The 53,332-nt window shown below is 63.3% G+C and carries 61 protein-coding genes (2 of these 61 only partly in view); 34 read left to right on the forward strand and 27 right to left on the reverse strand.

The genetic code is table 11. The annotated features are described in order from the left end of the window. A protein-coding gene (locus V6M87_RS15520) for a head GIN domain-containing protein (RefSeq protein WP_332877548.1) crosses the window boundary here: on the forward strand, positions 1-560 show its 3' portion. Its footprint begins 220 nt before the window's first position; only the last 560 of its 780 coding nucleotides appear in the window; the start codon falls outside the window, past its left edge; its stop codon occupies positions 558-560. On the opposite strand, the gene V6M87_RS15525 is transcribed toward V6M87_RS15520, so the two are convergent. The 3 genes from V6M87_RS15525 to purU are packed head-to-tail and all read right to left on the reverse strand — an operon-like array spanning position 557 to position 2,487. Next, entirely contained in the window at positions 557-1,018 is a 462-nt protein-coding gene (locus V6M87_RS15525; protein ID WP_332877549.1) for a copper chaperone PCu(A)C, read from the reverse strand. The genes V6M87_RS15520 and V6M87_RS15525 overlap by 4 nt on opposite strands. A 37-nt stretch (positions 1,019-1,055) precedes the next feature. Then, a complete protein-coding gene (locus V6M87_RS15530) occupies positions 1,056-1,598 on the reverse strand; it encodes a YaeQ family protein (RefSeq protein WP_332877550.1) in 543 nt (180 codons plus the stop codon). Positions 1,599-1,617: 19 nt separating this feature from the next. Continuing rightward, positions 1,618-2,487, reverse strand: a complete 870-nt coding sequence (gene purU, locus V6M87_RS15535) for a formyltetrahydrofolate deformylase (RefSeq protein ID WP_332877551.1) — start codon at positions 2,485-2,487, stop codon at positions 1,618-1,620. Positions 2,488-2,617: 130 nt separating this feature from the next. Between purU and V6M87_RS15540 the strand changes: the two genes are divergently transcribed. Next, on the forward strand, positions 2,618-3,646 hold the full coding sequence (locus V6M87_RS15540; protein WP_332877552.1) for an NADP-dependent oxidoreductase: 1,029 nt from the start codon (positions 2,618-2,620) through the stop codon (positions 3,644-3,646). A 27-nt stretch (positions 3,647-3,673) separates the two neighbouring features. Here V6M87_RS15540 and V6M87_RS15545 read toward each other — a convergent pair whose 3' ends face one another. Both V6M87_RS15545 and V6M87_RS15550 read right to left on the reverse strand, forming a co-directional pair. Then, on the reverse strand, positions 3,674-5,215 hold the full coding sequence (locus V6M87_RS15545; RefSeq protein ID WP_332877553.1) for a methyl-accepting chemotaxis protein: 1,542 nt from the start codon (positions 5,213-5,215) through the stop codon (positions 3,674-3,676). A 170-nt stretch (positions 5,216-5,385) separates the two neighbouring features. Further along, on the reverse strand, positions 5,386-7,431 hold the full coding sequence (locus V6M87_RS15550; protein WP_332877554.1) for a hybrid sensor histidine kinase/response regulator: 2,046 nt from the start codon (positions 7,429-7,431) through the stop codon (positions 5,386-5,388). 199 nt (positions 7,432-7,630) lie between these two features. On the opposite strand from V6M87_RS15550, the gene V6M87_RS15555 reads away from it, so the two are divergent. The 5 genes from V6M87_RS15555 (at position 7,631) to V6M87_RS15575 (ending at position 13,216) form a co-directional block, all read left to right on the forward strand. Beyond that, on the forward strand, positions 7,631-7,990 hold the full coding sequence (locus tag V6M87_RS15555) for a KGG domain-containing protein (RefSeq protein ID WP_332877555.1): 360 nt from the start codon (positions 7,631-7,633) through the stop codon (positions 7,988-7,990). Between the two features lie 113 nt (positions 7,991-8,103). Further along, the gene (locus V6M87_RS15560) at positions 8,104-8,625 is read left to right on the forward strand and encodes a M48 family metallopeptidase (RefSeq protein WP_332877556.1); all 522 of its coding nucleotides are present in this window, start codon (positions 8,104-8,106) and stop codon (positions 8,623-8,625) included. A gap of 180 nt (positions 8,626-8,805) precedes the next feature. Next, on the forward strand, positions 8,806-10,053 hold the full coding sequence (locus V6M87_RS15565; protein WP_332877557.1) for a hypothetical protein: 1,248 nt from the start codon (positions 8,806-8,808) through the stop codon (positions 10,051-10,053). Positions 10,054-10,061: 8 nt separating this feature from the next. Continuing rightward, positions 10,062-10,505, forward strand: a complete 444-nt coding sequence (locus V6M87_RS15570; protein ID WP_332877558.1) for a phosphate ABC transporter substrate-binding protein — start codon at positions 10,062-10,064, stop codon at positions 10,503-10,505. Further along, a complete protein-coding gene (locus V6M87_RS15575; RefSeq protein ID WP_332877559.1) occupies positions 10,505-13,216 on the forward strand; it encodes a bifunctional diguanylate cyclase/phosphodiesterase in 2,712 nt (903 codons plus the stop codon). The genes V6M87_RS15570 and V6M87_RS15575 overlap by 1 nt, the downstream gene beginning before the upstream one ends. On the opposite strand, the gene V6M87_RS15580 is transcribed toward V6M87_RS15575, so the two are convergent. Both V6M87_RS15580 and V6M87_RS15585 read right to left on the reverse strand, forming a co-directional pair. Beyond that, a complete protein-coding gene (locus tag V6M87_RS15580; protein ID WP_332877560.1) occupies positions 13,213-13,770 on the reverse strand; it encodes a TIGR00730 family Rossman fold protein in 558 nt (185 codons plus the stop codon). The genes V6M87_RS15575 and V6M87_RS15580 overlap by 4 nt on opposite strands. Next, positions 13,767-14,462 carry a TetR/AcrR family transcriptional regulator gene (locus V6M87_RS15585; protein ID WP_332877561.1) on the reverse strand — a complete coding sequence of 232 codons (696 nt, stop codon included), beginning with the start codon at positions 14,460-14,462 and terminating at the stop codon, positions 13,767-13,769. The genes V6M87_RS15580 and V6M87_RS15585 overlap by 4 nt, the downstream gene beginning before the upstream one ends. Positions 14,463-14,606: 144 nt before the next feature. Between V6M87_RS15585 and V6M87_RS15590 the strand changes: the two genes are divergently transcribed. After that, entirely contained in the window at positions 14,607-15,452 is an 846-nt protein-coding gene (locus V6M87_RS15590; RefSeq protein ID WP_332877562.1) for a PhzF family phenazine biosynthesis protein, read from the forward strand. Positions 15,453-15,456: 4 nt separating this feature from the next. On the opposite strand, the gene V6M87_RS15595 is transcribed toward V6M87_RS15590, so the two are convergent. The 4 genes from V6M87_RS15595 to V6M87_RS15610 all read right to left on the reverse strand — a co-directional run bounded on the left by V6M87_RS15595 (position 15,457) and on the right by V6M87_RS15610 (position 19,366). Then, positions 15,457-16,359 (reverse strand): alpha/beta fold hydrolase, encoded by a 903-nt coding sequence (locus tag V6M87_RS15595; RefSeq protein WP_332877680.1) that lies wholly within the window; start codon positions 16,357-16,359, stop codon positions 15,457-15,459. Positions 16,360-16,361: 2 nt separating this feature from the next. Then, positions 16,362-17,990 (reverse strand): GMC family oxidoreductase, encoded by a 1,629-nt coding sequence (locus V6M87_RS15600; protein WP_332877563.1) that lies wholly within the window; start codon positions 17,988-17,990, stop codon positions 16,362-16,364. Next, positions 17,987-18,517 carry a hypothetical protein gene (locus V6M87_RS15605; RefSeq protein ID WP_332877564.1) on the reverse strand — a complete coding sequence of 177 codons (531 nt, stop codon included), beginning with the start codon at positions 18,515-18,517 and terminating at the stop codon, positions 17,987-17,989. Before V6M87_RS15605 ends, V6M87_RS15600 begins: the two co-directional genes overlap by 4 nt. Positions 18,518-18,580: 63 nt before the next feature. Further along, a complete protein-coding gene (locus V6M87_RS15610; RefSeq protein ID WP_332877565.1) occupies positions 18,581-19,366 on the reverse strand; it encodes an RNA methyltransferase in 786 nt (261 codons plus the stop codon). A 176-nt stretch (positions 19,367-19,542) separates the two neighbouring features. Here V6M87_RS15610 and V6M87_RS15615 point away from each other — a divergent pair, with 176 nt between their 5' ends. The 8 genes from V6M87_RS15615 (at position 19,543) to V6M87_RS15650 (ending at position 25,716) form a co-directional block, all read left to right on the forward strand. Then, positions 19,543-20,322, forward strand: a complete 780-nt coding sequence (locus V6M87_RS15615; protein WP_332877681.1) for an inositol monophosphatase family protein — start codon at positions 19,543-19,545, stop codon at positions 20,320-20,322. 233 nt (positions 20,323-20,555) lie between these two features. Then, positions 20,556-21,974, forward strand: a complete 1,419-nt coding sequence (locus V6M87_RS15620; RefSeq protein WP_332877566.1) for a DEAD/DEAH box helicase — start codon at positions 20,556-20,558, stop codon at positions 21,972-21,974. A gap of 106 nt (positions 21,975-22,080) precedes the next feature. Then, a complete protein-coding gene (locus tag V6M87_RS15625) occupies positions 22,081-22,530 on the forward strand; it encodes a MarR family winged helix-turn-helix transcriptional regulator (protein WP_332877567.1) in 450 nt (149 codons plus the stop codon). Between the two features lie 50 nt (positions 22,531-22,580). After that, positions 22,581-23,351 carry a hydroxypyruvate isomerase gene (gene hyi / locus V6M87_RS15630; RefSeq protein WP_332877568.1) on the forward strand — a complete coding sequence of 257 codons (771 nt, stop codon included), beginning with the start codon at positions 22,581-22,583 and terminating at the stop codon, positions 23,349-23,351. A 76-nt stretch (positions 23,352-23,427) separates the two neighbouring features. Continuing rightward, positions 23,428-23,781, forward strand: a complete 354-nt coding sequence (locus V6M87_RS15635; protein WP_332877569.1) for a VOC family protein — start codon at positions 23,428-23,430, stop codon at positions 23,779-23,781. Positions 23,782-23,865: 84 nt separating this feature from the next. Continuing rightward, positions 23,866-24,714: a hypothetical protein gene (locus tag V6M87_RS15640; RefSeq protein WP_332877570.1), complete on the forward strand. Its 849-nt coding sequence runs from the start codon at positions 23,866-23,868 to the stop codon at positions 24,712-24,714. Between the two features lie 22 nt (positions 24,715-24,736). Then, positions 24,737-25,168 (forward strand): hypothetical protein, encoded by a 432-nt coding sequence (locus tag V6M87_RS15645; protein ID WP_332877571.1) that lies wholly within the window; start codon positions 24,737-24,739, stop codon positions 25,166-25,168. Between the two features lie 227 nt (positions 25,169-25,395). Beyond that, positions 25,396-25,716 (forward strand): DUF3470 domain-containing protein, encoded by a 321-nt coding sequence (locus V6M87_RS15650; RefSeq protein ID WP_442920602.1) that lies wholly within the window; start codon positions 25,396-25,398, stop codon positions 25,714-25,716. Positions 25,717-25,795: 79 nt separating this feature from the next. Here V6M87_RS15650 and V6M87_RS15655 read toward each other — a convergent pair whose 3' ends face one another. Then, complete coding sequence (locus V6M87_RS15655; protein ID WP_332877572.1) at positions 25,796-26,716, reverse strand: LysR substrate-binding domain-containing protein; 921 nt, start codon at positions 26,714-26,716, stop codon at positions 25,796-25,798. Between the two features lie 143 nt (positions 26,717-26,859). Between V6M87_RS15655 and V6M87_RS15660 the strand changes: the two genes are divergently transcribed. The 3 genes from V6M87_RS15660 to V6M87_RS15670 all read left to right on the forward strand — a co-directional run bounded on the left by V6M87_RS15660 (position 26,860) and on the right by V6M87_RS15670 (position 29,280). Then, a complete protein-coding gene (locus V6M87_RS15660; protein ID WP_332877573.1) occupies positions 26,860-27,696 on the forward strand; it encodes a CmcJ/NvfI family oxidoreductase in 837 nt (278 codons plus the stop codon). 15 nt (positions 27,697-27,711) lie between these two features. Beyond that, positions 27,712-28,323 (forward strand): 2-hydroxychromene-2-carboxylate isomerase, encoded by a 612-nt coding sequence (locus V6M87_RS15665; protein WP_332877574.1) that lies wholly within the window; start codon positions 27,712-27,714, stop codon positions 28,321-28,323. Between the two features lie 696 nt (positions 28,324-29,019). Continuing rightward, positions 29,020-29,280, forward strand: coding sequence for a VOC family protein (locus V6M87_RS15670; protein ID WP_332877575.1), 261 nt, complete (start codon positions 29,020-29,022; stop codon positions 29,278-29,280). Between the two features lie 3 nt (positions 29,281-29,283). Here V6M87_RS15670 and V6M87_RS15675 read toward each other — a convergent pair whose 3' ends face one another. Then, entirely contained in the window at positions 29,284-30,021 is a 738-nt protein-coding gene (locus tag V6M87_RS15675; RefSeq protein WP_332877576.1) for an SDR family oxidoreductase, read from the reverse strand. Positions 30,022-30,186: 165 nt separating this feature from the next. Here V6M87_RS15675 and V6M87_RS15680 point away from each other — a divergent pair, with 165 nt between their 5' ends. After that, the gene (locus V6M87_RS15680; protein ID WP_332877577.1) at positions 30,187-31,035 is read left to right on the forward strand and encodes a universal stress protein; all 849 of its coding nucleotides are present in this window, start codon (positions 30,187-30,189) and stop codon (positions 31,033-31,035) included. On the opposite strand, the gene V6M87_RS15685 is transcribed toward V6M87_RS15680, so the two are convergent. The 4 genes from V6M87_RS15685 to V6M87_RS15700 form a co-directional block, all read right to left on the reverse strand. Beyond that, complete coding sequence (locus V6M87_RS15685) at positions 31,032-31,595, reverse strand: hypothetical protein (protein WP_332877578.1); 564 nt, start codon at positions 31,593-31,595, stop codon at positions 31,032-31,034. The genes V6M87_RS15680 and V6M87_RS15685 overlap by 4 nt on opposite strands. Before the next feature lie 77 nt (positions 31,596-31,672). Beyond that, entirely contained in the window at positions 31,673-32,536 is an 864-nt protein-coding gene (locus tag V6M87_RS15690) for a zinc-dependent peptidase (protein ID WP_332877579.1), read from the reverse strand. A gap of 4 nt (positions 32,537-32,540) precedes the next feature. Beyond that, positions 32,541-33,290 (reverse strand): glutathione peroxidase, encoded by a 750-nt coding sequence (locus V6M87_RS15695; protein ID WP_332877580.1) that lies wholly within the window; start codon positions 33,288-33,290, stop codon positions 32,541-32,543. A 174-nt stretch (positions 33,291-33,464) separates the two neighbouring features. Beyond that, the gene (locus V6M87_RS15700) at positions 33,465-34,070 is read right to left on the reverse strand and encodes a winged helix-turn-helix domain-containing protein (RefSeq protein ID WP_332877581.1); all 606 of its coding nucleotides are present in this window, start codon (positions 34,068-34,070) and stop codon (positions 33,465-33,467) included. A 289-nt stretch (positions 34,071-34,359) separates the two neighbouring features. Here V6M87_RS15700 and V6M87_RS15705 point away from each other — a divergent pair, with 289 nt between their 5' ends. The 3 genes from V6M87_RS15705 (at position 34,360) to V6M87_RS15715 (ending at position 36,863) form a co-directional block, all read left to right on the forward strand. Beyond that, positions 34,360-34,623 (forward strand): hypothetical protein, encoded by a 264-nt coding sequence (locus V6M87_RS15705; protein WP_332877582.1) that lies wholly within the window; start codon positions 34,360-34,362, stop codon positions 34,621-34,623. A 207-nt stretch (positions 34,624-34,830) separates the two neighbouring features. After that, positions 34,831-35,859 carry an OmpA family protein gene (locus tag V6M87_RS15710; protein WP_332877583.1) on the forward strand — a complete coding sequence of 343 codons (1,029 nt, stop codon included), beginning with the start codon at positions 34,831-34,833 and terminating at the stop codon, positions 35,857-35,859. Positions 35,860-35,945: 86 nt separating this feature from the next. Then, positions 35,946-36,863 carry a YihY/virulence factor BrkB family protein gene (locus tag V6M87_RS15715; protein ID WP_332877584.1) on the forward strand — a complete coding sequence of 306 codons (918 nt, stop codon included), beginning with the start codon at positions 35,946-35,948 and terminating at the stop codon, positions 36,861-36,863. Between the two features lie 30 nt (positions 36,864-36,893). Here the strand turns inward: V6M87_RS15715 and V6M87_RS15720 are convergent, their stop codons facing one another. The 3 genes from V6M87_RS15720 to V6M87_RS15730 form a co-directional block, all read right to left on the reverse strand. Continuing rightward, complete coding sequence (locus V6M87_RS15720) at positions 36,894-38,027, reverse strand: AI-2E family transporter (protein WP_332877585.1); 1,134 nt, start codon at positions 38,025-38,027, stop codon at positions 36,894-36,896. Between the two features lie 255 nt (positions 38,028-38,282). Continuing rightward, the gene (locus V6M87_RS15725) at positions 38,283-38,597 is read right to left on the reverse strand and encodes a BON domain-containing protein (protein WP_332877586.1); all 315 of its coding nucleotides are present in this window, start codon (positions 38,595-38,597) and stop codon (positions 38,283-38,285) included. A gap of 71 nt (positions 38,598-38,668) precedes the next feature. Then, positions 38,669-39,238, reverse strand: coding sequence for a hypothetical protein (locus tag V6M87_RS15730; RefSeq protein ID WP_332877587.1), 570 nt, complete (start codon positions 39,236-39,238; stop codon positions 38,669-38,671). Positions 39,239-39,446: 208 nt separating this feature from the next. Here V6M87_RS15730 and V6M87_RS15735 point away from each other — a divergent pair, with 208 nt between their 5' ends. Both V6M87_RS15735 and V6M87_RS15740 read left to right on the forward strand, forming a co-directional pair. Beyond that, entirely contained in the window at positions 39,447-39,914 is a 468-nt protein-coding gene (locus V6M87_RS15735) for a glycine zipper 2TM domain-containing protein (RefSeq protein ID WP_332877588.1), read from the forward strand. A gap of 73 nt (positions 39,915-39,987) precedes the next feature. Beyond that, entirely contained in the window at positions 39,988-40,374 is a 387-nt protein-coding gene (locus tag V6M87_RS15740) for a hypothetical protein (RefSeq protein WP_332877589.1), read from the forward strand. A 224-nt stretch (positions 40,375-40,598) separates the two neighbouring features. Here V6M87_RS15740 and V6M87_RS15745 read toward each other — a convergent pair whose 3' ends face one another. The 6 genes from V6M87_RS15745 to V6M87_RS15770 form a co-directional block, all read right to left on the reverse strand. Continuing rightward, entirely contained in the window at positions 40,599-40,982 is a 384-nt protein-coding gene (locus tag V6M87_RS15745; protein WP_332877590.1) for a hypothetical protein, read from the reverse strand. Positions 40,983-40,997: 15 nt separating this feature from the next. Further along, on the reverse strand, positions 40,998-41,345 hold the full coding sequence (locus V6M87_RS15750) for a phage holin family protein (RefSeq protein WP_332877591.1): 348 nt from the start codon (positions 41,343-41,345) through the stop codon (positions 40,998-41,000). Between the two features lie 57 nt (positions 41,346-41,402). Then, positions 41,403-41,729 carry a DUF883 family protein gene (locus tag V6M87_RS15755; protein ID WP_332877592.1) on the reverse strand — a complete coding sequence of 109 codons (327 nt, stop codon included), beginning with the start codon at positions 41,727-41,729 and terminating at the stop codon, positions 41,403-41,405. Positions 41,730-41,769: 40 nt separating this feature from the next. After that, entirely contained in the window at positions 41,770-42,321 is a 552-nt protein-coding gene (locus V6M87_RS15760; protein WP_332877593.1) for a ferritin-like domain-containing protein, read from the reverse strand. Between the two features lie 111 nt (positions 42,322-42,432). Beyond that, positions 42,433-43,356 carry an OmpA family protein gene (locus V6M87_RS15765; RefSeq protein ID WP_332877594.1) on the reverse strand — a complete coding sequence of 308 codons (924 nt, stop codon included), beginning with the start codon at positions 43,354-43,356 and terminating at the stop codon, positions 42,433-42,435. A 39-nt stretch (positions 43,357-43,395) separates the two neighbouring features. Next, on the reverse strand, positions 43,396-43,788 hold the full coding sequence (locus tag V6M87_RS15770; RefSeq protein ID WP_332877595.1) for a DUF4398 domain-containing protein: 393 nt from the start codon (positions 43,786-43,788) through the stop codon (positions 43,396-43,398). A gap of 220 nt (positions 43,789-44,008) precedes the next feature. Here V6M87_RS15770 and V6M87_RS15775 point away from each other — a divergent pair, with 220 nt between their 5' ends. The 3 genes from V6M87_RS15775 to V6M87_RS15785 all read left to right on the forward strand — a co-directional run bounded on the left by V6M87_RS15775 (position 44,009) and on the right by V6M87_RS15785 (position 46,790). Beyond that, positions 44,009-46,090, forward strand: coding sequence for an AsmA family protein (locus tag V6M87_RS15775; RefSeq protein WP_332877596.1), 2,082 nt, complete (start codon positions 44,009-44,011; stop codon positions 46,088-46,090). Positions 46,091-46,211: 121 nt separating this feature from the next. Further along, on the forward strand, positions 46,212-46,523 hold the full coding sequence (locus tag V6M87_RS15780) for a BON domain-containing protein (RefSeq protein ID WP_332877597.1): 312 nt from the start codon (positions 46,212-46,214) through the stop codon (positions 46,521-46,523). Positions 46,524-46,568: 45 nt separating this feature from the next. Next, a complete protein-coding gene (locus V6M87_RS15785) occupies positions 46,569-46,790 on the forward strand; it encodes a glycine zipper 2TM domain-containing protein (RefSeq protein WP_332877598.1) in 222 nt (73 codons plus the stop codon). A gap of 65 nt (positions 46,791-46,855) precedes the next feature. Here V6M87_RS15785 and V6M87_RS15790 read toward each other — a convergent pair whose 3' ends face one another. Then, a complete protein-coding gene (locus V6M87_RS15790) occupies positions 46,856-48,091 on the reverse strand; it encodes a glutamate carboxypeptidase (protein ID WP_332877599.1) in 1,236 nt (411 codons plus the stop codon). Positions 48,092-48,335: 244 nt separating this feature from the next. Here V6M87_RS15790 and V6M87_RS15795 point away from each other — a divergent pair, with 244 nt between their 5' ends. The 6 genes in view from V6M87_RS15795 to V6M87_RS15820 are tightly spaced (at most 8 nt apart) and all read left to right on the forward strand, a layout consistent with a single transcriptional unit that may run on beyond the window. Beyond that, positions 48,336-49,106 (forward strand): c-type cytochrome, encoded by a 771-nt coding sequence (locus tag V6M87_RS15795; RefSeq protein ID WP_332877600.1) that lies wholly within the window; start codon positions 48,336-48,338, stop codon positions 49,104-49,106. A gap of 6 nt (positions 49,107-49,112) precedes the next feature. Continuing rightward, positions 49,113-50,399, forward strand: coding sequence for a c-type cytochrome (locus V6M87_RS15800; RefSeq protein WP_332877601.1), 1,287 nt, complete (start codon positions 49,113-49,115; stop codon positions 50,397-50,399). Positions 50,400-50,407: 8 nt separating this feature from the next. After that, positions 50,408-50,581 (forward strand): hypothetical protein, encoded by a 174-nt coding sequence (locus tag V6M87_RS15805; RefSeq protein ID WP_332877602.1) that lies wholly within the window; start codon positions 50,408-50,410, stop codon positions 50,579-50,581. Next, positions 50,578-51,165 carry a cytochrome C oxidase subunit II gene (locus V6M87_RS15810; protein WP_332877603.1) on the forward strand — a complete coding sequence of 196 codons (588 nt, stop codon included), beginning with the start codon at positions 50,578-50,580 and terminating at the stop codon, positions 51,163-51,165. Before V6M87_RS15805 ends, V6M87_RS15810 begins: the two co-directional genes overlap by 4 nt. Further along, on the forward strand, positions 51,152-52,771 hold the full coding sequence (locus V6M87_RS15815; protein WP_332877604.1) for a cbb3-type cytochrome c oxidase subunit I: 1,620 nt from the start codon (positions 51,152-51,154) through the stop codon (positions 52,769-52,771). Before V6M87_RS15810 ends, V6M87_RS15815 begins: the two co-directional genes overlap by 14 nt. Further along, positions 52,771-53,332 carry the 5' portion of a c-type cytochrome gene (locus tag V6M87_RS15820; RefSeq protein WP_332877605.1) on the forward strand. 245 nt of this gene lie beyond the right edge of the window, so only the first 562 of its 807 coding nucleotides appear in the window; the start codon lies at positions 52,771-52,773; its stop codon lies beyond the right edge, outside the window. The genes V6M87_RS15815 and V6M87_RS15820 overlap by 1 nt, the downstream gene beginning before the upstream one ends.

Genomic DNA, 53,332 nt, shown 5'->3' on the forward strand with positions numbered 1-53,332 from the left:
CCACCGAAGGCATCACGATTGAAACCGACGACAACTTGCTGCCGCTGATCGAAACCGTGGTGGAAGACGGCATGCTCACAATCCGCACCGCCAGGCGCAACATGAATTTGCAGACCCGCACCCTGAAAATCATCGTGCAGGCCAAATCGGTCGACCACATCAGCCTGGGCGGCTCCGGCTCGATCGACAGCGATGCGCTGCGCGGCCGCAAGGTGCAGCTCGACCTGGGCGGCTCGGGGACGATCAGTCTGAAAGGCGTCGAGACCGACAGCCTGTCGGTCAACCTGGGCGGGTCCGGCAACCTGCAAGCGGCCACCGGTACGGCCAACAAGGTGTCGGTCTCGATCGGCGGTTCGGGTGACGTCAGGATGGGCAAAGTACGCAGCGACAGCGTCAGCATCTCGATTGCCGGCTCGGGTGCGGCGACAGTCTGGGCGCAGAAATCGCTGAACCTCACCGTGGCCGGCTCGGGCACCGCGAATTACTACGGCGACCCGCACGTCACGACCACGGTGCTCGGCTCGGGCACCACGCGCCGCCTGGGGGCCAGCCCGCTTTAATGGCTGTGATGCGCCTCGGCTGGCGCCGTGTAGCCGATCGCTTTGACCGGCACGTTGACGACCACGGTGTCGCGCTTTTTCGCGGCGTCTTCGATCGTCAAGGTCACCGGCACGCTGTCGCCTTCCTTGAGTTGCTGCTTCAGGTCGAGAAACATCAGGTGGTAGCCGGCTTTGGCCAGGTCGACTTTGGCGCCGGCCGGCAGCTCGATGGCGTCGACCGCCTGCATCTTCATGGTCTGACCGGCCATTTCCATCTTGTGCATTTCAACGCTGCCGGCAGCCGGCGTGCTGGCGCCTACCACGCGCGCCGCTTTCACCGACTGCAGCGTCAAAAAGGCGCCAGCGGTTTTTTGCACCGGCACGGTGGCGCGCACCCAGGCGTCGGACGCGCTTACCTGCGCCAGTGCAGCCGAGGACAGGGCTGCGGCAGAGAACAACACGAGCAAATGCTTGATCATGGCGATACTTTCATAATGAGCCAAACGATTGATAAAATTACTTGAGCGGCTTGAAGGTCTCGCGCTCGATCAGCACCGTCTCCACGCTGTCGGTCAAATAGATCTGGCCGTCCTGGATGGTGCATTGCAGCTGCATGTTGCGCTTGGCCATCTTCTCGAGCTGAACGCTGGCGTCGGCCGGAATATTGATCACTTCCAGGTTCTTCGCGCGCTCGAGCTTGTTCGCAATGCCCTTGTACCAGATATGGCTGGTGGCGCTGTAGCTGTAGACGATCACGTGCTCCGAGCGCCCGCACGCCTTCATCAGGCGCTTTTCGTCCGGCTGGCCGACCTCGACCCACAATTGAATCGCGCCGGTCAGGTCCTTTTCCCACAGGTCCGGCTCTTCGGTGTCGAACAGGCCCTTGGTGAACGTCAGCGCCTCGCTGGCGTGGATGGCGAATGCCAGCAGGCGGATCATCATGCGCTCGTCGGTCTCGGACGGGTGCCGCGCCAGGGTCAATAAATGCTCCTGGTAGTAATTGCGGTCCATGTCTGCGATTTGCAGTTCTGCCTTGTAAATTGTTGCCTTGAGTGCCATTGCTACCTTCTTGTTGAATCTAGTTAAAAACGACGGTCTTGTCGCCGTTTTGCAAAATGCGGTGTTCGACAAACCATTTCACGGCGCGCGCCAGCACCACGCATTCGACGTCGCGCCCGATGGCGGTAAGGGCATCGGCATCCATCGCATGGTCGACCCGCTCGACGTCCTGCTCGATGATCGGGCCTTCATCGAGCTCGCCCGTGACGAAATGCGCGGTCGCGCCGATCAGCTTGACGCCGCGCCGGTGCGCCTGCGCATATGGGCGCGCGCCCTTGAAGCTGGGCAGGAACGAATGGTGGATATTGATCGCCCTGCCCTGCAAGGCGCGGCACAGGCCGGGCGACAGGATCTGCATGTAGCGCGCCAGCACCACCAGGTCGATGCGGTGGGTGGCCAGCAGATCGAGGATGCGTGCTTCCTGCGCCTGTTTTACGGCCTCGTCCGCGCCAGTGGCCAGCGGCAGGTGATGGAACGGGATATTGTAGCTTGCTGCCAGCTGGTAGAAATCCATGTGGTTCGACACGATCGCGGGTATTTCCACCGGCAGCAGGCCGCTCTTGTAGCGAAACAGCAGGTCGTTGAGGCAGTGGCCGATTTTCGACACCATGATCAGCACGCGCGGCTTCACGTGGGCGTCGTGCAATTGCCCGGTCATGCCCATGGTCGCGCACAGTTGATCGAACGCGGCGCGCAAGGCGCCGGCGTCGATGCTGCGCTCTTCCAGCGCAAAATGGACGCGCATGAAAAACAGCTGCGACCCGGCGTCGCCGAACTGGGCCGAGTCGATGATGTTGCAGCCATGTTCGGCCAGAAAACCCGACACCCGGTGCACGATGCCGCGCTGGTCGACGCAAGATAAGGTGAGGATGAATTCGGGATGGGTCATGGCCAATGGGCTGGAAGATCGTAACTTGCTATTGTCGCACGGCGGGGTGAAGCTGATACCCACGTAAAAATAGCACGACCGTTCCAAGCTGCGCTATAGTTATTTCACCAACAACGACAGGGAGACCAGCATGACCATCGACACCAACAACGACCAGTTCCGCCTCGCCGCCCGCCCGAGCGGCCTGCCCAAGGACAGCGACTGGCAGTTCTCCAGCCCTGCGCTGGCCGACCTGCAAGACGGAGAAATGCGCGTCAAGACCTTGTACCTGTCGCTCGACCCGGCCATGCGTGGCTGGATGAACGGCGGCAAGTCCTACATTCGTCCGGTGGAAATCGGCGGCGTCATGCGTGCCGGCGGCGTCGGCGTGGTCGTCGAATCGAAGTCGCCGCGCTTTGCGGTGGGCGACACGGTGTCCGGTGGCATCGGCGTGCAGCGCTACTGGCAGGGCCAGGCCGACGACAAAACGTCTGCCTTCACCCGCATCGATCCGGCCGTCGCGCCACTGGAAACCTGGCTCAATACGCTGGGCATGCCGGGCATGACCGCGTACTTCGGCCTGCTCGACGTCGGTCAGCCGAAAGCCGGTGAAACGGTGGTGGTCTCGGGTGCGGCAGGTGCGGTGGGCCAGACGGTCGGCCAGGTGGCGAAAAAACTCGGTTGCCGCGTGGTTGGCATTGCCGGCGGCAAGGACAAGTGCGATTTCGTGGTCAATGAACTCGGCTTCGACGCCTGCATCGACTACAAGAACGGTTCCGTCAAAGACGGCTTGAAGGAACACTGCCCGGCCGGCGTCGACGTGTATTTCGACAATGTCGGCGGCGACATCCTCGACACGGTCCTTACCCGCATCAACATGAAGGCGCGCATCGTCATCTGCGGCGCCATCTCGCAGTACAACAACACCACGCCCGTACAGGGTCCGTCGAATTACCTGGCCTTGCTGGTCAACCGCGCGCGCATGGAAGGCATGGTGGTGTTCGACTACGCGCCGCGCTACCAGGAAGGCGTGGCGCAGTTGGCAAGCTGGCTCAAGGACGGCAGCATCAAGAGCCGCACCGACGTCGTCGAGGGCCTGGAGAACTTCCCGGCCGCGCTGCTGATGCTGTTCGAAGGCAAGAACTTCGGCAAGCTGGTGCTGAAGGTAGCAGAAAGCTAAGCATGCCAGCGGCGGCCACACGCGTTTTCAGGTTTTGAAGAATGCCACCGCCTCTTTCAAGCGTCGGGTTTGCTCTTCGAGTGACCCGGCCGCCGCCGCCGCCTCTTCGACCAGGGCGGCATTTTGCTGTGTCACCTGGTCCATTTGCGAAATGGCCAGGTTGACTTCGTGGATGCCGGAATTTTGCTCGCCGGTAGCGGCTGAAATTTCACTCGTGAGGGTGGTCAGCTGGCGCACCGCATCGAGCACCTCGTCCATGGCGCCGCCGGCCCGGTCAACCAGGACCGAACCCGCATTCACGCGCGTCACGGACTCGCCGATCAAGACCTTGATTTCCCTGGCTGCGGTGGCGCTGCGCTGGGCCAGATTACGCACTTCGCTGGCGACCACGGCGAAGCCGCGCCCCTGCTCGCCGGCACGGGCCGCTTCGACTGCCGCGTTGAGCGCCAGAATATTGGTTTGAAACGCGATACCGTCAATCACGCCGGTGATGTCGGCGATCATGTGCGAGCTCTCGGTAATGCCGCGCATGGTCTCGGTCACCTCGACCACCACCGCACTGCCACGCTGGGCAATGGCAGAGGTATCGTGCGCCAATTTGCCGGCTTGCATTGCGTTCTCTGAATTCTGCTGCACGGTGGAGGTCAGTTGTTCCATGCTGGAAGCCGTTTCCTCCAGTGCAGCGGCTTGCTGCTCGGTACGGGAAGAAAGATCGAGGTTGCCCGCGGCAATTTCGCTGGCGCCAACCTGGATGGTTTCGGTCGCATCGTGTATGCCGCCGATAATGTCCAGCAGGCGCTGCTGCATCCGCTGCATTTCGGCGATCACGCTACCGGTGTCGCCCGGCCTCACAACCAGCGTCATGCTCAAGTCACCGCCGGCAATGCGGGAAGCGATGTCGACCGCGTAATCCGGTTCACCGCCAAGGCTGTTGGTAATGTTACGCATAATGGCCAACATCATGGCAGACACCACGATCCCGATCGTCCCCAGGATGGCGCCCAGTTTGATCAGCGTGTTGTAAAAATCGCTTTGCACGTCTTTCAAAAACACGCCGGACGCAAGCACCCAGTCCCAGTTTTCGTCGTAGATCACATAGGTGACCTTGGGGGTGCGGTTGTTGTCGTCGGTCCCAGCCAGGCGCCCCATGTAATTGACGAAGCCGCTCTTGCTGCTCTTCGCGATTTTAATCATCTCGCGGTAGTAGAGCTTGCCGTCGCTATCTGTGCGCTCGCCAACATTTTTCCCGACAACATCTTTCGACGTGGGATGCATCAGCACCACGGGGCGGCTGTCAAACACAAAAATATAATTGCCATGGTCGTAGCGCATCGCCGCAATCTGCTGCAGGGCGCGTTGCTGCGCCTCGGCCACGGTGATTTTGCCCGCCACAGCCTCGGCGGCGTAACGCTTGAGAATACCCTCGGCGGCTTCGACAACGTGCTGCAGGCCGGCGCGGCGTTCGTCGAGCATGGTCTGGCGTGTATTGAAGGCAGACCAGCCGGCCAGGATCAGTAAACCCACCCACATGACAGCCAGTGCCAACATCAATTTTGTCTTGATCGTCATCCGCATTCAATCGATTCAGGATCAAAGCGGATTGCGCCTGGCGCCGCCCTGACCGGGGTTGGCCTTCCAGAATTTTCCAGGAGGCAACACCAACAGTAGGCGGCACCAGGGAGCGTGTCAATACTTGCTTCGACGCTGTTGCCACATGACCACGAAGCGCGACCATGCCGTCATTGCATCATCGTCCCCGCGTCGCGCCTGGCCGCCACCGCCTCAGTAATGCGCAGCAGGTCGTCCATCGCCAGCGGCTTGACCAGGTGCTCGGTGAATTGCGCGGCCTGGGTCAGGTAGCGGTCCTGGTCGCGACCCAGGCCGGTCAGCGCCACCAGCGGCAGCTGCTTGCCGCGCGCGGTGCCGCGGATGGTCAGCGCCACCTGGATGCCGCTGATGTCGGGCAGCCCCAGGTCGAGGAAAGCCAGGTCGAACGCCTGCTCGGCGGCCAGGCGCACCGCGTCGCGCCCGTTGAAAGCGGTGACGGCCTGGTGCCCCAGCGCGTCGAGCAGCGCCGCCAGGGTCTGGGCGCCGTCGGCGTTGTCGTCTACCACCAGCACTTTTAAACCGCGCGCCGGCGGCGTCGGTGTGGCGTGCGGCAGGGGCAGATCGGCTTGCGGGCGCCCCAGCGGCAAGCGCACCGTGAAACAGGCGCCCTGGCCCAGTCCGGCGCTGTGGACGGCCACGCTGCCGCCATGCAGTTCCACCAGTTGCCGCACCAGCGACAGGCCAATCCCGAGCCCGCCCTGGGCCTGCACGCCGGTCGGATTGACCTGCACGAACAAGTCGAAAATGTCACGCATCGCCTCTTCGGTCAGGCCGATGCCCTGGTCGGCCACCTTGATCTCCACGTGCTTGCCGTTGGCGCGCGCCTGGATCGCCACCGGCGCGCCTCGCGGCGAGTATTTCGACGCATTCGTGAGCAAATTGGAAAACGCCTGCACCAGGCGCAGGGCGTCTGCATCGAGCCAGGCGTCCTCGTGGGGCAGCTCCACGCTGAGCGCTTGCCGGCGCGCATCGAGCAGCGGTTTGCTTGCCTCCACCGCCTGATCGATCACGTGGCGCAGCTGCACGCGGGCGCGCTCGATGGCCAGCTTGCCGGAACTGATGCGCCCCACTTCCATCAGGTCGCCCACCAGGCTGGCCAGCTGGGCCACCTGGCGCTCGATCACGCCGCGCGCCTTCTCGCGCACGGCCGGCTGGTCGGACAAGCCCAGCAGTTGCACCGCCGACGAAATCGGCGCCAGCGGGCCGCGCAATTCGTGCGCCAGCGTGGCCAGGTATTCGTTCTTGCGCAGGTCGGCTTTTTCCAGCATCGCCCCGTCCAGGCGCAACTGGCGCGCCTCCCGTTCACGCTCGGTGTGGTCGGTGGAAATCGTCAGCACCGTTTCGACCCGGCCATCGGGGCCGAACGACGGCAGCGCGCGCGTGATATAGAAACGCTCGACGCCGTCCGCGCCGACATGGGCGAAATCAAATTCGCGCATGGTGCCGTTGCGGATCACGTCTTCCAGTACGGCGCTCCAGCGCGCGGCCAGCACCGGGTCGAGCCCGAGTTCCTCGTGGGTTTTACCGAGGAACCAGGCGGCCGGCTGCCCGGTCAGCGCCTCGATGCGCGGCGAGACGAACAGGCAGCGGCGCTGGCGGTCGTAGCGGTTGATGATATCGGGCAGGTTGGCGGCGACCGTGGCGAGATCGAGTTCGCGCTGGCGCGTGGCGTGCACGGCCTCGGTGGTTTCGGTGATGTCGATCACGGCGCCGTTCAGGGCGGCCGGGCGGCCGTCGGCGCCGTAGGTGGCGCGCCCGCTGCCACGCACGTAGCGCAGCGCACCGTCGGGCAGCTGCACCCGAAAGCGCACCAGGTAGTCGCTGCGGCTGGACAGAGCCAGGTCGACGGCGGCGTCGACCGTGTCCAGGTCCTGTGGGTGGATGCGCGCGCGGAACATGGCATGGCTGGCCGGCAGGGCCGGGTCGTAGCCGAAGATCGCGTAATGGTGTTGCGACCAGGTCAGCGTATCGGTCGCCATGTTCCAGAAGTACAGGCCGATGCCGGCCGAGTCGGTGACGTGTTCGAACGCATCGAGACGACTGGCGAGATCGACGCGGCGCTCATTGCGCACGCGCCGCCCGGGCCGCTGCGCGCGCCCAACGCGGCCCGCCGTCAGCGCCGACGCCACACCGCCCAGAAACCACAACGCAGGCGCCGCCAGCTTGCTCCACCGCATAGGTCGATCCTCAGGTAACGATTCGTCCCATTATCCCCGGATTCGCCTGCTCAAGTACAGCATGTCGACGACACAAGGCTGGCGGCGCGATTCTCGCGCATCAGGCCGGAACTTCGCGCCAGCGCCGCTCTCTAACTCACGAGCGCATCCCTATGTGTTCAAGCGGACTTTTGACACTGCAGGCAACCAGGAGATCGACATGGCGACAAGCAAAGAAAACGGCAAGAGCGCAGGCGGCAACACCCAAAAAAGCGGCACCGGCAACGGCACGCCGGCCAAGCGCGGATTTGCGGCAATGGATGAAAACCAGCAGCGCGAAATAGCCAGCAAGGGCGGCCAGGCGGCCCACCAGAAAGGCACGGCGCACGAATTCGATTCGGAAGAAGCGCGCCGCGCCGGGCAAAAAGGCGGTGTCGCGGTCAGCCGCAACCGCGAACACATGGCCGATATCGGCCGCAAGGGCGGCGAAAGCCGCCAGTCGGCCAGCCGCGCCGCGGCCGGCCATGGCGCTGGCAATGCGGGCAGCGACAAGGGCGGGCGCCAGGGCAGCAAAGAATAATTGTGTGCCACGCATGGCGGGGGCCGGGCGCACGCCCGGCCTTTTTATTGCCGGCTGCAGCGCTGCGCTGCCCCCTGTGCTACATTGCGGTCCCCATTCCTACCCGTAAGCGCATGACCGCCATTCTCAAATACCTCGGCGCCTACCCCGAGCAAACCCGGGCGCAGGTGGCCCGCCTGATCGAACAGGAACGCCTGGCCGATGTGCTGCGCGAGCGCTATCCCGACGCGCATGGCATCCGCACCGACAAGGCGCTGTACGGTTACGTCCAGGATTTGAAGGATACCTACCTGAGGAATGCCGACCCGGTCGCCAAAGTCGCCTATGACAGCAAGATCCAGGTCGTACAGCAAGCGCTCGGCCTGCACACGGCCATCTCGCGCGTGCAGGGCGGCAAGCTAAAAGCAAAGCACGAAATCCGCATCGGCACCGTGTTCCGCGACGCGCCCGAACCATTCCTGCGCATGATCGCCGTTCACGAACTGGCCCACTTAAAAGAAAAGCAACACGACAAGGCTTTCTACAAATTATGTTGCTGGATGGAGCCGCACTACCACCAGTACGAATTCGACGTGCGCCTCTATCTGACCCAGCTCGAGCTCTCCGGCGTGCGCCTCTGGGCACTGCCGGGCTGACCCGTCACGCGCCTCAAGTTAATAGTGCCTAAAATACAATATTTTCACCTTTAAGTAACAAAATAGCCTCTTTGTTTCTGTAATCACAAGAAACTTGTCGACAGGCAATACCGCAACGGTTACAGTCATGTACTTACCGTTTGTGTCCCTGCGCGCGATTTTGCGCGGTCCTGCCTAGCCATGATTTTTCAATTTTCCTCCCTGTCCGGCATCGCCTGCGCCCTCGCTGCCACGCTGTGCTGCAGCGCCGCGCTGGCCAATGACGTCTCGCCCGGCAGCTGGACGCTGTCCGGGTTCGGCACCCTCAGCGCCGTGCATGCGAATACCGATCAGGCCGATTTCACCAGTTCGGTACTCAAAGGCCGTGGCGCCGGCGCCAGCGGGCGCTGGAGCGCCGACGTCGACTCGCGCCTCGGCCTGCAGCTCAACATGGCCCTGGCGCCAGAATGGTCCGCCGTGCTGCAACTGGTCAGTGAACAGCGTTACGACAACAGCTACCGTCCGCAAGTGGAATGGGCCAGCGTGAAATACCAGGTCACGCCCGACCTCGCCGTGCGCGTCGGGCGCGTGTCGCTGCCGGTCTTCATGGCCGCCGAACACCGCAAGGTGGGCTACATCTACAGCGCCGTGCGCCAGCCGAACGAGGTGGCGGGCGGCCTCCCGATCACCAGCGGCGACGGCGCCGACCTGTCGTGGCGCTGGCACACGGGCGACGTGCGCCACACCACGCGCATCCAGGCCGGCCGCACCGACCTGCCGCTGACCGAAGGGGTGCGCGCGCGCGCCAGCGGCATCGCGGGCCTCGCACACAGTGTCGACGTGGGCAGCTTCAGCGCGCGCGGCGCGGTCATCGGCGGGAACGTCACGGTCAACCTGGCCGACCCCTTGTTCGCCGCGCTCAGCCAGTATGGTCGCGCCGGCGTCAACCTGGCCGAGCGCTATTCGGTGGACCACAAGCGCTTCGTGCTGGTGGCGCTGGGCATGGAATACGACACCGGCGACTGGTTCGCCACCATCGAAGGCACGCGCCAGCGTTCGCAGTCGCTGCTCGGCACCAACGTCGCACTGGCCGTGGGCGCAGGCTATCGCTGGCGCACCTTCACGCCGTACGCCGGCTACAGCACCGTGCACGCCCAGAGCGACACCACCACCAGCGGCCTGGCACTGGCTGGCCTGGGACCGCAACTGGCCGCCAGCGGCGCCGCCCTCAACGCGGCCCTGAACCAGATTCTCATTACCCTGCCCGAACAGTCGACCGCCAGCGTCGGCATGCGCTGGGACGCGCTGGAAAACATCGCCCTGAAACTGCAGTGCGAGCGCGTCACACCGCACGGCACCAGCCGCGGCACGCTGAAAAACACGCAGCCGGGGTTCGTATCGGGTCGCCCGATCAATGTGACGAGCATCACGCTCGATTTCGTGTTTTGAGGACGCCCATGACACTGTCCCTACGCCCATTCCTGCCCTTCCTCGCTGCCATCGCCATGCTGGCCGGCGTGCTGCACGGCGCCGACGCTGCCGACCTGGTGGTCATTGTCTCGGCGCGCAGCACGGCGCCGATGCTGCGCGCGGGCCAGGTGGCCGCCATCTTCCTCGGCCAGGCGGCGCAGTTTCCGGACGGCGCCGCAGTCGCCGCCATCGACCAGCCGGTGGGCTGCGCCACCCGCGAAGCGTTTTATGTCCGCGTGGCGTCGAAAACGCCGGCGCTGCTGAGGGCCTACTGGTCCAGGATGCTGTTCACCGGGCACGGCCAGCCGCCGCGCGAAGTGGACGGCGACGCCGCCGTCAGGAAACTGGTGGCCGACACACCGGGCTTGATCGGTTACATCGAACGCACTGCGCTCGATGCCAGCGTGCGCCCGGTGCTGGTGCTGCATTGATGGCGCCGGACGCGCCCACCCGCGCCGGCAAGGCCGCCCGCCCGCGCCTGGCCCTCGCGCTCGACACCCACATCTCGCTGCCGCTGTTCGCGCTGGTGCTGCTGGTGGCGGTCTGGATCGTCACCTTCCACTTCATTGGCGTGGCGCGCGAACATGCCATCGCGGCGGCGCGCGCCGCCGCCCGCGAGCACGTCGATACGTATGAAGCACAGCTGGGCCGCAACCTGGCCAGTATCGACCAGACGCTGAAAGTGCTGAAATACGCGGTCGAAATCAATGGCCCCGCCGGAGCGCTCGCCGCGCTGCGCGAGCAAGCACTGCTGCCGTCAACCCTCGTATTCGTCGTCAGCGTGGCCGACAAGAATGGCAGCGTGGTGGCCAGCAATCCTTACATGCGCCCGATCAACGTGGCGCGCGAGCGCTATTTCACCATCCACCGCGACCAGCCCACCAGCGCGCCTTTCATCAGCCAGACCATGCGTGATGAGGCCGATCCGGAACCACACCTGCACTTCACTCGGCGCCTGAACGACGCCGCGGGCGCGTTTGCCGGCATCGCCATTATCGAAGCCGACCCGGCCTATTTCACCAGCGCGTACGAGCAGGCGCGCCAGGGCCAGCATGGTGCACTGGGACTGATCGGCAATGACGGCATTGCGCGCGCGCTGCGCGTGGGCGAGCAGCTCTCCTGGGGCACAGTCGTGCCCGTCGCCACGGCACGCGACGACGTGGTTTCCCTTGGCGCCGACCTGCCCGACCGGGTGCCGCGCTACACCGCCATGCGCCGCCTGCACGGCTTCGACGTGACGGCCATGGTGGCGCTGGCGCAGGATGAGCAGCTGGCGCCCTACCGCAAGCTGCGCGCCAATTACCTGTTGGCCGCCAGCGGCGCCAGCGCCGCATTGGCCCTGATCGTGGCGCTGGTCGCGACCTGGTCGTGGCAACTGGCGCGCACCCGCCGCGGCGTGCGGCGGGCGAAGGAAACCTATGCCGCCGCATCCGAAGCGAGTCCCGACGCATTTTTCGTGATCCGCAGCGTGCAGGGCGCCGACGGCGACATCGTCGACTTCATCGCCGAGGACATCAACAGCCGCGCTGAAGCCCTCACAGGCCTGACCAAAGCGGCCATCGCCGGTCGGCATCTGGCTGAGGTGTTGCCGGCCTACCGCAAGCACGGCATCTTCGACGACCTGAAGCAGGTAGCGCAGAGTGGCCGGGCCAGCGAAACGGAATGGCAGAGCGACCGCACCACGCCAGACCGGCGCTGGCTGCAACGCCAGGTGGTGCCCGTCGAGAGCGGCCTGGTGATCATCGTGCGCGATATCACCGAACGCAAGATGACCGAACAGCGCATCTTCCACATGGCGCATCACGACGAGCTGACCGGCCTGCCAAACCGCCTGCTGGTGCGCCAGTGCCTTGAGCGCGCCATCCTCGGCGCCGCGCCGAAACACACGGGCGTGGCGCTCGCCTTCATCGACCTCGACGGGTTCAAGCTCGTCAACGACGGCCTCGGCCACAACGCCGGCGACGAACTCTTGAAGATCGTCGGCGCGCGCATGCAGGCCTGCATGCGTCGCAAGGATACCCTCGGGCGCTTCGGCGGCGATGAATTCGTGATTGTGATGCCGGTGGCGAGCGACGATGCACTGGCGCTGGCGCCGCTGCTGGACAAAATCCGCCGCGCCGTCAACGAACCGGTGCTGCTCAACGGCCAGTCGGTCCAGGTCAGCTGCAGCATGGGCGTGGTGATGTACCCGCGCGACGGCCTGGACGCGAGCACGCTGTTGATGAACGCCGACGCGGCGATGTACCGGGCCAAGGAGCTGGGCCACAATAATTTCCAGTTCTATGCGCGCGAGATGAATGCCAGCGTCGAACAAAAACTGGTGCTGCTCGACGGCCTGCGCACGGCCCTCGATACCGCGCTCGGTCTTGCCCGCGGCCCGTCCCAGCTAAGCCTGGTGTACCAGCCAAAGATCGACCTGCGCAGCGGGCGCATGTTCGGCGTCGAAGCGCTGCTGCGCTGGGACCACCCGGAGTTCGGTGCCATTTCGCCCTTGCGCTTCATCCCCCTTGCCGAGGAGAGCGGCATGATCGTGGCGCTGGGCGACTGGGTGGTGCGCACCGCGTGCCGCCAGAACCAGGCCTGGCGCGACGCCGGACTCGATCCGATTACCATCTCGGTGAACGTGTCGCCGCGCCAGTTCGAAGAGCCTGCGCTGGTCGAGCGCATTGCCGCCGCCCTCGCGCACAGCGCCCTGGCGCCGCAAGGGCTGGAACTGGAAGTGACGGAAAGCCTGATCATGCGCGACCTGGTGCAATCGGTCGACAAGATGCGCGCATTGAAAGCGATGGGCATGTCGCTGTCGATCGACGACTTCGGTACTGGCTATTCGAGCCTGTCGGCGCTGAAATCGTTTCCGATCAGTACACTTAAAATCGACAAATCGTTCATCCGGGACGTGGTCGACAGCGCCGACGACCAGGCCATCACGATGGCCGTCATCTCGCTGGCGCACAAGCTCAATTTACGCGTGATTGCCGAAGGCGTCGAGACCGAGCAACAGCGCACCTTCCTGCGCAGTCACGATTGCGACGAGATGCAGGGCTACCTGTTCAGCCCACCGGTGCCGGCCGCGCGCATCGCCAGCCTGCTGGCCACGCAGGCCGACGCCAAGGCCGGCAAGGCACCCGCCATGCAGCCCTAGCTTGCAGGGCCGCGCAGGCGCGCCAGCAGCACGCTGGCATCCGCATCGGCCTGCATCAGCGCCGCATGTTCGGGCCTGACGAAACCCTGGTCGCGCTGGTGCGCCACAAAGCCGATCAGGCCATCGTAAAAGCCGTTCACGTTCAACAGCCCGATCGGTTTCGCATGGATGCCCAGCTGGGCCCAGGTCAGCATTTCAAACAATTCTTCCAGCGTGCCCATCCCGCCCGGCATGGCGATGAAGCCATCGGACAGTTGCGCCATCATCGCTTTGCGCTCGTGCATGTCCTTCACGACGAACAGGCGCGTCAGACCGCGGTGCCCCACTTCGCGTTCCAGCAACGCTTGCGGGATGACGCCGGTGACGTCGCCGCCGAGGCGCAGCACCTCGTCGGCAATCACCCCCATCAGGCCGACCTTGCCGCCGCCGTAGACCAGCGCGATATTGTGCGCCACCAGCGCTTGCGCCAGCGCGCGCGCGGCGTCCGCATACACGGCGTCCAGGCCGTTCGAGGCGCCGCAGTAGACGCAGATGGTTTTCAGGTTGTTGGTCATGCAGTGGTCTTCTCGGGAGGTGCGTCGGGCGGGAGTTTTTGCAGGTACTCGTCGGACAGTTTCTGGAACAGGGTATGGGTGTCGCCGCGCAGGTAAGGGCCGACCATCGACAGCACCTGGTAGCAGCCGCGCGCCAGCGCATCGGCCATGGCTTGCTGCTCGCTGTACTTGCGCGGATTGCGCACGTATTCGTAGGACAGCCAGTAGGTCGCCACCACCACCATATTCGTCGCCATCGCGTTGATCAGGGCGTCGGACGCCTCCAGCGAACCCTCGCTGCGCAAGTCTTCGCAGAGCTGGCGCGCTACCTTGATCTTGTGCGCCAGGATCGCCTTGAAGTGGACTTCGAGCTTGCGGTTACGTGACAGCAGGTCGTTCAGGTCGCGGTAAAAAAAGCGGTAGCGCCAGATCAGTTCAAACATCAGGTGCAGGTACAGCCACACATCCTGCAAGTTGGAGCGGCGCCCGGCCGGCACCGTCAGGATGCGCTCGATCTCCGCTTCAAACTGCACGAAAATCGAGTTGACGATGTCGTCCTTGTTGCGGAAATGGTAGTACAGGTTTCCCGGTGAGATATTCATCTCTTCCGCGATGACGGTGGTCGTGATGTTCGGCTCGCCAAATTCATTGAATAGCCGCAGCGACAATTCAAGGATGCGTTCGCGCGTGCGGCGGGGGGCTTTCTGGAGCATGGAGTGGGGCGTGGTGGGGTTATTGGGGGCAGCATAACATCGAACGGTCGTGCGGGAAAAGAAAGCGCAGGGGGCAGAGGCGTTGTGTTTGCCGGCGCCCTCGCGCATGATGCAGGTTCCTCCACCACTTTTTTTGAACGCCGCATGCCAACCATTCAATACCGTCTCGTGAACGTCTTCGCTGAATCGCCCACCTCGCCTTTCAGCGGCAATCCGCTGGCCGTCATCGAGGACGCCAGCGACCTGACCGACGCCGAGATGCAGCTGGTCGCACGCCAGTTCAACCTGTCCGAAACCACCTTCATCCTGCCGTCCGAACGGGCCGCGGCGCGCATCCGCATTTTTACGCCGGCCTACGAAATGCCGTTTGCCGGCCACCCCACGCTTGGATCGGCCCAGGTGGTCAGCCAGCTGCGCGCAGCCGGCAACGCCTTTGCGCTCGAGATGGCGGCCGGTAGCATCCCTGTGCATTGCAAGGACGGGCGCTGGCACCTGGCCGCGAATGCGCCAACCAACCGGCCGGTCGATGCGACCCCGGCCGAGCTGGCGGCCATGCTGGGGCTCCCGCTGGAAGCGATCGCCGGGCCGGCGCTGTGGGTCAGCTGCGGCAACGAGCAGCCGATGATTCCGCTGATCAGCGCCGACTTCGTCCACGCGTGCCGCCCGGTGCCGGCGCTGGTTGCCCGCCACTGCACCAACGACACCGGGCGCGGCAAGGCGTATGTATTTGCCCGCACCGAAGCCGGATTCGATGTGCGCTTTTTCTGGACGCCGGGGGACAGTCTCAGTGAAGACCCGGGAACCGGTTCGGCCTGCGCTAACCTGGGCGGCTGGTGGCTGGCGACGCAGGGCGATGTGCCCCTGCATGCGACCGTGCGCCAGGGGACGGCCATCGACCGGCCGAATGTGCTGACACTCGACGTTGAGGATGGGCGTATCCAGGTCGGCGGGCGCGTGGTCGAGGTCGGTCGGGGAACGCTAAGCTGGTAGCGTTTTAATTGCAGAGTTCCTGCATGAGCGCGTCTAAAATCTGCCGGCTCGCGCCCAGCGCCACGTGGCCTATTCCACCGAACGCCAGGTTGCGCGCACCATCGAGTTCACTCGACGTTTGCGGCGCGACGATATTGTCGTGGTGCGAATAAATCGACGTGATCAGCGCGCGCGTGGCGGCGCTTTCGGACGCCGCCAGCTCGTGCAGCCACGCGCCGCCCAGCCGCATCTGCAGCGCGTTCGCACCGATGCCAAAACTGGCGAGGCTGGTGCCATGATGGGGCGTGCCGAGCGTGATCACGCGCGCAACCCGCCCGCTCCCGTACGTGCGCATCCACGCGCGCGCGACCAGCCCGCCCATGCTGTGCGCGACGATGATGACCCGCTCCGCGCCAGTTGCCGCCAGCAGGTCCTGCACGCCCTGCTCCACCAGCGGCACATAGGCATCGATCGGCGCGGTCACCGGCGCCAGGTCGAGCGTGGCGTGGCTGATCTGCGCGGCGTCCAGGCGCGGCGTCAGGTGCGCCCAGTAGCCGCTGTTGCAACCATAACCGTGCAGCAGCAGCACCGGCGCCAGGCGCGCGTCGGCATACACCCGCAGGCACGGCCGCGCGCGCGGCATGATCCACGATGAATAGCGCATCGACTGGGCGAATTCTTCGCCGAACAGGCGCAGCGCAGCGCGCGCGCCGAGCCGGTGCGCGGGCGGCGTCAGGCTGGCCGAGCGGGAACTCAGCCAGAAATTGTTGGCGCTGATGGCCAGGCGCACCAGCACCAGCGCCACGGCGCCACCCAACAGGCCAGTGATGAAGCCGGCATGCAGAGCGCGCGCGATGGCATAGCCCACCAGGGCAGCGCACACCAGCTGCACCAGCAGCAGCGCACGCAGCATCTGGCGCGCGCTCATCGTCAAGCGCTTTCCGCGCGTGGCCGCGGCGCGGGTTTGCCGGTCAGCGACTGCGCCAGCTGGCTAGCCATGCGCGCCACGATGGCATAGATCGACAGTTGCGGATTGGCGCCGATCGAGGTCGGGAACAGCGAACCGTCGTGCACAGACAGATTGCGCAGGCCCCGGTAGCGGCCGTCCGGATCGACCACGCCGCGCGCCGGATCGGCGTCCATGGCACAGCCGCCCATCACGTGGGCCGAGACGATACGGGTGATGTGAACGCGGTATTCCAGCTCGGCAATGCCTTTTTTTGCCGCCGCCCAGCTGGTGTAGGGTCCGGCCATTTCGTGCGCCGGCTGGACCGACCGGGCGCCCGCGGCGAACTGGATTTCGGCCATTGCCAGCAGGGCGCGCCGGACGCCATCCCACAGGCTGGCGTGGATCGGATAGTCGAGCACCGGCGCGCCGCCCTGCAGCGTCACACTGCCGCCGCTCGAGCCGGGATGGAAGCCGTCGCGCAGCAGCGCCAGCAAGCCGTGAATATGCGGAAATTCGCGCATGGTCGCGGCGTGCGCGGCGCCGAAGCCGGCCAGCGTGGTGGCCAGGATCACCGGGTGCAAAGGCGGCGCTTCGAGCATGAAGCCGACCGGCCCGTCGACCGGCGCCTGGTCGAGGAAGTGGTTTGAATACACGCTTTGCGGCGCGCCCGCGTAACCGTCGACACGCTGCGCGAACAGGCCGGACGAGATCACCGTGGGATGCAGGAAAGTGCGCCGCCCCAGCGCGTAGTTCGGGTCCGGGGCGTTCGAGCGCAGCAACAGCGCCGGCGAGTTGATGGCGCCGCCGGCCACGACGAAGTGACGCGCACGCAGCGTGATGGTGTTGCCGGTCGGCGTCATGCCGTCGCCGCCCAGGGCGGTGCACAGCAGGTGCGTGACCTGGTCGCCCTGGTACACCAGGCGCTCGGCGCGCATGCGCGTGAGCAGCGTGGCGCCGTGCGCCAGCGCCGCTGGAATGGTGGTGACCAGCATCGACTGCTTGGCATTGGTCGGGCAGCCCATGCCGCAGTAGCCCAGGTTCCAGCAGCCACGTACATTGCGCCGGATCAAGCCGGAAGAGATACCGAGGGCAGCGGCGCCACGCCGTAATAGATCGTTGTTTTCATTGGGCGGCGTCGTCCAGTCGGCCACGCCGAGGCGCTGCTCCATCAGGTCGAACCAGGGCGCCAGCGCGGCATCGTCATATGTGGCCAGGCCGTGGCGCGCGCGCCAGAAGGCCAGCGTGGTGGCGGGCGTGCGAAAGCTCGAGGTCCAGTTGATGGTGGTCGAGCCGCCCACGGTGCGCCCCTGCAGGATGTTGATCGCCTTGTCGCGCGTCTTGCGCGCGGCGGCCTCCTGGTACAGCTGCGGGTAGGCGTCCGCTTCGCGCATCTTGAAGTCGGTCGAGCTTTTCAATGCGCCCTCTTCGACCACGATCACTTTTAAACCCGACAGCGCCAGGATCTCGGCCGTCACGCCGCCACCGGCGCCGCTGCCGACGATGACGACGTCCGCTTCGAACGTGCGGTCACGCTCCTGCGCGGCGCCATCGTGGACGTCCCAGCCGCGCGCAAGACCCAGGGCGACCGGATCCGGAATGGTCACCTTCATGGCGCCCATTCCAGCTGCGCACCGGGGTAGCCGATCGCCGCCCAGCTGGCCGGCGCGGCATACCAGGCGGCCATCACGAGGTTTTGCAGCGCGCCGTAGCCCGCGCGCAGCATGCCGAACTGGCTGACGCGCCAGTCCTGCAAAAACGCCTGCACCGCCGCCGGCGCCGCCTGTCCCCATGGACTGGCGATCCCGGTCAGCAAGCGCCGCGCCGGCGCCAATGCCAGCAACCCGAACAGATCCTGGACTTCCTTCTGGCTGGCCAGCGGCAGGGACAGGATGGCGGCGTGCACGCGTGCGATCACGCCATCAACATCGGTGGCATAGGCCGGACCGGGCGCCAGCGCACCGGCCAGCATGGCCGGCACAATCGCCTGCAGCGCGGCGCGCGCCTCGCCGTCGAGCACGAAACGGGGAAGCGGCGCCCTGGCGGGAGTCGGCTGGGTGGCGCGGTAGATGCCGCCACCCAGGGCCAGCACCAGCGCTGCACCCATGCCCACCTTCAGGAACGCCCTGCGACCAGCCATGTGAAGTTCCATTTCCCAGTAATAAGACCAATCACAAGTCTACCCGACACGCATGAACCTTGGTCATTTTTGTTTTGTGTGTTTTAGTATCTGGCGCGCGATGCCCCGCAGTATATTCACCTCTTCGGTTTCCAGTTGGGTGCGCGAAAACAGGCGCTTCAGGCGCGGCATCAATTTTTTCGGATTATCGGCGTCGAGGAAATCGATGGCCACCAGCGCCTGCTGCAAATGCGCGTACATGCCCTCGATCTCGGTCACGCCGGCAGCGGCGCCGTGAAAGCCGATGGCGCTGGGTACTGCCGGCACGCCTTCTTCACCGAGCGCGGCAATACGGCATTCGTAGGCCAGCACCTGCGCCGCCTGGGCCAGGTTCAGCGACGAATAGGCCGGGTTGGCGGGGATATTGATCAGGACGTTGCACTGCTCGACGATCTGGTTCGGCAGGCCGAAGCGTTCATTGCCGAGAATCAGCGCAGGGTTCAGCTCGCCGGCCGCCGCAACGTGCCCGGCAAACGCGCGCGGGGTCCACACCGGCGGCGAGAATTCGCGCAGGCGAGCTGAGACGGCGGCGGCGAAATTGCAGCCGTCCAGCGCCTGCCCGATGGTGTCGACGATGCGCGCACCTTTCAGGACATCCTCGGCGCCGCTGGCGAAGGCGACGGCTTCCGGGTCGTTGAGCGGATCATCGCAGCGTGGCGCCACCAGCACAAGTTCGCCTGTGCCGGCCGCGCCGAAGCCCATGGTCTTGATGGCGCGCGCCACCGAACCGATATTACCGGCGCGGCTGGTGTGGACCAGCACGAAGCGCATCCGCTGAAATAAAGAGGTGTTGGTTTGGGGCAGGTTCATTTAGGGTAAAATAGCGCTATCGCGCAACAGACACGGTTGACATTTTTGCAGGAATGCCGGAATTCTAACCGTTCCCACCGCACCGCTCTTTAAATTACTCTCTCTCATTTCGTTCACAGCGCGCCAGGCGTCGTGGGCGTCAGCGTTCATTTTACGGAAAAGCCCTCATGCATCCAATGCTCAACACGGCGATCAAAGCCGCCCGCCGCGCCGCCACCGTCATCAACCGTGCCGCGTTCGACGTCGACCGCGTCACCATCACGGAAAAAGGCCACAACGATTTCGTCACCGACATCGACCAGGCCGCGGAGCAAGCGATCATCGAGACGCTTCTGAAAGCCTACCCGGACCATGCGATTCTGGCCGAAGAATCGGGCCCGTCGAAGAACCTGCATGACGAGAGCGATTTCGCGTGGGTCATCGATCCACTCGACGGCACCACCAACTTCATGCACGGCTACCCCAACTATTGCGTCTCGATCGCGCTGATGCAGCGCGGCATCGTCACGCAAGCCGTCATCTACGACCCGGTGCGCAACGACCTGTTCACCGCCAGCAAGGGCGGCGGCGCTTACCTGAACGAAAAACGCATCCGCGTCACCAGCCACGACCGCATCGGCAAAGCCCTGTTGTGCTCCGGCCACGGCGCCGGCCCGCGCGCCCTCGCCGAATACCTGAAGATGTACGAAGTCATGGCCGAACGTTGCCATGGTATCCGCTCGGGCGGCTCGGCCGCCCTGGAACTGGCCAACGTGGCCGCCGGCCGCAGCGACGGCTTCTATGAAAAAGGCCTGAAAATCTGGGATATCGCCGCCGGCTCGCTGCTGGTCACCGAAGCGGGCGGCATCGTCGGCGAGTTCTCGGGCGAGTCCGCTTATCTGCACAAGGGCGACGTGGTCGCCGCCGCGCCGAAGGTGTTCGGCCAGATGATTCCGCTGCTGGCCCCTTTCGCGTAAAATACACTGGTGTCTGCGAGAAATGTCTTTGCGGGCACCCGGTTACACAGCGTTACACTGATCGTTTCCATAGCGAAACATCTTTCTTTATAATCCCGCCAGGCTGTCGTTGACAGCTTACGGCGGGCGGCGCCGCACCAGTCACGGCCGCCTCGATTCCCTAATCCGATTGCCTTGACTGGCGCCCAGCTTGATCCCGGGCGACAGGCCGATCTTCACCTAAAAAGCTACCTATGTCATTTGCTACCCTCGGGCTGTCCGACGCGATTCTGCGTGCCGTCACCGAACAAGGTTATACCTCGCCAACGCCGATCCAGGCCCAGGCCATTCCTGCTGTGCTCAATGGCGGCGACCTGCTGGCCGGCGCCCAGACCGGTACCGGTAAAACCGCCGGTTTCACGCTGCCGATCCTGCATCGCCTGTCGACCGACAAAATCGGCGCCGCGCAAACCAACAAGACCGCGGCCCGCCACGTGCGCGCCCTGATCCTGACGCCAACGCGCGAACTGGCCGCTCAGGTCGAAGAGAGCGTGCGCCTGTACGGCAAGTACACGAATCTGAATTCGACCGTGATTTTCGGCGGCGTCGGCATCAACCCGCAGATCAAGCAACTGAAACACGGCGTCGACATTCTGGTCGCCACGCCAGGTCGCCTGCTGGACCACATGGAACAGCGCACCGTCGACCTGTCGAAAGTCGAAATCCTGATTCTCGACGAAGCCGACCGCATGTTGGACATGGGTTTTATCCGCGACATCAAGAAAGTGCTGGCCGTGCTGCCGCCAAAACGCCAGAACCTGCTGTTCTCGGCCACTTTCTCGGACGAAATCAAGGCCCTGGCCGATGGCTTGCTGAACAAGCCTGCGATGATCGAAGTGGCGCGCCGCAATTCGGCCGTCGAAGTGATCCAGCAAACCATTTACCCGGTCGACCGCGACAAGAAGCACCCGATGCTGGCGCACCTGATCAAGTCGAACAACTGGACCCAAGTGCTGGTGTTCACCCGCACCAAGCACGGCGCCAATAAACTGGTCGAGCAGCTCGGTGCCGACGGCATCGGCGCGATGGCGATTCACGGCAACAAGAGCCAGTCGGCCCGTACCAAGGCCCTGTCCGAATTCAAGGATGGCGCCCTGCAGGTGCTGGTGGCCACCGACATCGCCGCGCGCGGTATCGATATCGACCAGTTGCCACACGTCGTCAACTACGACTTGCCGAACATTCCTGAAGATTACGTTCACCGCATCGGTCGTACCGGCCGCGCCGGCGCCACCGGCGAAGCCGTGTCGCTGGTCTGCGTGGATGAGCACGACATGTTGAAAGACATCGAAAAGCTGATCAAGCAAACCCTGCCGCGCCAGGTGATTCCGGGCTTCGAGCCGGATCCAAGCGCGCGCGCCCAGCCAATCCAGCTGCGTAGCGGCGCGCCTGGCCACGGTGGCCGTGGCGGTGGTGGCGGCGGCCGCTCCGGTGGCGGCGCTGGCCGTTCCGGCGGCGGCGGTAACGGTGGTGGCGGTAACGGTGGTGGCGGCGGTCAGGTGATCAAGGTCGGCGCCGGTGCGCGTGGTACCGCGAAACCGCGCAGCGGTGGCGGTGGCGGTGGTGGCGGCGCCGGTGGTGCAGGTCACCGCTCGGGCGGCCGCGGCCGCTAAGCAGGACAGGAACGGCGCCCGGGTGGCGCCGTTTTTTTGTCGGTACGCGCCGAGAAGCTGGTATATACTTGCGCGCTCAAGCATACATAAAATACCTGGAGCGACCATGACCACCGACTCGATTTCCGCAATGGACTTTTGCCTGCGCCTGGCCCGCGCCAATGCCGTGCTGATCCGCCGCTTCGACAGCGCGCTCGGCACCTATCACGGCATCAGCTTTGGCGATTTCCAGATCCTGAACCATCTGAATAACGCGCCGGAGGGCAAGCTGCGCCGGATCGACCTGGCCGAGCGGGTCGGCTTATCGGCCTCGGGCGTGACGCGCGCCCTGCTGCCGCTGGAAAAAATCGGCCTGGTCACCCGCGAGAGCGACCCGCGTGATGCCAGGGTGGGACTGGCGCTGATCACGGCCACCGGACGCGAGCTGGCGACCAACGCCACCGAGGTCGTGACCCTCGTCAGCCGCGAACTGACGCGCAGCGCGCCGCCCGCGCAACTGGCCAGCATGGCGGCCATACTGGGGGCGATGGCGGGCATTCACGCCGGCAATGCCTGATAGCTGGATTGGCGTACCATGGCGGCTTCACTTTTTACGCTTCGTCCGCCATGCCCAAATTTGCCGCCAACATCAGCATGCTATTCACGGAACTGCCTTTCATCGAACGCTTCGGCGCCGCGCGCGCCGCCGGCTTCGACGCGGTCGAATTCCTGTTTCCGTACGCGTTCGAGCCGGACCAGATCAGTGCCCGCCTGGAGCGCTTCGACCTGCAACTGGTGCTGCACAATATGCCGCCGGGCGACTGGGCCGCCGGCGAGCGCGGCATGGCGTGCGACCCGCGCCGCATCGGTGAATTCCAGGATAATGTGGGCCTGGCGCTCGATTACGCCGAAGAGCTCGGTGTGCCGCAACTGCATTGCCTGGCCGGTAAACTGCACGCGGCCGTCACCATGGAACGCGCGCATGAAACCTGCGTCGCCAATCTGCGCTTCGCCGCCGCGCAGTGTCAGCAGCGCGGCATCAAGCTGCTGATCGAGCCCTTGAACAGGTTCGATGCGCCCGGCTACTTCCTGACCGGCACGCGCCAGGCGGCGGCCATCATCGCCGAAGTGGGTGCGCCGAATCTGTTCATGCAGTACGACATTTATCACATGCAGCGCATGGAGGGCAACCTGGCCGACACCTTGCGCGCCCAGCTGCCCCTGATTGGCCACATCCAGCTGGCCGATGTGCCGGGCCGGCATGAACCGGGCACCGGCGAAATCAATTTCCCCTTCCTGTTCCGACACCTGGACACGCTCGGCTACGACGGCTGGGTGGGCTGCGAATACACGCCGCTGGGCAACACAGTTGATGGGCTGGGCTGGCGGCCCTGGTAGAAATTCTTTACAAACAATCTCCCCCAATGCAGACTTGTGGTTCCATACACAGCAAGGGACTGCCATGATTCACGGTTTGCGCACAGTAATCTATCCCGTCACCGAACTGAAAGCGGGGGCGGAGTGGTACACCCACGTGCTGGGCGTCGCGCCCTATTTCGACGAGCCGTATTACGTCGGCTTTGCCGTCGGCGGCTTCGAGCTGGGCCTCATCCCCGACGGCGAACCGGGCAGCAGCGGCGCCCTGGCCTACTGGGGCACGCCGGACGTGGCGGCCGAACTGGAACGACTGGTGGCGCTGGGCGCGACCATCGCAGCGCCGCTGCAGGACGTCGGCGAAGGGATCCGCACGGGCACCGTGGCCGATCCTTTCGGCAACCTGTTCGGTGTGATCGAAAACCCACAGTTCGATTTGAGCAAAGTCAGGTAAGCAGAAAATAGACAGGCCGCGCCGGGATTGTTCGACAGAATGGCTTGATCCGGCGCCATTTCCTGGTAGCCAGAAAGGCTGCCAATGCGCTCGCGTACCCTGTTCTTTTGCCTGTATCTGGTATTGCTGCTATCTGGTTGCGCCAGCACGCAGCCGGTCAGCCTGGTTGAAGTGCGCGCTTTCGCGGATGCGTCTGCCAGCCTGGGCGGCTACGGTGAGCTGGCGCGCCGCTATCGCGACACCTACGAGCGCGAACAGCCCTACCTGCCCCCTGGCGCCGACCGCCAGGCGCGCGCCAACGATGCCAAACGCAAGCTGGTCTACAACGATTTTGTCAGCGTGCAAAGAGCCGTGGTGCTGTACATGCAGACGCTCAGCGCACTGGCCGGCGACGCCCGTTACGACCTCAGCCCCCGCATCGCCGAACTGGGCACAGGCCTGCAAGCGAACACCGAGTCGGGCCTGACCCAGCGCCACATCAGTGCCTACACCGGCGTGACGCGCCTGCTGACGCGCCTGGCCGCATCCGGCTACCAGAACCGCAGCGTGGCGACCCTGGTGCGTGAGGGCGACGCCGACGTGCAAACCCTGCTGGAGGCGATGATCACCCTCACCCGCCTGTACAGCAAGACCTACGAGAACGAAAAGAAAACCGTGCTCGGCCTGTTCGAGATCGAACTGCCGATGGCGCCGCGCAATACCGAGCGGCTCTTGATGGTGCTGGCGCGGGTGCATTTCCTGAACAAGAGCGCCGAATTCAAGCTGCTCGACAAGCGCTACGACCTGGCCATGCAAGGCTTGAGCCGGGTGGCGCTGGGACACCAGAAGCTGCGCGACAACCTGCACCAACTCACGCGCGACGATATCCGGCTGATGCTGGCCAACTATGCAGGCGACCTGCGCCAGATCCACGAAGGCCTGGTCGCCAACTGAGACGCCAACCGCGGGAGACATCATGCGCACCGACCAACACGGCCTGTCCACCCCGACGCAAGTCGAAGCGCTGGCCGACCAGCTTTCGGCCTGTGCCGACCAGCTCCACGCGCGCCTGCAGGACGACGCGGCCGCGATTGCCGCCATGCCTGACGACAACCCGGCGCGGGCCCAGCGGCGCGCCGCCGCCAAGGTCATGCTCGATGCCGAACAAACGCTGCGCCAGCGCGCCGACGGCCTGTACGCAGATGCCGCCGGCGCGCTCGTCGCCGGGCTCGGCGCACCCCAGCGGCACGTGATCGCACTGACGGCCGCGGCCGCAGAAAAAATCCGCAAGATCGCCCTGATCGGCGATGCGGCCGGCCTGGTGGCGGGCTTGCTGGCGCTGGTGGCCCTGGACACCATCCGGGTGCAGCTCGCCGCTGTCAAAGCCAATTTGCCGCCGAAGCAGTGAGGTCGTGCTTGTTCACCTGGCGGCGGCCGCGCTACACTGGTCGTTCGGTCAACCTCAAGGCGCATTCGAATATGCACCGCGCGGCCCACTCGCGCGCGCAAGTCAAATTCTCGATCAGGTCGCCCGGTCCCGATATAGATTGCCACGACGCCTGCAGAAGCCCCGGCTGTCGCCGCCAATTAGAAGAGGAGACCAGAAAGGCTTACGTCGTTACTGAAAACGGCATCATGTTCAAGCACACGGACTGTGTGACGATCTGTCCCGTTGATTGTTTTTATGAAGGACAGAATTTCCTCGCAATTACTCCGGACGAATGTATCGATTGCGGCATGTGCGAGCCTGAATGCCCGATCAATGCGATCAAGGCCAAGGATGCATTGGGGCCGGACGAACAGATATTTCTTGCGTTGAACAGGGAGTACGCCGCGCTGTGGCCGAACATCAATGCGGTCAAACCGCCGCTAGAAAGCGCAAAAGACTATGCGGGCCGGCCCAACAAGATCGATTTGTTGAGCAAGGAACCGGCCGGCCAGGGCATCGCCGTCTGAAATTTTTGCGCTGCGTTGCGCGCGCGCTTACCGGCGCGTCGCGGTTATTTGCACACTTATCTGCAAATACAGGCGCGGCTCATTCCATGGCAGCCCTTACCGTTGCAGCCTCGGCCAGGATCCAGTCCCGTACCGCTGACAACGCATGACTCTCGGCGCCGCGCCGTTCCAGCAACCAATAGCCGTGATCGGTCGTCACCGGCGGCCGGCTGGTAGCGATTGCAAGCTGGCCATCGGCAAGCAAATTGCCGATCAGCGCCAAGCGCCCGAGCGCCACACCTTGTCCCGCAAGCGCCGCCTGGACTACCTGGTCGTATTGGTTGAAGAGCAGGCGCGCGTTTCTGGAAGGACCCGACTTGTGGCCGGCATCGCGCAGCCAGCTTTTCCACTGCAGCCAGGGCCGCGAACTGTCGTCATAATCGATCAGCACATGCCGATGCGACTGGGCGACATCCTCGATCGAGGTCACGTGCAGCGATGGATGCGCCACCGGGACCAGCGTCTCGCTGAACAGGCGGATGGCTCCAGCCGGCGCCGACGTGTCCGGGCAAAAGCGCAAGGCGAGATCCATGCCATCGCGTTCCAGGTCGGTGACGCGATTGGTGGCGGCGACCCGCACATCAATATCGGGAACATTTCGCTGGAACGCGCTCAAGCGGGGCAGCAGCCATAACGACGTCACGCCGATGGTAGCCGTGATCGTGATGCACGGTCGATCGACGGGCGGGCGCAGGGCATCGATCACGGCGCGCAGCTGTCCGAGCATCGGATCGGCCGTGTGGAACAAATGTCGGCCTTCCGGAGTGAATTCGATGCTGCGATACGAACGGACGAACAGGCGGCAGGCCAGTGCGTTCTCCAGTGCCTGGATCTGGCGGCTGACTGCGGACTGCACGATACACAGGTCTTGGGCGGCGAGCGTGATGCTCATGCGGCGGCCGACGGCAACGAAGGTGCGCAGCAGGTCGAGTGGCGGCAAATCGATCAGGCGGTTCGGCATACGTCAAATACCCGGGTCGGATGGATGTTTCATCTTGCATGCCGGTTTGGCATGCGACGACGTGATTTTAACCGGTTGATATGCGTCAAGTGACGTTGTGTAATAAAGACTCCAGTCCAGACCACACCTCCAAGGAGCAGCACATGCATTTGACACCTGCGAGTATCGATTCCGTCAGCGCGACACTCGAATATCTGCACCGTGCCGTCCCCAAGCCGGTCACCCACATGCTCGCCGGGGCGGATGGCCTCCTGCGGGAAACGGGCTGCTACGCGCCGATGGCGGTGACGATCCGCGATGGGCGCGCCAGGGCCGATGCGGCTACGCTCGATCGTGAAGGCTACCAGCTCTGCAACGCGCCCAGCGCGATGCGCTCTTTTGAGGCACGCGAAGAGATACAGGGCGTCTATTATCGTGAGATGGAAGAGCTGGCCCGATCTGTCTGTGGCGCAAGCCGGGCCATCGTGTTCGATCATCTGGTGCGCCGGCGCACGTCGGGGGTGAATTCACCATTCGGTGCACGCGACGGGCACCGTCCGAGTACCGCCACCCGGGTCCATTGCGATTTCACGGCAACATCGGCGCGCAGAAGGCTGGTACTGGAAATGGAAACCCGCGGGATCGAGCGGGTCCGCCGTTTCGCCATCGTCAATTTGTGGCGCACGACGCGCATGCCGATCCTGGACGCGCCACTGGCCGTATGCGATACCCGTACCGTCGATCCGGCGGACCTGGTCGCTGCGGACATTGTCTATCCGAACCGCACCGGCGAAGTCTTCGAAGTGCTGTACAACCCGGCCCACGCCTGGACCTATTTCCATGGGATGCAGTTCGATGAGGTGCTGCTTTTCAAGCAATACGACTCGGCCATCGACATGCCATGCCATACGCCGCACGCGGCATTCACCCATCCGGCCACGCCGACCGATACGCCTCCCCGTGAGAGTATCGAGATCCGTTGCCTCCTCATCTTCGACTGACAGGATCCACGCTAAATGAACATCATCGAATTCTGGTTCGATTTCGGCAGCAACTATAGTTACCTGAGCATGATGCGGATACGGCGCGCAGCGGCCGCTGCCAACCTGCGTGTCGAGCTGAAGCCGTTCATGCTCGGCCCGATCTTCAAGTCGCTCGGGTGGGAGACGTCGCCATTCGTGCTGCAGACGCTGAAAGGCGATTACGTATGGCGTGACATGCGCCGCCAGTGCGTGAAATACGGCTTGCGCTGGCAACGCCCATCCGTATTTCCCCGTAATGCGCTGCTTGCCGCGCGCATCGCGCTACAGGGCGAAGGCACGTCCTGGCTTGAAGGTTTCTGTGAACAGGTCATGCTGGCCAATTTCGCGGACGACCGCGAAATTGGCGACGAGGCGGTGCTGGCCGGGATTCTCGCCGGACTTGGCGCTGACAGTGCAGAGCTCATCGCGGCAGCTAAAACGGATGCGTGCAAGGCCGCGCTGCGTGCGCGCACAGCCGATGCCCAGGCCCGCGGCATCTTTGGCGCGCCCATGTTTTTCGTTGGCGACGAGATGTTCTGGGGGAATGACCGTCTCGAAGATGCGATCGCTTACGCTGCGACAATGGTAACGGCGGCAGCAGCATGATTGCGTGCCGTGGCGCCAAGAAGACAATATATGTTCCGAGGCAACTCTCTTCGCTTGAGCAATCTCGTAAACAAAAGCCATCTATGTGCTTCTTCAAGTTCGACAGGCTGCGTACTGAAAACCTCTGGCGCTGAGAAAGGAAATGACCAAGTGCGGGATGCGGCGCCGCTGTATGTCAAACCTGAGGTTTCCATAGAGAGGACCGCTGCTGGCAACATAAGGCGACCTCTAAAGCCACATGGGCGGAATACTTATGCGCTGCAAGGGCATCGTGCGCGCCACCTTCGCGTTACACCTCAAAACTGCCAGCGACAACTTGCAACGGCTCGTCTTTTTGAAAGAACGAGGGTGCAGGCGTTCTAAACGGGGAACCGGGCATCATGCCTGAGGAAAACGGGCCCAAGATGCTCGCAGATGCGTTGCAATCTTCCTGTCACTAACCTAAATGACCCCGGAAATCGACCGCGAATTCCGCAGCGGCCTCGACGACTGGTTCAATTTGTCAAATGCGCTGTTGTTCGAGGTGGCCTCAAGCGGCGCTGAAATGAAAATCGATGCATACGTGCAATTTGGTGGACGCGCTGCGGAAGCCGTCGCGTTTTATCAGGAACACCTGGGTCCAATCGTGATGCGGCCCATGCCGTTTCGCGGCACGCCCGGTTGCGACATGGTGCCGGAGGCATGGCAGGATAAATCATGCATGTTGCCATGGCGATCGGCGATTCGGTCCTGATGGGGTCGGACGGTATGCCCGGCCAGCCCCTGACCGGCATGCAAGCCTGTTCGCTGGCGCTGTCGGTCGACAGCAATGCCCAGGCCGAGCGCATTTTTGCGGCGCTCGCGCAGGACGGCACGGTGGAAATGCCGCTGGCGCCGAGTTTTTTTGCCGAGCGCTTCGGCATGGTGGTCGACCAGTTCGGTGCGTCCTGGATGGTGATCCGCGAAGCGCCGGCCTGACCGTCACATCATATGCTGGCCGCCATTGATGGCGAGCTGTGCGCCCGTGACGAACCCGGCCAGATCCGAGGCCAGGTAAGCCACCAGCGCCGCCACCTCCTCGGGCGCACCGAGCCGCCCCACCGGGATGTGCGCCAGGCTGCTGGCCTCGCTGGCGTCGACGTTGCAGGCGAGGCAACCCGGCACGATGGTGTTGACCGTCACACCCTGGCGCGCCACTTCCAGCGCCAGCGCCCGGGTAAAGCCTTGCAGCGCCGCGTTGGCGGCAGCATGGTCGGGCGCCTGAATGGCGCCGGGCAAGGGCCAGGCCGGCCCGGCCGCGATCTGGATGATCCTGCCCCACTGGCGCGCCTGCATGACTGGCAGCACCTGATGGGTGAGGTGAAAAGCACCACCCAGCATCGCCCGGACCGCCTGCCAGCGGCGCGGCGTCAGGTCGCGCAGGCTGGCACCGCCAAGGTCCGGCAACATGGCGAGGTTGACCAGCACGTCGAGGCGGTCGCGGGCCACCAGCATTTTCTCGACCAGCGCGGCGCAGTCGGCCTCGGCGCCTGGGTCGGCGCAAATGCCGGAGAACGAAAAGCCGTCGTCGCGCTGGGCCGCAAGCCATGCTTCCGGCGTGCTCTGGTGTGGCGGATAGCTGGCCGTGACCTGGAAGCCTTCTCGATGCAGGCGCCGGCAGACGGCGCTGCCCAGCGCGCTCATTCCATCGTTAACCAGGGCCACTTTGCGTTCGCTCATTTTCTCTCCGGAAAAATCGACAGGTGGATGGCTTGCGCGCAAGCCATCTGCACGAGTCTACGGACAAGACGCAATCGAAGTTTGATCATGATCAACTCGGACAGTGTGTGGACGCGCCGCGCCAACTTCCTATAATAAGGTTCACAAATCGATGCGAGGTGCCCCATGGCTTACCAGACTGTCCTTGTCCACCTTGATGTGGATGCCCATTGCGCCGCGCGGGTTGGCTGCGCCGCCGGCCTGGTTGCACCAGGCGGTGTGCTGGTCGGGGCCGCGCTGAGCGGCGTGTCGCGGTTGCTGTACCGTGGCCCGTCCGCGCCGGACAACGACCAGTACCTGGCCCTGCACCTGGCATTCTTGCGCGAACGCGCCAGTACTGCCCTGGCGGCATTCGAGCAGCAATTGAGCGTGCCCGGCATGCCGGCCTGCGAGGGCAGGCTGGTCGACGATGAAGCGGCCAGCGGCCTTGCGTTGCAGGCGCGCGTGGCCGACCTGCTGGTGCTGAGCCAGCCGGAAGAACCGGGCGAACTGGTGGTGCAAGTGCTGCCGCATGCCGGCCGGCCGGTGCTGGTGCTGCCGGCGGCATACCGCGCGTCAGGTGACACGCCGTATTTTCCGCAACGTGTATTGGTGGCGTGGGACGGCAGCCGGGAAGCCGGCCGCGCGCTGGCCAGCGCCCTGCCCTTGGTGCGCCATGCGGATCTGGTGGAGCTGGTGGTGTGCGAGGCGGAAGCTGCGGGCCGGGTGGCGCGCGACGTGCAAATGGCCGACCCCTTGCCCTGGCTGGCGCGCCATGGCGTGCGTGCGACGCTGCAACATCACACGCTCGGTGGCAGCGGCCGCTTCAACCGCAATGTCGTCGGTGAAGCGCTGCTGTCACTGGCAGACGACAGCGCCGCCGACCTGATGGTGATGGGGGCCTACTCCCATTCGCGGCTGCGCGAAACCTTCCTGGGCGGCGTGACCCGCACCGTGCTGGCGCACATGCACTTGCCGGTACTGCTGGAGCATTAACGAATCACATCGGGCATGCTGGTCGGATCGAAGTCGGCCCAGTCGCCGGCCACGATATTCCCGTTGGCGCGCTCGATCTGGTGTGCGCCAAGGCCACGCAGGATGTCCACCGCGCGCGCTTCGCCTGTCCGATCGTCGAAAGCGACGGCAATGAGCATGCCGGCCTGACGCGGTTCGCGCATATTCTCGGCGCCCACGTCGCCTGTCTCATGCTCGCCGCGGTCCTTCATTTTTGAAAAGCTGAACAGCGAACCGACGTGCGCGCCAACCAGTCCGCCCACGATGGCACCGACCGGGCCGGTAACCGGCGCGGTGGCCGCGCCGACCGCAAGCCCGACCGCGCCACCGGCCACCGCCCCCTGGGCCAGTCCTTCCGGGGTTTCCTTGGCACCGGGTGAGGTGATGTGGTCGCCGCCGATCGGGCTTTCATTGTGCTGGCCCGCCTCGGTCAAATAAAAGGCGCTGATACGGTCAGGCGTAAACCCCGCGTCGACCAAGGCACGTCTTGCCTGTTCTATTTCGTCCTGAAGCTGGAAATGCCCTGCAATGATGGTCGACATATGGATTCCTTCCGGTTGGTTATCACGATCATGCGCCGGGTGTATCGTGTCTTCTGTACGAGACCGCACACTGAGGCTCACTGCCAGTGCCCGTGCGAATGCGCCTCGGGCGTGCGCGCCGGTTCGGGCGCCCAGGCGCGCGGATCGACCCGGTAATACTTCAGGAACTCGCCATACAGCGCCGCGTGGCGCGCCGCCAGCGCCCACGGATGCTCGAAAAAACTCTCGGTTGCCACGGCAAAAAATTCGGCCGGGCTGGTCGCGCCATAATGGTCGAGCACGTCGCCCTCGACGCCGCCAAACATGGCGTCGTGGCGCAAGGCGTCGAAATCATGCGACAGCACCTGCGACCAGCTGCGGTAGCTTTCCACGCTGCCCAGGTAAGGCGCACCGTTGTTGCTGCCCGATTCACTGTCGAGTTGATGCGCGAACTCATGCAGGACGACATTTTGCGCACCGGGTTCGACGTGGCCGCCACGGCGCACGTGCTGCCACGACAGCAGAACCCGGCCGTCGCCCCAGGATTCCCCCAGTAAACCGCGCGGCGCGTCGTGCACCACGCCGGCCGCATCGACTTCCTTGCGTGGCGCGGTGAATGCGTCGGGGTAGACCAGGATCGTGTCCAGGCCCGGATACACGCGGGTATAGCGGTTCAGCAGCAGCAGGCAAGCCTGGCCGGCGATCGTCACGCGCATTTCCTCGGTGATCAGCAAGCCGGCGCAGCCGACGAAGGTTTTCTGGTGCAGGAACTGGCGCACCAGCGCCTGCAACTGGGTCTGCAGCGCGGGATCCATTCCCCGATACTGGGCCACATTTTGTTCCAGCACGTCCAGCGCGGACGCCGGGAGCGGCCTCGACAGGGCCCGGCGCAAGCGCCAGCGAGGCAGCGCCCACCATGCCGCGCCCGCCAGGGCCAGGCCAGCGAGGATCCAGGCTTCCATACGCTTACGCGGCAGCGTTGCCGAAATGGGCTTCCAGCGCGTCGGCATTGCCGATCAGGCGTCCGCCCTGGAACACTTGCGGCCACGTCATTTGCCCGGACAGCGCCAGCAGCACACTGGTATTGATTTTTTTATCTTGCGAGATATCGGTGAAGGCAATGCCCCGGTCGTTCAGCAGCGCCTTGGCGCGCGCGCAATGCGGGCAGCCGGGCTTGGAAAACATCACCACTGGTTCCGGCTTCTTCGCTTGCGGGTTGATGTAGGCCAGCATGGTATCGGCATCCGATACTTCGAACGGATCGCCCTCCTGGTCCGGCTCGATGAACACCTTGGCAATAATGCCATCCTTGACCAGCATCGAATAGCGCCACGAGCGCATGCCAAAACCCAGGTCACTTTTGTCGACCAGCAGCCCCATGCCCCTGGTGAATTCGCCGTTGCCATCTGGAATTACCGTGATGTTGTCCGCTTCCTGACCCGCCTTCCACTCGTTCATCACGAAGGCGTCGTTGACCGACATGCAGATGATGTCGTCGACCTGGTTTTGCCTGAACACGGGCGCCAGTTCGTTGTAACCAGGCAAATGGGTCGACGAGCAGGTGGGCGTGTAGGCGCCGGGTAGCGAAAACAGCACCACGGTGCGGCCCTTGAACAGCGCGTCGCTGGTGATGTCGCGCCAGCAGTCGTCGGGACGGGCCTTGAACGTGACTTGCGGGACTGCTTTGCCTTCCAGCGATGCGGCGCTTGGTAGCATGGGGACTCCTGGATAAGTTGATTGAGCGGGTTAGATCATGCTGCTTGGCATGCAAATGGGAGCAGTTGCCGTCTTTTCAATGCTTGGCGCGCGCACCACGCCCCCGAAATGCAAAAAGCCGCTGCGAGGGCGCAGCGGCTGACGGTACCTGGCGCGGACCGCGCCGGTAAGGCCTTATTTGACTTGCGGCTGTCCTGGCGCCGGGCCGAACAAGGCGGCGACCAGTGGGTCACGCGCCACCGGGCTGCGATTGACGCGGATGGCGTAGTGCGTGTCATCGGCCAGGATGTGGAAGTGACGGCCGGTGCCTGCCATGCTTTGCTCGCGCAGCCCCGGACGTTCCTTGCGCGGCGCTGCACCTTCGCGTTTTGGCTGGCAAATGGCGGCCAGGAAAGCTTTGACACGGTCCGGATCGGGCGAAATCTGGTACACAGCCTTGCCCAGGTAGGTGGCGGTACCTTCGATGTAGCGCGCCAGTTCGATCACGCCTGCTTCGCGCAGGTCGCGGATGTACTTGCGTGCGCCGGATGGCGAGAACTTGAGGAACCAGGCTATCTCGTCGGCCAGCATTTCGTGGGTCGACAATTCACCGATCAGCTTTTGCATATTTTCAATGCGGCGCTGGGTGGCCGACGTGGAGCGCACGCGCTCGATCGGTGCCATCGAAATCGGCGCGCGCTCTGCAGGTTGCGGCGCAATGCGTTCAATCAGCGTGGATTTGTTCGAGGAGTGCCCTGTCAGTTCGGTTTGCACAGCGTTAAAGTGGGTCGTGGCTTGCATTTGAATTACTCCTGGAAAGAGAATGACGGTGTCGCTGGGACCGCTGAAAGTGTTTGACGCTGTCAACACCTCGCAGTTCCCCTTAACTTGACGCTAGATTGCCTGTCTCAAGGTATTCGTTCTGTGCGCCAACCCACACTCAAGAACAACTCAAGGCTTTGTCCCACGTTCAAAACAGTTATGTGCAGCAACGTACAGAGAAAGTATTGACGATGGTTTAAGGTGCAGTTGTTCGCCGGCCCGCCGCAACATGGCGGGGCCAACTATCCAAACACCAAGAGGAGTCCACATGAAAACTACCGTCATCGCTGCCTTGCTGGCTGTCGCCGCCCTGAGCGCTTGCACCAAGACCGAAAAGACCACCACCGTCACCACACCGGCTGAAACGCCGGCGCCAGTGGTGGTCGAAAAAACCATTGAAGTGCCGGTGCCAGTCGCCGTGCCAGGTCCTGCCGGCCCAGCCGGAGAAAAAGGCGATATGGGCGCCACCGGCAAGCAAGGCGATACCGTCGTCGTGGTGCCGGATGCAAGCGCACCAGCGCCGGCAAAATAAGTTCCGCAGTCACCATGCGCGGGCCGCCGGATGATTCCGGCGGCTTTTTTTTGCCTCATTTAGTTGTAAAAACCATACAGAAACTTTCTAGGTGCGCTAGCGCACCGACCAGCAGGAACCTTCGCTTGTATTCTTCATTCCAACATCACTGTCGAATGCATGCGATGTTATCAATTACGAAAATCTATTAACCTCTGGGAGTAACAAGTGAACAATACGAAGAAAATCGCCGTGGCTGTTGCCATGCTGTGCGCGTCAGGCGCCACGCTGGCGCAAGAAATCAATCCGTCCTGGTATATCCAGCCTAGCGTCGTGGGCATGAAAGCCGACAGCGCTTTCGGCGTGGATGGCCATGACGTCGGCGGCGGTTTGAAATTCGGTAAGCCACTTTCGCCGCTGTTCGACGTTCAGGTCGGCGCGACCCACGTCAAGTCCGATAGCAATGGCAACAGCTACAAGCAAACCACGCTGGGCGTGGATGGCTTGCTGATGTTCTCGCGCTCGAACTTCCGTCCATTCCTGCTGGTCGGTGTCGGCATCGAAAACGACAAAATGTCGACTCCCCTGCGTCGCGCGTCGGGCACCTCGCCTTACGTCACCGCCGGCCTGGGTTTCCAGCTTGGCCTGTCCGACCGCTGGTCGATGCAAGCCGATTACCGCACGGTGCAAGGTCACCTGCGTAACGACGAGGACTTCGGCTTCAAGCGTTCGAACAATAAATACCTGACGGTTGGCTTCAACTACGCCTTCAACTCGCCACCAGTGGCCGCCGTTGCACCAGCGCCAACCCCAGTGGCCGTGGTGGAAGCGCCACCGGCACCAATGCCACCACCGCCACCACCACCGCCAGCACGTTTCGAAAAAGTGACGATGTCGGCGACGGAACTGTTCGAATTCGACAAAGCGGTGCTGCGTGCGCCACAGCCGAAGCTGGACGAAATCGCTGCAGCGCTGCAAGCCGACATGAGCATCACCGACATCGACGTCACCGGCTACACCGACCGTCTCGGTTCGGACAAGTACAACCTGGCCCTGTCGGAGCGTCGTGCTGTTGCCGTGCGTGAGTACCTGGTTGCCAAGGGTATCGACGGCAGCCGCCTGAAAGCAGTCGGCAAAGGCGAATCGAATCCTGTCGTGCAGTGCAACGACAAAAAACGTGCTGACCTGATCGCTTGCCTGGCGCCTAACCGCCGCGTTGAAGTCGAGCAAATCACCATCGAAAAACGCGTACGCTAATCGCGCGATTTACTTGCCGCTGTGAGGTGGCAAGTCGAGCTCCATAAACGCGCCGCCTGGCGCGTTTATGCATTTAAAGGAAGAAAATGGTTACACAGGCGACACCCGGCATCCCGCGCAGCAACATCATCCAGGTACTTAAAACATCGGCGACCGAATGGCTCGCACACCGCGCCAGCAGCAAAGCCGCCGCTCTCGCGTTTTACACGCTGTTTTCACTGGCGCCGATCCTGGTGCTGGTGATTGCCATTGCCGGCTTTTTTTATGGCGAAGACGCCGCGCAAGGCCAGTTGCTGAGCGAATTGCGCGGCCTCGTCGGGCAGCAAGGCGCCGAAGCCATCCAGGCGATCCTGGCTGGCGCGCGCAACAAGGAAGGCGGCATCTGGGCCACCGTCGTGGCCGCCGTGCTGCTCATCGTCGGCGCGACCAGCGCTTTTTCCGAACTCAAGGACAGCCTCGACGAAATCTGGGGCATGCCGGCGCCGAAAGACGCCAGCTGGTTCGACACGGTACGCACGCGCCTGCTGTCGTTCGGGTTGATCCTGGTGCTGGGCTTCATGCTGATGGTGTCGCTGGTCGTCAGCGCCGTCATGGCGGTGCTGGAAAATTATTTCAACGGTATCTGGCAGCAAGCCACGGTGCTGCTGGGATGGATCGCATCCGGCATGGGCTTCCTGGTCATCACCGTCATGTTCGGCGTGATCTACAAATTGCTGCCGCGCGTGCAGCTGTCGTGGCACGATGTGACCATCGGCGCGCTGGGGACGGCGGCCTTGTTTGCCTTGGGGAAGTTTGCGATCGGCCTGTACATCGGCAACAGCGGCGTGGCCAGCAGCTATGGCGCGGCCGGCTCGATGGTTGCCCTGCTGTTATGGGTGAATTATTCGGCGCAGATCTTTTTCCTGGGCGCGGAGTTTGCCCGCCAATATGCGCTGCAGCTTGGCAGCTTGCGCGGCAAGCAGGATGCCGATATCAGTGCGGCCAAGGTGACGCGCATCCGCTAGGGTGTCCGTAATGTTTGCCACTGGCAAACATTACTCACCCAGCAGTTCAGCCACCACTTCCATCCCTTCGATCCGCTCGGCCACCACCTTCAGCACCACCACCACCGGCACGCCCAGCAACAAACCCCACATACCCCACAGCCAGCCCCAGAACAACAGGCTGACAAACACGGCGGCAGGATTCATTTTCGCGAATTTGCCGGTCATCCAGGTGGTCACCACCATGCCGACCAGCGTCGCCACGGCCATCGACATGCCGGCCACCAGAAGCACCATGCGCAGCGATTCGAATTGCAAAAACGCGACCGTGCCGGTTGCCGCCGTGATCAGCAAGGGCCCGAAATACGGCATAACGTGGGCCAGACCAGAAAAAATGGCCCAGGCGCCGGCATTTTCCAGGCCGATCGCGCGCAACGCCACCCACATCAGCAGCGCCAGCAAGGTATTTGTCACGAGCAGCATGAACATGTACTTCTGGATCGACGTATTGATGTCTTCCAGGATGTGCACCGTGACTTTTTTGCGCTTCAGCGACGGGGTCAGCTTGACCAGCTTGCGCTTGAAGGTATTGCCCGACAGGAGCAGGAAAAAAACCAGAAAGATGACCATCGTGGCCTGCGACAAAAAGGTCGCCAGCCCGACCGAGCCGGCCAGCAGCCAGTCCATGATTTTGAAATTGCTGCTGGCAGGCGTGATGATCGGGCGGCGCGCCACCAGGCGCCTTTCGGCGCCGCCGCCAGAGGTCGCATTGGTCGTGGCCTGCTCGACTTCGGCGGCGGCTTTCTGGATCTGCTGGATGGTCGACGGACTGCCATCGGTGTTGTCGGTGATGAGTTTGGTGATCTTGTGCGTCAGCGCGGGTAACTCCTCGAGAATCGAGAAAAACTCCCCCTGCAGGCGCTGGGCAGTCACGGCCATACCCGCCACAATCGCGACCGTGACCAGCGTCGTGCCGATGACACGCTTGATGCGCCAGCGCTCAAGGAAACTGACCAGGGGATTGAGGGTGTAGGCGATAAAAATGCCGAGCAACAGCGGCACCAGGAATTTTTCGGCCCACTGCAGGGCAAATACGAGGGCGACAGTGGCCAGGATACCCAGCGACAAGCCTTTGGCGTGCACGTGAATTGGCAGGCGCGGCAAGTGGTCGGCGGCAACCGGCAAGTCATCGGTAAAAGTATAGGGAACGGCTGGGGGGGCTGGATCGGCAATCCGATCAGCCGGTTCGCGGTAGTCTGCAACTGGAGCGTCAGACGACGCCGTAGATGTGGAAACGGAATCTGAACTGGCGAGCTGCATGGCGAAGCCTGATGTCGAGGTAAAACGGGATAATGAATGAGGTGAGTGAAACGGTCGATCCGCCGGCGTGTAGCCGGCTGATCGATCGACTGACGCCTTCAGGCATCAGTCATACGGCAATTACTTGACGCGAACGTCGTTCTTGACCGATTTTACGCCTTTGACGCCACGTGCAATTTCAGCAGCTTTGGCTGCATCGGCAGGCTGGGCCACGAAACCGGACAATTGCACCGAACCCTTGAAGGTTTCAACGTTGATTTCCGTTGCTTTCAGGGTTGGCTCATTGATGATGGCTGCTTTGACTTTGGTGGTGATCACGCTGTCGTCGATGTATTCGCCCGTGCCTTCGCGGGTCGAGGTCGATGCGCAACCGACGAAGGTGGCAGCCAGGGAAACAGCGAACAGGGCGGTGGCGATACGTTTGGCGATGGTCATAATAGGCTCCTTGGTTTATAAAAAATAAGTTTTTACTACAATTACTGCTCGGTCGAGCGTGCCAGTCGGGCTCACTTGCCGAACTGGATTTTGGCGGCGGAGACACAGTTGTCTTTCACCGCGCCGGCAAACGCGTCGCATTTTTCGCGTGCGACTTTGTATGCAGCGGTTTGCTTGTCAGCGCGTGCATCGGCACGCGCTTCCATTGTTTTGCTGTCTGCCCTGGCGTCGGCCTGCACCGAAATCAGTGTGGCTTTCGCCTGGCTGATGCAGACATCCTTGTCATTGCCGGTGACGGCATTGCAGCGCGCCTTGTCGTGCTCAAAATTGGCGGCGGCAATGCGCATGCGCGACTGGGTGTAGGCTTTCAGCGTGTTCAGATAATACGCATTCGCTTCTTCCTCGGTGCGCACGCGAGCGGCCTTGGCGTCTGCGATACACACATCTTTTGGATTGCCGGTGATGACACCGCATGCGGCGCGGGCATGCTTGTAACTGGCCGCCGCGCTGTCGCGCGCCAGATTATAAGCTGCCTTGTTACCAGCGGCGCCTGCAGGCCCCTGCCCTTGCAGCTGGGCCTGGGCCGGGGCGATGGACAGCCACGCCGCGCCGAGCAGTACCAGAAGGGTGGGTTGATGCATGCAAATTCTCCGTATCGAATCTTGTGTGTCTGAGTAGACGTTTTACGCCTGCCCGGCGCGTCCTTCTGTTCGTTGGCGTACATTCGCGTGCAATACGTTGCTAACTTATAAAATAAAGCCCAAACGCAACACTCACGGTGCGCGAACGCACAGACCGCGCGGCGCCTGCGCCCTATCCTGAGTACATACACCTATCAGGAGATTCATCATGAAACGCACCCGCACTCTCGTTGCCACAGTCCTTGCTGCTACCGCCGTCCTGTCTGGTTGCGCAAGCAACGCGCCGTATGGCAACAGCACCACGGCTTATAACAACAACGGCTTCACGAATTCGCCGGTGCAGGGCTCCGGCACCATCGATTCGATCCAGGTCATCCAGGGCCAGGCCCGCACGGGCGGCGGCGGCGCCATCATTGGCGGTCTGGTCGGCGCACTGGCCGGCAACCAGGTCGGTAGCGGCGGCGGTCGCACGGCAGCGACCATCGCCGGCGGCGTAGGCGGCGCCATGGTCGGTAACAATATCGAGAAGAACCGTGCCGGTGATGCGCCTGAAATGTACCAAATCAATATTCGCATGGAAAACGGCGACACCCGCAGCGTGACCCAGGATACGGTTGGCGACCTGCGCGTGGGTAACCGCGTGCGCATCGTCGATGGCCGCGCTTATCGCTATTAATTAGCAGCCACCAAAACCGGCGCCGCGTGCGCCGGTTTTTTTTGTCCGGAATATTCACAGAATGGAGACCACCATGTTTCAGTTCAAATACTTTTCGACAGGCCTTTGCGCAGCCGCTCTACTCCTCGCCAGCGCCGCAGCGTTCGCGCAAACCAGCGACGCCACCGTCCCCCCGGCGGCGGCGGCCAGGCAAGCCAGCGACGTTGCCAGCGGCGCCGATCCGGCGCGCTGGACCCAGGACGACACGACCCGCGCCAGCCGCCTGGCAATATTAAGAAAGGAAATCGGCGCGGCGCAGGCTGAAGCGCTCAGCGCCTGCGCGAAACAGGTGCCAGCTGCACGCGGCGCTTGCGTGGCGGCGGCCAAGGCACGCTACCAGCAGGACATGGCCGGCGCCGATGCGCAGGTCGATACCGCGCCGGGCGGTAGTGTCACCACCACCGTCACGACAAAACAGTGACATGAGACGAAAAAAAGCGCCCGATCAACGATCCCGGCGCTTTTATTGGCAATGCTGAACGTCAATTAGAACCTATCCCGGTAGGTAGGAGGAAGCTGATGGCGAAGCATGGCGAGCGTGGGCAAGGCGCGAGGACGACGCATGGTGATCCATGCTAGGACGAGCAACGCAGTCCACGTTCGTCAGGCGCGCCAGCAGCGACTCCGGACTACCGGGATAGGTTCTTAGTACGTGCTTGCATCGACTTCCTGCTGCGCCTGCCGACTGCGCCAATACCAACCCGCCACGCCCAGCAGCATGCCAATCGCCAGGGCCGGCTTGCCGAGCTTGCGGTGACGGATGAACTTGATCGCTGTCAGTGCGTACGGCGCCACGGAGGCGACGCTGAAACCGGTGGGATGCAGCAAGCTGTCGACACGGCCCCGAATAGCCCAGGTGGCGTGGTCGAGCGCCGAGTGGAACAGTACTTCCGGACGCGCGCCGTGAATGATTTGCGCCTTGGCGTGTGCCACGCCCGCGCGAAAAAAGTCGCCGTCGCGGATCAATTCTTCCTTGCGCTGTGCCGGTGTCTGCGTGATGGCGACGGTTTGGGATGCGAGTTTGTCCATGATTTCTCCTGATGCCTACAGCAGCATGTCGCGGTCGTGCTGGAGCTCTTTCATCGTTGCCGGAAAAGAGAGCTTGCCCTGCTTGAGCAAGCTCAAGCCTTTGACGACCAGTGCAGCCGTAATCGCCAGGAATACCAGGAACATCACCAGCAGGATCTTCCAGCCCATCGTTTCCCACGCCAGCGCCACGATCATGGCGGTGCCATAGGCGACGGCGAACCAGACAGCCAGGGCAGCGCCGGCGAACAGGGCGATCAACTCGATGGCGTGATTGCGCACCTCCGTCAATTCGATCGCGGCCAGTTCCACCCGGGACACCAGCAGCCCGAACAGGTTTTTTGCCAGTCCGCTGATGCCACCCATTAAGCCGGGTCCGTGTATTGCTGTCTCGTTTTTATCCATGGCGATTCCCGGTCTGTATTATTTGCGGCCCAGGATCGCGCCCAGCAGCAGGCCAACGCCAGCGGCGACAGCCACGGTGCGCCATGGGTTTTCCTTGACGTAGACATCGGTCGCTTCAGCGTATTGCTTGCCTTTGACAACAGCTTCGGTTTTGTATTCGCCAGCCTTGCCCATGGCCGAGTCGAGCAGTTTCATGCCGCGGGTACGCATTTCTTCGGCTTTTTCACCGGTCAGCGAAGCGGCGGCGGTCAACAGTGTCTGGGCATCCTTGACCAGCGTTTTCACATCGGTGGTGGCGGTATCGAGGGCGTCATTGGCCGTAGCGCGGAAGTTGGTTTCTTGCATGGTGTTCTCCAGTCTGTGGGTAAAATAAAAAAGTGACAGCTTAGTTCTTGGTCAGGTAATCGCTCATGTCGTCGGCATGTTCTTCTTCCTGCGCCATGATTTCGATCAACATTTTTTTGGTCGTAGGATCCTTGTCGCCGATCGCTTCGATCATCTGGCGATACGATTCGATGGCCACGCGCTCGGCGATCAGGTTGGCGCGGATCATCGCCTGCACGTCTTCCGATTCATCATACTCGGCATGGCTGCGTTGCGTCAGGGTGGCCGGATTAAAATCGGGCATGCCATTCAATTGGGCGATGCGCTCGGCGATCTGGTCGGCGTGGGCGGCCTCTTCTTCGGCGTGCTGCAGAAACTCGGCCTTGACAGCCTGGTTACCGCGGCCCGTCACTGTGTAGTAGTGACGCTTGTAGCGCAGCACGCACAGCAGCTCGGTGGCCAGCGCATGTTGCAGCATGCCGACGACGGCTTTGCGATCGGCTGCATAACCGGCCGTCACGGCGCCGTCATCGAGATTGGCGGCCGCTTCGCGGATCGCCTGGATGTCAAAGCCGTGGACTTGTTCTTGCTGCTTCGGTTCAGTATGCGCCATGATGTTTCCTATATTCTGTAGTTTGATTATAAATTATTTATATCGTTTCACGGGCACGCTATCGATGCACCGGGCGATGCATCAGCGTGGACGGTGACCCTGCTTGACTGCTTAGCGTGCCGCTGCGCGCGGGGCGATCGGCGCGCCCTCGTTCGACAGCACGATTTCGACGCGGCGGTTCATCTGGCGATTGTTGGCCGTGTCGTTCGCGGCAACCGGGTACGAAGGACCGTAGCCGCGCATGGCGACACGTTCACGCGCCACGCCCATCGTGGTCAGCGTCGACGCAACGCTGCTGGCGCGACGCTCCGACAATTCCTGGTTGTGGGCCACGGTGCCGGTGCTGTCGGTGAAGCCTTCGACCAGCACGGTCCGGTTCGGGTATTGCTGCATGACGGTGGCCAGCTTGCGCACGGTAGCCATGCCATCCGGGGTCAGGTTGGCCTGGTCGGTGCCGAACAAGACGTCGCCAATGGTGATGATCATGCCGCGCTCGGTCTGCTTGGCGTGCAGGTCCGACAGCAACGATTCAAGCTGGGCGGCGCGCGCCTGTGCATCGCGGGTCTGGTCTTCGGCGCTGGCGGCGCGGGCCGTCGCATCGGCGGCCTGGGCTTGCGCCATCGCCGCTTGTGCCCTGGCAGCTTCCGCATCGGCGCGGGCGCGGTCCGCTTCGTTGGTGCGCGCTTCCAGGCGCAATGCATCGCGCTGCTTGCCGGCGCCGGCAATGTTCGCTTCCGCGGCCTTGGTGCGCGCCACTTCCATGGCGGTCGAGATCTTCTGCTTGGCGATGTAAGCGAGGCGGTCGATTTTTTCCAGGCTGTCGTTCTTGGCAGCGGCTGCGTTCGCTTCGTTGAGCGCATCGCTGGCCTGCTTGAATTCCAGCGGGGCGTAGGCGGAAATATTCGGGGTGTTATTCGCCATCACAAAATCGCTGCGGGCCTGGTCCAGGGTGGACGTGGTGGTTGGCGTCGTGCTGCATGCTGCCAGGAAAACGGCGCTGGCCAGGATGGTGGCTTTAAAAAAATGCTGTTTCATGATGCGGTTCCTTTTATTGTTCGGGACGAGACCGGGAAATTATTGGGTCGGCGTATTGGCGCGCTCGACTTCCTGGCGCAGCACGCGCAGGTCATCATTGAGCGCTTGCGAAGCAGCAGTGGCCTTGGCCGAGTTGGCCTTGCTCTGCGCCAGTTGCGCATCGGCCTGAGCCTGCGTCGCCAGCTGGCTGGCCAGCTTGTAGTCCTTGGCGGCCAGGGCCTGATTGGCCAGCATCATTTTGGCGCGGGCCGCATTGATTTCTTCCGGTGCCAGCTGGGCGGCGCCCGCGCTCACGGCATTGTCGACGGCATTGCGGGATACGGCCACGTCGGCCGTGGCCGGCGCGCGGTTCGGGCTGGCGCAGGCGCTCAAGACCAAAACGGCGGCAACTGCGGCGAAGCGCGCAACCAATTTGTTCGATTTTGCATCCATCTGATTCTCCTGATTAGCATTCAACGGTAGTGTTGTTAACGTTATAAGCCGATTGCACGGCAGTTTCAGTTCGCTGCCGCACATTGCTGACATTCAGGCAATGTTCGGCACTTTTCTGGCGTATCTGCACGCACCGCATACTGATGTGCTGTAGCGAACATATGCAATGATGCACTTCGGTTAGTCTGCCAACAACCTGTTTACTTATCCTGGAATGTTCATGCCCGCACCTTCTCCGTCTTCGGCGCCCGCCGCATCGAAGCCGCATACCACCCGCACCATCCTGCTGTCCCTGCTGGCACTGCTGGTCACCCTTCCCATCCTTGCCTGCATCGTGGTGGCGACCTACGACTGGAACCGCGCCAAGCCCTGGCTCAACGCCAGAGTCGCCGACGCGCTCGACCGGCCGTTTGCCATCCGCGGCGACCTGTCGGTGCGCTGGGAACAGCCGGCCAGCCAGATGGCGGGCCAGGACAAGCAGTGGCGCGACTACCTGCCATGGCCGCACTTGCTTGCCAAGGATGTCCACCTGGGCAACCCGGCCGGCATGGCACAAACCGACGCGGCCACCATCGTCGAAGGCGCCTTTTCGCTCAACCCGCTGGCCCTGCTGCAACAGCGTATCGAAATCCCACTGCTGCGCTTTCAGGCGCCCAGATTGGCCCTGCTGCGCGTCGACGCGACGCACAACAACTGGACCTTCAAGCAGAACACGCAGCCGTCGCGCTGGCAGTTCGAGCTAGAGCGCGTGGTGCTGACGCAAGGCGTGGTCCAGTTCGACGACGCCGTCACCAACACGCACGTGCTTGCCAAGGTGGCCACGCTCGACCAGCCGGGCCCTTACGGCATTGCCTGGACCGTCACCGGCATGTACAGCGGCGCTCCGGTCACCGGCGGCGGCAAGGCCGGTGCGGTGCTGTCATTGAAGAACCAGGACACCCCCTTCCCGATCCAGGCTGACCTGCGCTCCGGCTCGAACCGCGTCACCATCGAAGGCACTGCCACCCGCCCGGCGCAGCTGGCCGCCATCGACGTCCAGCTGAGCCTGGCCGGGCGCAGCATGGCGCGCCTGTACGAACTGACCGGCGTGCTGCTACCGGAAACCCCGCCGTTCGCCACCGCGGGTCACCTGACCGGCACCATCGACCGCAATGGCAGCCAGTGGACCTATGACAATTTCAAGGGCAAGGTCGGCTCCAGCGACATCAGCGGCAAGCTGGCCTACCGCACCGGCAAGCCACGCGGCTATCTGAGCGGCAACATCGAATCGAAGCTGCTCAATTTCAAAGACCTGGGCCCGCTGGTGGGCGCCGATTCGAACGCCAGCAAGAAGGTCCGCGGCGCCACCGAGACGCAACCGGCCGGCAAAGTCCTGCCGGTGGAACAGTTCCGCACGGCACGCTGGAAAACCATCGATGCCGACGTCCGCTACAGCGCCGCGCGCATCCTGCGCGATGAAAAGCTGGCGCTCAACAAGCTGTCGACCCACGTGCTCATGAACAACGGGGTGCTGACGCTGGCGCCGCTCGACTTCGGCCTGGCCGGCGGCGACCTGAGCTCGACCATCCGCCTGGACGGCAGCGGCGACGATGGCCAGCAAGCGATCAAGGCAACCATGAATATTACCGCGCGTAACATCCAGATCAAACAATTGTTCCCGACGATAGAACAGATGCAGGCCACTGTCGGCGAGATCAACGGCGACGCCCAATTGTCGGCCAGCGGCGATTCGATCGCCTCGCTGCTGGGAAAATCGAATGGCGAAGTCAAGGCCCGAATCGGTCAAGGCAGCATCAGCAAGCTGCTGCTAGAGGAAATGGGGCTGAACCTGGGTAGTGTCATCATCGCCAAGGTTACCGGCGACAAGCAGGTCAAGCTGAACTGCATGGCCACCGATTTCCGCGTCGACAACGGCCTGATGAATGCACGCCGCTTCGTCATCGACACCGAGGAAGCGCTGGTCGACGTCGACGGCACCATCAACCTGGCCACCGAAGAACTCGACCTGATCCTGCGTCCGCAGACCAAGGGTGTGCGCGTGCTGTCGCTGCGTGCGCCGCTGTATGTGAAGGGTCCGTTCAGCAAACCGAAGGTCAGCGTCGACATGAAAACGCTGGCCATGAAAGGCGGCGCCGCGGTCCTGCTGGCCGTCATCGCCCCGCCGCTGGCCGCCCTGGTGCCCTTGACACAGCAGCAGGCCAACAACAATGCCGATTGCGCCAGCCTGCTGGCCAATGCCAAGGTGAAGCCAGTGGCGCCACCGCCGGGCCAGCGCGTCCCGTTCAAACGCATCGTGCGTTAAAAAATGTTAGTTCGACAATTTTCAACATGTGTGCGTTGACGAACAGACCAATTTCCTTGTGGACTTTAATATTCTCTCCATGGTGAACGTTCACCAAAGCAAAACAGCTGCAAAGGACACTATGAAAAATTTTAAAATCGCCAGTACCCTGATCGCCGCACTGATGCTCAGCACCATTGTTGGTTGCGCATCGACCGCCAAGCAGGAAAGCACCGGCCAGTACATCGATGACAGCGCCATTACCACCGGCGTCAAAGCCGCGATCCTGAATGCGCCAACCTTGAAAGTTTCGGAAATCAATGTTGAAACGTTCAAGGGCACGGTTCAACTGAGCGGCTTCGTCAGCTCGGCTGAAAATATTGCCACGGCGTCGTCGGTGGCCCGTAGCGTGAACGGCGTGAAATCGGTCAAGAACGACCTGCGTCTGAAGTAATCGACCGCACTTTAAGTTCATTTAATAATCTCAAGGAGAACCACCATGAAATCGATCAAACAACTCGTCGCAGGCGTTTCGTTGGCAGCAGTCGCACTCGGCATGGTCGGCTGCGCCGGCATGTCGAACCAGGATAAAAACACCGCCATCGGCGCCGGCGCCGGTGCAGTGATCGGCGGCGTGCTGACCGGCGGCAGCGCCGTCGGCACGGTTGGCGGCGCAGCCGTCGGCGGCGTGATCGGCAATCAGGTCAAGCCGACCCGTTAAGCTTCAACGTTCGCACGCAAGCAAAAACGCCGTCCAGCTGGACGGCGTTTTTTTGCGCGGATGGTTTATTGGGACAGCGTTTCGAGCAGCCGCACCGTCAGGTACAGGCGCGCCGGCACGCTGTCCAGGTCGGCCCACTCATCCGGCGAATGGAGACGGTCGCCGACGATGCCCAGGCCATCGAGCACCATCGGCTTGGCGCTACCGGGCTGCCAGGCAAAACCGGCGTCGGTGCCGTAGCGCATCGCGGTTGGCACCAGCGTTTTACCCAGCTCGGCGTAGATGCTCACTGCTTGCGCCGCCAATTGATCAGTGGCGGCGTTGCGCGCGAAGGGCGGGCGGGTCGCATCGACCTTGACGCTGACGCTGGTGCCGGGAATGATTGTGAGACGGCTGATCGTATCGGCGTCGCGCTGCACCCGGGCCAGTTCCTGCGGCACGGAATAACGCATGTCGCCGGTGGCGCTGGCCTGGTCGGGGATGATGTTCATCTTCTGGCCGGCACGCAGCATGGTCCAGTTGACGGTGGTGCCCTGCGCTGCGCTGCCCAGGTTGCGCAACGCCAGCACCTGGTGCCCCAGTTCGAGCGCTGCATTATTGCCCTTTTCCGGCGCCGAACCGGCGTGCGAGGCCAGCCCTTTGACGTCCAGGTGCAGGTAGGCGATGCCGTTGGTGGCGACAATCACGCGCTCGGCGTCGGGCGGTTCGAACAGCAGCACCGCATCCTGCTGCGCGGCCAGTGCGCGGATCGCAGCGCGCGAACCTTGTGAACCGACTTCTTCGTCCGGATTGAACAGGACCGTCAAGGTTTTGTAGCCATTCATGCCGCGCGCCCGGGCAATCGCCAGCGCCTGCAATATCAGCATCGCGCCGCCCTTCGCATCGGCCACGCCGGGACCGTAGGCCTTGTTGCCCGCCACGCGGAACGGGCGCGCGGCCGCATCGCCGACGCCGAACACGGTGTCGTAGTGAATCATCAGCATCAAATTCTTGCTGCCGCTGCCGCGCAGCGTACCCACCACCGTCTTGCCGGCCGACGGCGCCGCCGCCGTCAGATGCACATCGGCGCCGAGCGCTGTCAGGCGCGCTGCCAATACATCGGCAACCTGGTTCAGACCGGCGCCGTCCTGGCTACCGGAGTCGAGGTTGACCAGCTGGGCCAGCCCGGTCAGGAAATCCGGCCGGGCTGCTTCGGCAGCAGCCAGGAGCGGGGCATCGGCCTGCGCCCAGGCACTGTTGCAGGCAAGGCAAACGGCGCTGGCGGCCAGCGCACGCAGCGCGTGGTGTATGTTTTTTTTCATGGCTCAGCTGCAAATGAATGACGCCGTAATCATACATTGGCCGAGGCGTGGCCCATACAAGTACCGGCGGTGGCCCAAAAAAACCGGAAAACAAGTACCAATTGTTAAAACCAGTAACAATTTAATCATGCTAGTATGTACATGTCCTGCAGTAACTATCACGATCTTTCACGATCGCTGCCGCAGCTCTTCAAAGCTGATCTGTGCGCGCTTCCCTTGCACACTCCCTCACGAAGCGCCTTTCATGACTCTTTACCCATTCCGTCCGCATGGCGCCTTGCGCCGCGCGGCTGCGCTGCTATTTTCAAGCACGGCGCTGCTTTCTGTGCTGCATGGCGCCCAGGCCCAGCCGGTCCAGAACCGCGCCGACGCGATTCCCGCGTTCAAACAACTCGACTCGATCGAAGCGCGGGTCCAGGGCTGTGTCACCTGCCACGGCCAGCAAGGCCAGGGCACGGCCGACGGTTATTTCCCGCGCATCGCCGGCAAGCCCGCCGGTTACCTGTACAACCAGCTGATCGCCTTTCGCGACGGCACACGCAGCTATCCACCGATGAATTACCTGGTGGCCTACCTGCCTGACCCGTACCTGAAGGCGATGGCCGAGCATTTCGCGGCCCAGCGTCCACCGCTGCAGACCCAGGCAGTGGACGCCGCGCCCGCGAACAGCGCGGCGAACGCGCGCGGCCAGCTGCTCGCCACCGCCGGCGACGCGGCCAAGGGCATTCCCGCCTGTGTCGCCTGTCACGGCAAGAACCTGAGTGGCATGGAACCCGGCATTCCCGGCCTGGCCGGCTTGCGGCCTGCCTACATCGCCGGCCAATTGACGCGCTGGAAAGTCGGCGAGCGCCACGCACTGGCGCCCGACTGCATGAAGCGCATCGCCACGCGCCTGTCCGACAGCGATATCAGCGCGGTGGCCGGCTGGCTGGCGCAGCAAACCCCTCCGGCGCAAGCGTCGCCCGAGCCTTCCAATCTGGTTCGAATGCCGCTCGCTTGCGGCAGCCAACGGTAAAACAGCATGCGCACAAGCTTCCGAATCATTGCAGGTCTCCTTGCGCTGGGCGTTATTGCCGGCGCCACCTTGTATTTCCTGCGTCCAGGCGTGCTGCCCCACGGCAAAGGGCTGACGCAACTCAGCGCGACCTCCAAGGTCATCACGCGCGGCGAGTATTTGGCCCGGGCCGGCGACTGCGTGGCCTGCCACACGGTACCGAACGGCGCCCTGTTTGCGGGCGGGCGCGCCATGGCCACCCCGTTCGGCAACCTGTACGTGCCGAACATCACGCCAGACGACGACACCGGCATCGGGCTGTGGAATACCGAAGAGTTTTACCGCATGATGCATACCGGCGTCTCGCGCGACGGCAAGCTGCTCTATCCGGCCATGCCGTTTGCCTCCTACACCCAGGTGACCAAGGACGATTCCGACGCCATCTTCGCGTACCTGATGTCGATCACGCCGGTCAAGCTGAAGAACCGCGAACACGAACTGCGCTTCCCCTTCAATAACCGCGAACTGCTGATCGGCTGGCGCACCCTGTATTTCAAGGAAGGCGAGTACAAGCCCGATCCGCAGCGCAACGCCGAGTGGAACCGCGGCGCCTACCTGGTCAAGGGCCTGGGCCACTGCGCGATGTGCCATTCCGCCGTGAATGCACTGGGCGGCTCGAGCGAGTCGAAAGCCTTTGAAGGCGGCATGATTCCAAACCAGAACTGGTATGCGCCGTCGCTGACGTCGAACCGGGAAGCCGGCCTGGGCAACTGGAAGATCGAGGAGATTGCCAGCCTGCTGCAGGCCGGCGTCTCGCACCGCGGCACCGTCTACGGCCCGATGGCCGAAGTGGTCTACAACAGCCTGCAATACCTGACCGACGAAGACGCCAGGGCGATGGCCGTGTATCTGAAGGAATTGCCGCAAAAGGACAGCGGCCCGGCGCCGGTCAGCCAGGCGCACCTGGTCAGCCCGGCCGTGATGGAAGTGGGCCGCAAGGTGTACACCCTGCAGTGCGCGGTCTGCCACGGCGCCGACGGCAAGGGCCAGACGCCGGCCTATCCGCCGCTGGCCGGCAACCAGTCGATCACGATGGCCTCGCCGGTGAACCCGATCCGCATGGTGCTCAATGGCGGCTACCCGCCCGGCACCCGCAAGAATCCGCAGCCGCACGGCATGCCGCCGTTCTCGCACATCTTGAACGATGACGAAGTTGCCGCCGCCGTCACCTATATCCGCGTGGCCTGGGGCAACACCGGCGCCCCCGTCTCCGCCACTCAGGTCAACGACCTGCGCACACTGTTACCCGAATAGGACACGCCATGCCATCTCCGCACGAAACCGATGTAACGGCCGATACGGCCCGGGTTGACGCCATCGTCGCCCAGGGCCCCGCCGGCGCCTTTGCCGTGGCCGGCGTGGCCACCGTCATCGTCATGGCCATTTTTGTTGCCTTTTATTTCTTCGTGTACCTGCCGCGCGGTGCCGTGCAATGAGCGCGCCGAGCGAACCGGCCGTGCCCGCCAGCGACCACCATCTGGCCGAAAAGGTGGCCAACGCCGCCGAGCGGCGCTGGGCCATCATCGTGGTCCTGATCATCGTTGCGATGCTGGCGATGATGGTGTTTACCGGCCTGCACTATGCCGCCATGCCGCCGTCGCGGGTGGAAACGGTCGACATCAAGACCCTGCATATCCGCGGCGAGTTCGTGGAAAACAACCTTGGTACTGCGCTGGAAAAGGATGGCCGCGTGATCGTCCGCCTGATAGCGCAGCAGTACTCGTTTTCGCCCCAGTGCATGGTGGTGCCGGCCGGCGTGCCGGTCACCTTCCGCGGCACCAGCACCGATGCCATCCACGGCTTCGTGGTGGGCCGCACGAATGCCAACACCATGCTCATTCCCGGCTTCGTGTCGACCTTCACGACCACCTTTCCGAAGGGCGGCGAGCAGTTGATGCCATGCCATGAATACTGCGGCACCGGCCATGAAGCCATGTGGGCGAAGGTGCAGGTCATTCCGCCCGAAGAATTCTTCGCCAAAATCCGTGCATCCGAAAGGCTCAGCTGTGTTCAACGCTAGAAAACTCGTTGCGGCCCATTTCTGGGTCGCCTTCATCGCCTTCTTTGCCGCCGTCCTGCTGGGCGAATGGCAAATGTTCATGCGCAGCCCGCTGTCTTCCTGGATCAACAACCCGGAACATTACTACCGCTCGGTCACGGCGCACGGCACCGTCATGGCGTATGTGCTGCCCACCCTGATCGCGATGGGCTTCGGCTACGCCATCACCGAAATCGCCCTGAAGCGCCCGCTGGTCGGCCTGCGCTGGGCCTGGACCGGCTTCGGCCTGGTGATTGCCGGCACCGTGATGGCGGCCGCCACCATGGCAGCCGGCAAGGCGTCGGTGCTGTACACGTTTTACCCGCCGATGATCGCCAGCCCCTTCTTCTACCTTGGTATCGTGCTGGTGGTGGTGGGTTCCTGGATCTGGGTGGCGCTGATGGCCATCAACCTGCATGCCTGGAAAAAAGCCAACCCGGGCGCCACCATCCCGCTGGCGATGTACGGCAACTGCGCCGGCGCCTTCCTGTGGGCCTGGACCTCGATCGGGGCCGCGGTCGAAATTCTCGTGTTGATTTTGCCGGCCTCGCTGGGCTGGACCGACACCATCAACGCCGGCCTGTCGCGGGTGCTGTTTTCCTGGACACTGCACGCCATCGTGTATTTCTGGCTGATGCCGGCCTACATCGTGTTTTATACGATGTTTCCGAAGGCAATCGGCGGACGGCTCTACAGCGACACCATGGGCCGCGTCTCGTTTGCCCTGTTCCTGGTGTTCTCGATGCCGATCGGTATCCACCACCTGTTCGCCGACCCGCAAGTGGGCGCCGGCTTCAAGTTCGTGCACGCCGCCATGACGGCAATGGTGTCGATCCCGACCTTCCTGACGGTGTTTACCATTGTCGCGTCGGCCGAACTGGTGGCAAGACTGCGCGGCGGCAAGGGCCTGTTCGGCTGGGTCAAAGCGCTCCCGTGGTCGAACCCGATGATGCTGGCCGTGACCTTCGCCTTCGTCATGCTCGGTTTCGGTGGCGCCGGCGGCCTGATCAACATGAGCTACCAGCTCAACGAGTCGATCCATAACACCCAGTGGGTGACCGGTCACTTCCACCTGATTTTCGGCGGCGCGATCGTGATCATGTACTTCATGGTGGCCTATGAACTGTGGCCGCAGCTGCGCAACAGCGCACCGCTGTCGGCCCGGCTGATCAAGACGCAGCTGAGCCTGTGGTTCGGCGGCATGATGATCCTGACGCTGCCCTGGCACCTGGTCGGCCTGCTGGGCGCGCCGCGCCGCATGGCCTATTTCGACTATACCCACCCGGCCCTGCAAGCCCAGGCCATCACGGTGACCATGTCCACCGTCGGCGGCCTGATCCTGGTGGTGTCGGCCGTGTTGTTCATCTACATACTGGCGACCACGAAACCGGCCAGCGGTACCGTGCCGGCCTACGAATTCAGCAAGGCGGTGCACCCGGACGCCAAAACGCCCGCCGTCCTCAACAGCTTCAGCCTGTGGGTGGCGATGATGATCGCGCTGACCCTGGTCAACTACGGCTACCCGATTGCACAACTGGCCATGACCGAACATGCTTACGTGCCGGTCATTCACATCGGAGAACGTTGATGACAACGCATAAGCCGCAACCCGCGCGCCATCGGCTGGCGTGGATCTGCATCGGCACCCTGGCGGCGCTGACGGTGGTCTCGGTGGTGGTCGGCTTCGCCGTCCTGCCCTCGGCCCAAAGCGACTACAAGGCCGGCGGCCTCTGGGACAGCATTTGCCGGGCAGCCGGCGTGCCAAGTTCCTGGGGTCCCGGCGCCAGCGCCACGGCGCCGGTGGTGGCCAGCAACGTGATCCTGCTGCCGGCGATGGCGCGCACCGCGTCGTCCGACTCGGTCGGGCGCGGCGCCACCCTGGCCCACAGCTGCACCATGTGCCATGGCGCGCGCGGCATGAGCCGCTCGGACGTGCCCAACCTGGCCGGCCAGTATCCGGAAGTGGTGGCCAAGCAGCTGCACGACTACCAGACCGGCAAGCGCAGCAACGCCGTCATGGCCACCCTCGCGCAAGGCTTGTCCGAGCAAAACATCGCCGACCTGGCGGCCTACTATGCCAGCCTGCCGAAAGCGCGCCTGGCCGCCACCAGCTACGACGAAGTGTTGCCGGCGCTGGTGCGGGTGGGCG

It is taken from the genome of Massilia sp. S19_KUP03_FR1 (genome assembly GCF_036688685.1).
GTDB lineage: Bacteria > Pseudomonadota > Gammaproteobacteria > Burkholderiales > Burkholderiaceae_D > JALYUM01.

Excerpts from the sequence above, each read along its gene's own strand:
- V6M87_RS15525 (WP_332877549.1), bottom strand. The coding sequence starts at position 1,018 with ATGATCAAGCATTTGCTCGTGTTGTTCTCTGCCGCAGCCCTGTCCTCG.
- V6M87_RS15530 (WP_332877550.1), bottom strand. The coding sequence starts at position 1,598 with ATGGCACTCAAGGCAACAATTTACAAGGCAGAACTGCAAATCGCAGAC.
- purU (WP_332877551.1), bottom strand. The coding sequence starts at position 2,487 with ATGACCCATCCCGAATTCATCCTCACCTTATCTTGCGTCGACCAGCGC.
- V6M87_RS15540 (WP_332877552.1), top strand. The coding sequence starts at position 2,618 with ATGACCATCGACACCAACAACGACCAGTTCCGCCTCGCCGCCCGCCCG.
- V6M87_RS15545 (WP_332877553.1), bottom strand. The coding sequence starts at position 5,215 with ATGACGATCAAGACAAAATTGATGTTGGCACTGGCTGTCATGTGGGTG.
- V6M87_RS15550 (WP_332877554.1), bottom strand. The coding sequence starts at position 7,431 with ATGCGGTGGAGCAAGCTGGCGGCGCCTGCGTTGTGGTTTCTGGGCGGT.
- V6M87_RS15555 (WP_332877555.1), top strand. The coding sequence starts at position 7,631 with ATGGCGACAAGCAAAGAAAACGGCAAGAGCGCAGGCGGCAACACCCAA.
- V6M87_RS15560 (WP_332877556.1), top strand. The coding sequence starts at position 8,104 with ATGACCGCCATTCTCAAATACCTCGGCGCCTACCCCGAGCAAACCCGG.
- V6M87_RS15565 (WP_332877557.1), top strand. The coding sequence starts at position 8,806 with ATGATTTTTCAATTTTCCTCCCTGTCCGGCATCGCCTGCGCCCTCGCT.
- V6M87_RS15570 (WP_332877558.1), top strand. The coding sequence starts at position 10,062 with ATGACACTGTCCCTACGCCCATTCCTGCCCTTCCTCGCTGCCATCGCC.
- V6M87_RS15575 (WP_332877559.1), top strand. The coding sequence starts at position 10,505 with ATGGCGCCGGACGCGCCCACCCGCGCCGGCAAGGCCGCCCGCCCGCGC.
- V6M87_RS15580 (WP_332877560.1), bottom strand. The coding sequence starts at position 13,770 with ATGACCAACAACCTGAAAACCATCTGCGTCTACTGCGGCGCCTCGAAC.
- V6M87_RS15585 (WP_332877561.1), bottom strand. The coding sequence starts at position 14,462 with ATGCTCCAGAAAGCCCCCCGCCGCACGCGCGAACGCATCCTTGAATTG.
- V6M87_RS15590 (WP_332877562.1), top strand. The coding sequence starts at position 14,607 with ATGCCAACCATTCAATACCGTCTCGTGAACGTCTTCGCTGAATCGCCC.
- V6M87_RS15595 (WP_332877680.1), bottom strand. The coding sequence starts at position 16,359 with ATGAGCGCGCGCCAGATGCTGCGTGCGCTGCTGCTGGTGCAGCTGGTG.
- V6M87_RS15600 (WP_332877563.1), bottom strand. The coding sequence starts at position 17,990 with ATGAAGGTGACCATTCCGGATCCGGTCGCCCTGGGTCTTGCGCGCGGC.
- V6M87_RS15605 (WP_332877564.1), bottom strand. The coding sequence starts at position 18,517 with ATGGCTGGTCGCAGGGCGTTCCTGAAGGTGGGCATGGGTGCAGCGCTG.
- V6M87_RS15610 (WP_332877565.1), bottom strand. The coding sequence starts at position 19,366 with ATGAACCTGCCCCAAACCAACACCTCTTTATTTCAGCGGATGCGCTTC.
- V6M87_RS15615 (WP_332877681.1), top strand. The coding sequence starts at position 19,543 with ATGCTCAACACGGCGATCAAAGCCGCCCGCCGCGCCGCCACCGTCATC.
- V6M87_RS15620 (WP_332877566.1), top strand. The coding sequence starts at position 20,556 with ATGTCATTTGCTACCCTCGGGCTGTCCGACGCGATTCTGCGTGCCGTC.
- V6M87_RS15625 (WP_332877567.1), top strand. The coding sequence starts at position 22,081 with ATGACCACCGACTCGATTTCCGCAATGGACTTTTGCCTGCGCCTGGCC.
- hyi (WP_332877568.1), top strand. The coding sequence starts at position 22,581 with ATGCCCAAATTTGCCGCCAACATCAGCATGCTATTCACGGAACTGCCT.
- V6M87_RS15640 (WP_332877570.1), top strand. The coding sequence starts at position 23,866 with ATGCGCTCGCGTACCCTGTTCTTTTGCCTGTATCTGGTATTGCTGCTA.
- V6M87_RS15645 (WP_332877571.1), top strand. The coding sequence starts at position 24,737 with ATGCGCACCGACCAACACGGCCTGTCCACCCCGACGCAAGTCGAAGCG.
- V6M87_RS15650 (WP_442920602.1), top strand. The coding sequence starts at position 25,396 with ATGTTCAAGCACACGGACTGTGTGACGATCTGTCCCGTTGATTGTTTT.
- V6M87_RS15655 (WP_332877572.1), bottom strand. The coding sequence starts at position 26,716 with ATGCCGAACCGCCTGATCGATTTGCCGCCACTCGACCTGCTGCGCACC.
- V6M87_RS15660 (WP_332877573.1), top strand. The coding sequence starts at position 26,860 with ATGCATTTGACACCTGCGAGTATCGATTCCGTCAGCGCGACACTCGAA.
- V6M87_RS15665 (WP_332877574.1), top strand. The coding sequence starts at position 27,712 with ATGAACATCATCGAATTCTGGTTCGATTTCGGCAGCAACTATAGTTAC.
- V6M87_RS15670 (WP_332877575.1), top strand. The coding sequence starts at position 29,020 with ATGCATGTTGCCATGGCGATCGGCGATTCGGTCCTGATGGGGTCGGAC.
- V6M87_RS15675 (WP_332877576.1), bottom strand. The coding sequence starts at position 30,021 with ATGAGCGAACGCAAAGTGGCCCTGGTTAACGATGGAATGAGCGCGCTG.
- V6M87_RS15680 (WP_332877577.1), top strand. The coding sequence starts at position 30,187 with ATGGCTTACCAGACTGTCCTTGTCCACCTTGATGTGGATGCCCATTGC.
- V6M87_RS15685 (WP_332877578.1), bottom strand. The coding sequence starts at position 31,595 with ATGTCGACCATCATTGCAGGGCATTTCCAGCTTCAGGACGAAATAGAA.
- V6M87_RS15690 (WP_332877579.1), bottom strand. The coding sequence starts at position 32,536 with ATGGAAGCCTGGATCCTCGCTGGCCTGGCCCTGGCGGGCGCGGCATGG.
- V6M87_RS15695 (WP_332877580.1), bottom strand. The coding sequence starts at position 33,290 with ATGCTACCAAGCGCCGCATCGCTGGAAGGCAAAGCAGTCCCGCAAGTC.
- V6M87_RS15700 (WP_332877581.1), bottom strand. The coding sequence starts at position 34,070 with ATGCAAGCCACGACCCACTTTAACGCTGTGCAAACCGAACTGACAGGG.
- V6M87_RS15705 (WP_332877582.1), top strand. The coding sequence starts at position 34,360 with ATGAAAACTACCGTCATCGCTGCCTTGCTGGCTGTCGCCGCCCTGAGC.
- V6M87_RS15715 (WP_332877584.1), top strand. The coding sequence starts at position 35,946 with ATGGTTACACAGGCGACACCCGGCATCCCGCGCAGCAACATCATCCAG.
- V6M87_RS15725 (WP_332877586.1), bottom strand. The coding sequence starts at position 38,597 with ATGACCATCGCCAAACGTATCGCCACCGCCCTGTTCGCTGTTTCCCTG.
- V6M87_RS15730 (WP_332877587.1), bottom strand. The coding sequence starts at position 39,238 with ATGCATCAACCCACCCTTCTGGTACTGCTCGGCGCGGCGTGGCTGTCC.
- V6M87_RS15735 (WP_332877588.1), top strand. The coding sequence starts at position 39,447 with ATGAAACGCACCCGCACTCTCGTTGCCACAGTCCTTGCTGCTACCGCC.
- V6M87_RS15740 (WP_332877589.1), top strand. The coding sequence starts at position 39,988 with ATGTTTCAGTTCAAATACTTTTCGACAGGCCTTTGCGCAGCCGCTCTA.
- V6M87_RS15745 (WP_332877590.1), bottom strand. The coding sequence starts at position 40,982 with ATGGACAAACTCGCATCCCAAACCGTCGCCATCACGCAGACACCGGCA.
- V6M87_RS15750 (WP_332877591.1), bottom strand. The coding sequence starts at position 41,345 with ATGGGTGGCATCAGCGGACTGGCAAAAAACCTGTTCGGGCTGCTGGTG.
- V6M87_RS15755 (WP_332877592.1), bottom strand. The coding sequence starts at position 41,729 with ATGCAAGAAACCAACTTCCGCGCTACGGCCAATGACGCCCTCGATACC.
- V6M87_RS15760 (WP_332877593.1), bottom strand. The coding sequence starts at position 42,321 with ATGGCGCATACTGAACCGAAGCAGCAAGAACAAGTCCACGGCTTTGAC.
- V6M87_RS15765 (WP_332877594.1), bottom strand. The coding sequence starts at position 43,356 with ATGAAACAGCATTTTTTTAAAGCCACCATCCTGGCCAGCGCCGTTTTC.
- V6M87_RS15770 (WP_332877595.1), bottom strand. The coding sequence starts at position 43,788 with ATGGATGCAAAATCGAACAAATTGGTTGCGCGCTTCGCCGCAGTTGCC.
- V6M87_RS15775 (WP_332877596.1), top strand. The coding sequence starts at position 44,009 with ATGCCCGCACCTTCTCCGTCTTCGGCGCCCGCCGCATCGAAGCCGCAT.
- V6M87_RS15780 (WP_332877597.1), top strand. The coding sequence starts at position 46,212 with ATGAAAAATTTTAAAATCGCCAGTACCCTGATCGCCGCACTGATGCTC.
- V6M87_RS15785 (WP_332877598.1), top strand. The coding sequence starts at position 46,569 with ATGAAATCGATCAAACAACTCGTCGCAGGCGTTTCGTTGGCAGCAGTC.
- V6M87_RS15790 (WP_332877599.1), bottom strand. The coding sequence starts at position 48,091 with ATGAAAAAAAACATACACCACGCGCTGCGTGCGCTGGCCGCCAGCGCC.
- V6M87_RS15795 (WP_332877600.1), top strand. The coding sequence starts at position 48,336 with ATGACTCTTTACCCATTCCGTCCGCATGGCGCCTTGCGCCGCGCGGCT.
- V6M87_RS15800 (WP_332877601.1), top strand. The coding sequence starts at position 49,113 with ATGCGCACAAGCTTCCGAATCATTGCAGGTCTCCTTGCGCTGGGCGTT.
- V6M87_RS15805 (WP_332877602.1), top strand. The coding sequence starts at position 50,408 with ATGCCATCTCCGCACGAAACCGATGTAACGGCCGATACGGCCCGGGTT.
- V6M87_RS15810 (WP_332877603.1), top strand. The coding sequence starts at position 50,578 with ATGAGCGCGCCGAGCGAACCGGCCGTGCCCGCCAGCGACCACCATCTG.